The organism is Cytobacillus sp. S13-E01 (assembly GCF_029193815.1).
Classification (GTDB): Bacteria; Bacillota; Bacilli; order Bacillales; family Bacillaceae_L; genus Bacillus_BV.
In genome coordinates this window covers 1-57,671 of sequence record NZ_JARFVC010000021.1, presented here as the reverse complement: position 1 = coordinate 57,671, position 57,671 = coordinate 1, and the positions used below count along the sequence as shown (strand labels likewise).

63 protein-coding genes, 12 tRNA genes, 1 rRNA gene, 1 pseudogene and 1 riboswitch (1 of these 78 running past the window's edge) are annotated in these 57,671 nt (G+C 36.0%); of the genes and pseudogenes, 72 read left to right on the top strand and 5 right to left on the bottom strand.

What is annotated here, in order from left to right; translation table 11 throughout:
- The 5 genes from PY093_RS13705 to PY093_RS13685 form a co-directional block, all read left to right on the top strand.
- On the top strand, window positions 1-125 hold the 3' end of the coding sequence (locus PY093_RS13705) for a cytochrome c biogenesis CcdA family protein (protein WP_275646422.1). It extends 571 nt beyond the left edge of the window; 125 of the gene's 696 nt are visible here — the last part of the coding sequence; its start codon lies beyond the left edge, outside the window; its stop codon occupies window positions 123-125.
- 30 nt (window positions 126-155) lie between these two features.
- Window positions 156-965 carry a prolipoprotein diacylglyceryl transferase gene (lgt, locus tag PY093_RS13700; protein ID WP_275646421.1) on the top strand — a complete coding sequence of 270 codons (810 nt, stop codon included), beginning with the start codon at window positions 156-158 and terminating at the stop codon, window positions 963-965.
- A 133-nt stretch (window positions 966-1,098) separates the two neighbouring features.
- Window positions 1,099-2,748, top strand: coding sequence for a mercury(II) reductase (gene merA / locus PY093_RS13695; RefSeq protein WP_275646420.1), 1,650 nt, complete (start codon window positions 1,099-1,101; stop codon window positions 2,746-2,748).
- A gap of 495 nt (window positions 2,749-3,243) precedes the next feature.
- Entirely contained in the window at window positions 3,244-3,498 is a 255-nt protein-coding gene (locus tag PY093_RS13690) for a hypothetical protein (protein ID WP_275646419.1), read from the top strand.
- A 284-nt stretch (window positions 3,499-3,782) separates the two neighbouring features.
- Entirely contained in the window at window positions 3,783-4,922 is a 1,140-nt protein-coding gene (locus tag PY093_RS13685; protein ID WP_275646418.1) for an NAD(P)/FAD-dependent oxidoreductase, read from the top strand.
- Between the two features lie 208 nt (window positions 4,923-5,130).
- On the opposite strand, the gene PY093_RS13680 is transcribed toward PY093_RS13685, so the two are convergent.
- Window positions 5,131-5,514 (bottom strand): GerD family protein, encoded by a 384-nt coding sequence (locus tag PY093_RS13680; protein ID WP_275646417.1) that lies wholly within the window; start codon window positions 5,512-5,514, stop codon window positions 5,131-5,133.
- A 183-nt stretch (window positions 5,515-5,697) separates the two neighbouring features.
- Here PY093_RS13680 and PY093_RS13675 point away from each other — a divergent pair, with 183 nt between their 5' ends.
- The 16 genes from PY093_RS13675 (at window position 5,698) to PY093_RS13600 (ending at window position 16,096) form a co-directional block, all read left to right on the top strand.
- Complete coding sequence (locus PY093_RS13675) at window positions 5,698-6,216, top strand: hypothetical protein (RefSeq protein ID WP_275646416.1); 519 nt, start codon at window positions 5,698-5,700, stop codon at window positions 6,214-6,216.
- Between the two features lie 25 nt (window positions 6,217-6,241).
- Window positions 6,242-6,493, top strand: coding sequence for an SHOCT domain-containing protein (locus PY093_RS13670; protein ID WP_275646415.1), 252 nt, complete (start codon window positions 6,242-6,244; stop codon window positions 6,491-6,493).
- Window positions 6,494-6,597: 104 nt separating this feature from the next.
- Complete coding sequence (locus tag PY093_RS13665) at window positions 6,598-7,293, top strand: response regulator transcription factor (RefSeq protein ID WP_275646414.1); 696 nt, start codon at window positions 6,598-6,600, stop codon at window positions 7,291-7,293.
- The gene (locus tag PY093_RS13660) at window positions 7,283-8,653 is read left to right on the top strand and encodes a sensor histidine kinase (RefSeq protein WP_275646413.1); all 1,371 of its coding nucleotides are present in this window, start codon (window positions 7,283-7,285) and stop codon (window positions 8,651-8,653) included. The genes PY093_RS13665 and PY093_RS13660 overlap by 11 nt, the downstream gene beginning before the upstream one ends.
- 334 nt (window positions 8,654-8,987) lie before the next feature.
- Entirely contained in the window at window positions 8,988-9,581 is a 594-nt protein-coding gene (locus PY093_RS13655; protein ID WP_275646412.1) for a class I SAM-dependent methyltransferase, read from the top strand.
- Between the two features lie 161 nt (window positions 9,582-9,742).
- On the top strand, window positions 9,743-10,528 hold the full coding sequence (locus PY093_RS13650; protein WP_275646411.1) for an urease accessory protein UreH domain-containing protein: 786 nt from the start codon (window positions 9,743-9,745) through the stop codon (window positions 10,526-10,528).
- A gap of 296 nt (window positions 10,529-10,824) precedes the next feature.
- Window positions 10,825-11,562, top strand: coding sequence for a YwmB family TATA-box binding protein (locus PY093_RS13645; RefSeq protein ID WP_275646410.1), 738 nt, complete (start codon window positions 10,825-10,827; stop codon window positions 11,560-11,562).
- Window positions 11,563-11,617: 55 nt separating this feature from the next.
- Window positions 11,618-12,178, top strand: coding sequence for an adenylate kinase (locus PY093_RS13640; protein ID WP_275646409.1), 561 nt, complete (start codon window positions 11,618-11,620; stop codon window positions 12,176-12,178).
- A 246-nt stretch (window positions 12,179-12,424) separates the two neighbouring features.
- Window positions 12,425-12,652, top strand: coding sequence for a hypothetical protein (locus tag PY093_RS13635; RefSeq protein ID WP_275646408.1), 228 nt, complete (start codon window positions 12,425-12,427; stop codon window positions 12,650-12,652).
- A gap of 411 nt (window positions 12,653-13,063) precedes the next feature.
- The gene (locus PY093_RS13630; protein ID WP_275646407.1) at window positions 13,064-13,312 is read left to right on the top strand and encodes a DUF2933 domain-containing protein; all 249 of its coding nucleotides are present in this window, start codon (window positions 13,064-13,066) and stop codon (window positions 13,310-13,312) included.
- 110 nt (window positions 13,313-13,422) lie between these two features.
- On the top strand, window positions 13,423-13,608 hold the full coding sequence (locus PY093_RS13625) for a tyrosine-type recombinase/integrase (RefSeq protein WP_345774240.1): 186 nt from the start codon (window positions 13,423-13,425) through the stop codon (window positions 13,606-13,608).
- A complete protein-coding gene (locus PY093_RS13620; RefSeq protein WP_275646405.1) occupies window positions 13,605-13,820 on the top strand; it encodes a site-specific integrase in 216 nt (71 codons plus the stop codon). The genes PY093_RS13625 and PY093_RS13620 overlap by 4 nt, the downstream gene beginning before the upstream one ends.
- A 2-nt stretch (window positions 13,821-13,822) precedes the next feature.
- Window positions 13,823-13,987 (top strand): hypothetical protein, encoded by a 165-nt coding sequence (locus PY093_RS13615; protein ID WP_345774241.1) that lies wholly within the window; start codon window positions 13,823-13,825, stop codon window positions 13,985-13,987.
- Window positions 13,962-15,380, top strand: a complete 1,419-nt coding sequence (locus tag PY093_RS13610) for a tyrosine-type recombinase/integrase (protein WP_275646404.1) — start codon at window positions 13,962-13,964, stop codon at window positions 15,378-15,380. The genes PY093_RS13615 and PY093_RS13610 overlap by 26 nt, the downstream gene beginning before the upstream one ends.
- A gap of 72 nt (window positions 15,381-15,452) precedes the next feature.
- Entirely contained in the window at window positions 15,453-15,710 is a 258-nt protein-coding gene (locus tag PY093_RS13605) for a hypothetical protein (RefSeq protein ID WP_275646403.1), read from the top strand.
- Window positions 15,710-16,096, top strand: coding sequence for a retropepsin-like aspartic protease (locus PY093_RS13600; RefSeq protein ID WP_275646402.1), 387 nt, complete (start codon window positions 15,710-15,712; stop codon window positions 16,094-16,096). Before PY093_RS13605 ends, PY093_RS13600 begins: the two co-directional genes overlap by 1 nt.
- A gap of 340 nt (window positions 16,097-16,436) precedes the next feature.
- Here PY093_RS13600 and PY093_RS13595 read toward each other — a convergent pair.
- Both PY093_RS13595 and PY093_RS13590 read right to left on the bottom strand, forming a co-directional pair.
- A pseudogene (locus PY093_RS13595) lies at window positions 16,437-17,637 on the bottom strand (Tn3 family transposase); the annotation flags it as partial.
- A complete protein-coding gene (locus PY093_RS13590; RefSeq protein WP_481769301.1) occupies window positions 17,540-17,947 on the bottom strand; it encodes a recombinase family protein in 408 nt (135 codons plus the stop codon). The pseudogene PY093_RS13595 and the gene PY093_RS13590, both read right to left, overlap by 98 nt.
- Before the next feature lie 869 nt (window positions 17,948-18,816).
- Between PY093_RS13590 and PY093_RS13585 the strand changes: the two genes are divergently transcribed.
- From PY093_RS13585 to PY093_RS13455, 28 genes are all read left to right on the top strand, one after another.
- On the top strand, window positions 18,817-19,062 hold the full coding sequence (locus tag PY093_RS13585) for a DUF2933 domain-containing protein (protein WP_275646401.1): 246 nt from the start codon (window positions 18,817-18,819) through the stop codon (window positions 19,060-19,062).
- Between the two features lie 292 nt (window positions 19,063-19,354).
- Window positions 19,355-19,510 (top strand): hypothetical protein, encoded by a 156-nt coding sequence (locus PY093_RS13580; protein ID WP_275646400.1) that lies wholly within the window; start codon window positions 19,355-19,357, stop codon window positions 19,508-19,510.
- A 243-nt stretch (window positions 19,511-19,753) separates the two neighbouring features.
- Window positions 19,754-20,215 (top strand): cytochrome c maturation protein CcmE, encoded by a 462-nt coding sequence (locus PY093_RS13575; RefSeq protein ID WP_275646399.1) that lies wholly within the window; start codon window positions 19,754-19,756, stop codon window positions 20,213-20,215.
- A complete protein-coding gene (locus PY093_RS13570) occupies window positions 20,208-22,193 on the top strand; it encodes a heme lyase CcmF/NrfE family subunit (RefSeq protein WP_275646398.1) in 1,986 nt (661 codons plus the stop codon). Before PY093_RS13575 ends, PY093_RS13570 begins: the two co-directional genes overlap by 8 nt.
- Entirely contained in the window at window positions 22,186-22,695 is a 510-nt protein-coding gene (locus PY093_RS13565; protein ID WP_275646397.1) for a cytochrome c-type biogenesis protein, read from the top strand. The genes PY093_RS13570 and PY093_RS13565 overlap by 8 nt, the downstream gene beginning before the upstream one ends.
- 15 nt (window positions 22,696-22,710) lie before the next feature.
- Entirely contained in the window at window positions 22,711-23,058 is a 348-nt protein-coding gene (locus PY093_RS13560; RefSeq protein ID WP_275646396.1) for a hypothetical protein, read from the top strand.
- The gene (locus tag PY093_RS13555; RefSeq protein ID WP_275646395.1) at window positions 23,048-23,980 is read left to right on the top strand and encodes a hypothetical protein; all 933 of its coding nucleotides are present in this window, start codon (window positions 23,048-23,050) and stop codon (window positions 23,978-23,980) included. Before PY093_RS13560 ends, PY093_RS13555 begins: the two co-directional genes overlap by 11 nt.
- On the top strand, window positions 23,981-24,694 hold the full coding sequence (locus PY093_RS13550) for an ABC transporter ATP-binding protein (RefSeq protein ID WP_275646394.1): 714 nt from the start codon (window positions 23,981-23,983) through the stop codon (window positions 24,692-24,694).
- Window positions 24,681-25,358, top strand: a complete 678-nt coding sequence (locus tag PY093_RS13545) for a heme exporter protein CcmB (RefSeq protein WP_275646393.1) — start codon at window positions 24,681-24,683, stop codon at window positions 25,356-25,358. The genes PY093_RS13550 and PY093_RS13545 overlap by 14 nt, the downstream gene beginning before the upstream one ends.
- A 1-nt stretch (window position 25,359) precedes the next feature.
- The gene (gene ccsA, locus PY093_RS13540; RefSeq protein ID WP_275646392.1) at window positions 25,360-26,043 is read left to right on the top strand and encodes a cytochrome c biogenesis protein CcsA; all 684 of its coding nucleotides are present in this window, start codon (window positions 25,360-25,362) and stop codon (window positions 26,041-26,043) included.
- An 18-nt stretch (window positions 26,044-26,061) separates the two neighbouring features.
- Window positions 26,062-26,181 carry a CcmD family protein gene (locus tag PY093_RS21440; protein ID WP_481769300.1) on the top strand — a complete coding sequence of 40 codons (120 nt, stop codon included), beginning with the start codon at window positions 26,062-26,064 and terminating at the stop codon, window positions 26,179-26,181.
- Window positions 26,182-26,209: 28 nt separating this feature from the next.
- On the top strand, window positions 26,210-26,731 hold the full coding sequence (locus PY093_RS13535) for a TlpA family protein disulfide reductase (protein ID WP_275646391.1): 522 nt from the start codon (window positions 26,210-26,212) through the stop codon (window positions 26,729-26,731).
- 41 nt (window positions 26,732-26,772) lie between these two features.
- A complete protein-coding gene (locus PY093_RS13530) occupies window positions 26,773-27,684 on the top strand; it encodes a cytochrome c oxidase assembly protein (RefSeq protein ID WP_275646390.1) in 912 nt (303 codons plus the stop codon).
- A 15-nt stretch (window positions 27,685-27,699) separates the two neighbouring features.
- Entirely contained in the window at window positions 27,700-28,398 is a 699-nt protein-coding gene (locus tag PY093_RS13525) for a response regulator transcription factor (protein WP_275646389.1), read from the top strand.
- Window positions 28,395-29,786 carry a sensor histidine kinase gene (locus tag PY093_RS13520; protein WP_275646388.1) on the top strand — a complete coding sequence of 464 codons (1,392 nt, stop codon included), beginning with the start codon at window positions 28,395-28,397 and terminating at the stop codon, window positions 29,784-29,786. Before PY093_RS13525 ends, PY093_RS13520 begins: the two co-directional genes overlap by 4 nt.
- A gap of 18 nt (window positions 29,787-29,804) precedes the next feature.
- Window positions 29,805-30,026: a hypothetical protein gene (locus tag PY093_RS13515; RefSeq protein WP_275646387.1), complete on the top strand. Its 222-nt coding sequence runs from the start codon at window positions 29,805-29,807 to the stop codon at window positions 30,024-30,026.
- Window positions 30,010-30,981, top strand: a complete 972-nt coding sequence (locus PY093_RS13510) for a F510_1955 family glycosylhydrolase (RefSeq protein ID WP_275646386.1) — start codon at window positions 30,010-30,012, stop codon at window positions 30,979-30,981. The genes PY093_RS13515 and PY093_RS13510 overlap by 17 nt, the downstream gene beginning before the upstream one ends.
- 436 nt (window positions 30,982-31,417) lie before the next feature.
- Window positions 31,418-32,113 (top strand): hypothetical protein, encoded by a 696-nt coding sequence (locus PY093_RS13505; protein WP_275646385.1) that lies wholly within the window; start codon window positions 31,418-31,420, stop codon window positions 32,111-32,113.
- 25 nt (window positions 32,114-32,138) lie between these two features.
- Window positions 32,139-34,034: a copper resistance CopC/CopD family protein gene (locus PY093_RS13500; protein ID WP_275646384.1), complete on the top strand. Its 1,896-nt coding sequence runs from the start codon at window positions 32,139-32,141 to the stop codon at window positions 34,032-34,034.
- 199 nt (window positions 34,035-34,233) lie between these two features.
- Window positions 34,234-34,318, top strand: a riboswitch (cyclic di-GMP riboswitch).
- A gap of 274 nt (window positions 34,319-34,592) precedes the next feature.
- Entirely contained in the window at window positions 34,593-35,057 is a 465-nt protein-coding gene (locus tag PY093_RS13495; protein WP_275646383.1) for a rhodanese-like domain-containing protein, read from the top strand.
- A 251-nt stretch (window positions 35,058-35,308) separates the two neighbouring features.
- Complete coding sequence (locus PY093_RS13490) at window positions 35,309-36,394, top strand: D-alanine--D-alanine ligase (protein WP_275646382.1); 1,086 nt, start codon at window positions 35,309-35,311, stop codon at window positions 36,392-36,394.
- Window positions 36,395-36,533: 139 nt separating this feature from the next.
- Entirely contained in the window at window positions 36,534-37,904 is a 1,371-nt protein-coding gene (locus PY093_RS13485; protein WP_275646381.1) for a UDP-N-acetylmuramoyl-tripeptide--D-alanyl-D-alanine ligase, read from the top strand.
- Between the two features lie 130 nt (window positions 37,905-38,034).
- The gene (locus tag PY093_RS13480; protein ID WP_275646380.1) at window positions 38,035-38,733 is read left to right on the top strand and encodes an alpha/beta hydrolase; all 699 of its coding nucleotides are present in this window, start codon (window positions 38,035-38,037) and stop codon (window positions 38,731-38,733) included.
- A 479-nt stretch (window positions 38,734-39,212) separates the two neighbouring features.
- Window positions 39,213-40,721, top strand: coding sequence for a degradosome RNA helicase CshA (gene cshA / locus PY093_RS13475; protein WP_275646379.1), 1,509 nt, complete (start codon window positions 39,213-39,215; stop codon window positions 40,719-40,721).
- 760 nt (window positions 40,722-41,481) lie between these two features.
- A complete protein-coding gene (gene mscL / locus PY093_RS13470) occupies window positions 41,482-41,976 on the top strand; it encodes a large-conductance mechanosensitive channel protein MscL (RefSeq protein WP_275646378.1) in 495 nt (164 codons plus the stop codon).
- A gap of 65 nt (window positions 41,977-42,041) precedes the next feature.
- Window positions 42,042-43,007 carry a UV DNA damage repair endonuclease UvsE gene (uvsE, locus tag PY093_RS13465; RefSeq protein ID WP_275646377.1) on the top strand — a complete coding sequence of 322 codons (966 nt, stop codon included), beginning with the start codon at window positions 42,042-42,044 and terminating at the stop codon, window positions 43,005-43,007.
- Window positions 43,008-43,149: 142 nt separating this feature from the next.
- Entirely contained in the window at window positions 43,150-43,629 is a 480-nt protein-coding gene (locus PY093_RS13460; RefSeq protein WP_275646376.1) for a PH domain-containing protein, read from the top strand.
- Entirely contained in the window at window positions 43,622-45,061 is a 1,440-nt protein-coding gene (locus PY093_RS13455; RefSeq protein WP_275646375.1) for a PH domain-containing protein, read from the top strand. The genes PY093_RS13460 and PY093_RS13455 overlap by 8 nt, the downstream gene beginning before the upstream one ends.
- A gap of 59 nt (window positions 45,062-45,120) precedes the next feature.
- Here PY093_RS13455 and PY093_RS13450 read toward each other — a convergent pair whose 3' ends face one another.
- Window positions 45,121-45,846, bottom strand: coding sequence for a rhomboid family intramembrane serine protease (locus PY093_RS13450; RefSeq protein WP_275646374.1), 726 nt, complete (start codon window positions 45,844-45,846; stop codon window positions 45,121-45,123).
- Window positions 45,847-45,959: 113 nt separating this feature from the next.
- Between PY093_RS13450 and acpS the strand changes: the two genes are divergently transcribed.
- The 9 genes from acpS (at window position 45,960) to PY093_RS13405 (ending at window position 54,723) form a co-directional block, all read left to right on the top strand.
- Window positions 45,960-46,325, top strand: a complete 366-nt coding sequence (acpS, locus tag PY093_RS13445) for a holo-ACP synthase (protein ID WP_275646373.1) — start codon at window positions 45,960-45,962, stop codon at window positions 46,323-46,325.
- Window positions 46,326-46,663: 338 nt separating this feature from the next.
- Window positions 46,664-47,674, top strand: coding sequence for a LolA family protein (locus PY093_RS13440; protein WP_275646372.1), 1,011 nt, complete (start codon window positions 46,664-46,666; stop codon window positions 47,672-47,674).
- Between the two features lie 476 nt (window positions 47,675-48,150).
- Window positions 48,151-48,432, top strand: coding sequence for a CopG family ribbon-helix-helix protein (locus PY093_RS13435; protein WP_275646371.1), 282 nt, complete (start codon window positions 48,151-48,153; stop codon window positions 48,430-48,432).
- 4 nt (window positions 48,433-48,436) lie between these two features.
- Entirely contained in the window at window positions 48,437-48,787 is a 351-nt protein-coding gene (gene ndoA / locus PY093_RS13430; protein WP_275646370.1) for a type II toxin-antitoxin system endoribonuclease NdoA, read from the top strand.
- Window positions 48,788-49,182: 395 nt separating this feature from the next.
- Window positions 49,183-50,367 carry a class I SAM-dependent methyltransferase gene (locus PY093_RS13425; RefSeq protein ID WP_275646369.1) on the top strand — a complete coding sequence of 395 codons (1,185 nt, stop codon included), beginning with the start codon at window positions 49,183-49,185 and terminating at the stop codon, window positions 50,365-50,367.
- A gap of 265 nt (window positions 50,368-50,632) precedes the next feature.
- Window positions 50,633-50,941, top strand: coding sequence for an STAS domain-containing protein (locus PY093_RS13420; protein ID WP_275646368.1), 309 nt, complete (start codon window positions 50,633-50,635; stop codon window positions 50,939-50,941).
- An 18-nt stretch (window positions 50,942-50,959) separates the two neighbouring features.
- Entirely contained in the window at window positions 50,960-51,451 is a 492-nt protein-coding gene (gene rsbW, locus PY093_RS13415) for an anti-sigma B factor RsbW (protein ID WP_275646367.1), read from the top strand.
- The gene (gene sigB, locus PY093_RS13410; RefSeq protein WP_275646366.1) at window positions 51,414-52,190 is read left to right on the top strand and encodes an RNA polymerase sigma factor SigB; all 777 of its coding nucleotides are present in this window, start codon (window positions 51,414-51,416) and stop codon (window positions 52,188-52,190) included. Before rsbW ends, sigB begins: the two co-directional genes overlap by 38 nt.
- A 352-nt stretch (window positions 52,191-52,542) precedes the next feature.
- Entirely contained in the window at window positions 52,543-54,723 is a 2,181-nt protein-coding gene (locus PY093_RS13405; protein WP_275646365.1) for a Tex family protein, read from the top strand.
- 22 nt (window positions 54,724-54,745) lie between these two features.
- Here PY093_RS13405 and cmpA read toward each other — a convergent pair whose 3' ends face one another.
- Window positions 54,746-54,859: a cortex morphogenetic protein CmpA gene (gene cmpA, locus PY093_RS13400; protein WP_275646364.1), complete on the bottom strand. Its 114-nt coding sequence runs from the start codon at window positions 54,857-54,859 to the stop codon at window positions 54,746-54,748.
- Between the two features lie 131 nt (window positions 54,860-54,990).
- On the opposite strand from cmpA, the gene PY093_RS13395 reads away from it, so the two are divergent.
- The 14 genes from PY093_RS13395 to PY093_RS13330 form a co-directional block, all read left to right on the top strand.
- On the top strand, window positions 54,991-55,446 hold the full coding sequence (locus tag PY093_RS13395; RefSeq protein WP_275646363.1) for a SprT family protein: 456 nt from the start codon (window positions 54,991-54,993) through the stop codon (window positions 55,444-55,446).
- A 153-nt stretch (window positions 55,447-55,599) separates the two neighbouring features.
- Window positions 55,600-55,674: transfer RNA gene (locus PY093_RS13390), tRNA-Asn, on the top strand.
- A 4-nt stretch (window positions 55,675-55,678) separates the two neighbouring features.
- A tRNA-Ser gene (locus tag PY093_RS13385) sits at window positions 55,679-55,769 on the top strand.
- A gap of 19 nt (window positions 55,770-55,788) precedes the next feature.
- Window positions 55,789-55,860: transfer RNA gene (locus PY093_RS13380), tRNA-Glu, on the top strand.
- Window positions 55,861-55,935: 75 nt separating this feature from the next.
- Window positions 55,936-56,011, top strand: a tRNA-Val gene (locus PY093_RS13375).
- A 14-nt stretch (window positions 56,012-56,025) separates the two neighbouring features.
- A tRNA-Asp gene (locus PY093_RS13370) sits at window positions 56,026-56,101 on the top strand.
- A 171-nt stretch (window positions 56,102-56,272) separates the two neighbouring features.
- Window positions 56,273-56,347, top strand: a tRNA-Gln gene (locus PY093_RS13365).
- Window positions 56,348-56,550: 203 nt separating this feature from the next.
- Window positions 56,551-56,626: transfer RNA gene (locus PY093_RS13360), tRNA-Lys, on the top strand.
- Between the two features lie 17 nt (window positions 56,627-56,643).
- Window positions 56,644-56,724, top strand: a tRNA-Leu gene (locus tag PY093_RS13355).
- A gap of 13 nt (window positions 56,725-56,737) precedes the next feature.
- Window positions 56,738-56,823 (top strand) — tRNA-Leu (locus tag PY093_RS13350).
- 107 nt (window positions 56,824-56,930) lie between these two features.
- Window positions 56,931-57,007, top strand: a tRNA-Arg gene (locus PY093_RS13345).
- 10 nt (window positions 57,008-57,017) lie between these two features.
- Window positions 57,018-57,094: transfer RNA gene (locus PY093_RS13340), tRNA-Pro, on the top strand.
- A gap of 17 nt (window positions 57,095-57,111) precedes the next feature.
- Window positions 57,112-57,185: transfer RNA gene (locus PY093_RS13335), tRNA-Gly, on the top strand.
- Window positions 57,186-57,274: 89 nt separating this feature from the next.
- Window positions 57,275-57,671: ribosomal RNA gene (locus tag PY093_RS13330) — 16S ribosomal RNA — on the top strand; the annotation flags it as partial.

Sequence of the window (57,671 nt, the reverse complement as noted above, 5' to 3'; positions counted from 1 at the left end):
TAGGAGCGAGCACTATTCTTAAGGATGTTGCAAAAAGATGGAGCGGTAAGATGGAAAAGGTTGCAGGGATTATCATTCTTTTAGCAACAGTATATTTAGTATTTTATCAACTGTTTTTAGCTTAATAAATAAAATGGAGAAAAGGAGTTTTTAATATGAATATAGAACCGCTTAGCAGAGTAGCATTTGAACTTGGCCCTCTGACTGTTTATTGGTATGGAATCATTATCGGATTTGGTGCTTTACTTGGATTCATAATTGCTCAAAGAGAAAGTGAAAAAAGAGGTTTACCGAAGGATACATTTTCTGATCTGTTACTTTTCGCAATTCCGATTGCGTTAATTTCTGCACGAGTGTACTATGTAGCTTTCAAATGGGAGTATTACAAAGATAACCTCAGTGATGTCATTGCAATTTGGGAGGGTGGTATTGCAATTCATGGAGCGCTTATCGGTGCGACTTTAACAGGTTACTTTTTTGCAAAAATTAAAAAAATATCATTTTGGAAGTTGGTGGACATCGCTGCACCTAGTATTATTTTAGGACAGGCAATCGGTCGCTGGGGTAATTTTATGAATCAGGAAGCTCACGGTGGGCCTGTTACCCGTGAATTTCTTGAAGGATTGTATCTACCAGAATTTATTATTAACCAGATGTATATTGATGGAGTGTACTACCACCCCACCTTTTTATATGAATCAATATGGAATTTAATTGGCTTTGTCCTACTTTTAAGCTTGAGGAAGGTTAACTTAAGACGTGGAGAACTATTTTTCACATATATCATTTGGTATTCTATTGGACGCTTCTTTATTGAAGGTATGCGTACCGATAGCTTGATGCTCACTGAATCATTACGTATTGCACAGGTTATATCTATAGTATTAGTTCTCGTTAGTATTGTAGTAATAATTTATCGACGAAAGACTGGGTTAACGAAGAAACGATACACTGATTTAAATTAGTTTTTCAATTGTTGTAAAAGATATGAGTGAAAAAGAATGGGAAAGTTAAGACTTGATACAAGGATAGGAAATAGTATCAAAAGGTTAGTTGAAAATAAAATTGTTTAAAAAAACTTAAAAGGAGTTTTCCAATATGAGTAATAAAGTAAAAGTAACCGTTCCTGTTGAAGGAATGACATGTACTGGATGTGAGGATCACGTAACAGATGCTTTGAGAAATGCTGGAGCCAGTAATCCAACAGCCGATTTTCGTCGAGGGGAAGCGACATTTGAAATTGCTAAAGATAATATAGAAAAGGCAAAAAAGGCAGTGAACGAATTAGGTTATCAGGCTGGTGATGCAGAAATTGAAGTTGATGACAACGATGTTGCTTTTAATAACAAAGACAGTGAATATAATCTTTTCATTATTGGCTCAGGTGGTGCAGCCTTCTCCGCAGCAATTAAAGCAGTTGAAAAAGGGGCTAAAGTGGCCATGGTTGAGCGAGGTATCATTGGCGGGACGTGTGTCAATATAGGATGTGTACCTTCTAAAACAATGCTTCGTGCCGGCGAAATCAATCATTTGGCAGGAAATAACCCTTTTATTGGTTTGAATACAAAAGCGGAATCAGTGGATATGGCTACATTATCTGACCAAAAGGATAAACTCGTTGAGGGTATGAGACAACAAAAATATGTAGATCTTATCGATGAATATGGTATTGATTTGATTCGTGGTGAGGCTTCCTTTATTGATGAAAAAACAGTTGAAGTTAACGGACAAAGATATACAGCAAACAAATTCCTAATTTCAACAGGGGCCTCTCCGTCTATTCCAGATATTCCTGGTTTAAAAGAGGTGGACTTTCTCACAAGCACAACGGCTTTAGAGTTAAAGGAAGTTCCGAAAAAGTTGACTGTAATCGGTTCTGGATATATTGCAATGGAGTTAGGACAACTGTTTAACAACTTAGGAGCAGAAGTTTCTTTGATGCAACGAAGTGAACGACTTTTGAAAGAATACGATCCAGAAATCTCAGAAGCAGTCGATAAAGCCTTCACCGAGCAAGGGTTAAACTTTATAACAGGAGTCACTTACAAAAAGGTGGAACAAGTTGGTGATACGAAAAAAGTCATTATTGAAGTGAATGGTGAAGAAAGAGTCATTGAATCCGATCAGTTATTGGTTGCTACTGGAAGAAGACCGAACACTAGAACACTCAATTTAGGGGCTGCAAGTGTAGAAGTAGGTAAAAGAGGAGAAGTTGTTGTCAATGACTACCTACAAACGAACAATCCTAACATCTATGCAGCAGGTGATGTGACATTAGGCCCGCAATTTGTTTATGTCGCAGCATACGAAGGTGGAATTGTTGTAGAAAACGCACTAGGAGCTGCCAATAAGAAAGTGGATCTACGCTTTGTACCTGGAGTAACATTTACTAACCCATCCATTGCCACAGTTGGATTGACTGAACAACAAGCCAAGGATCAAGGATATGATGTAAAGACTTCCGTACTTCCACTAGATAGTGTACCTAGAGCACTAGTAAACCGTGAAACTAATGGAGTTTTTAAACTGGTTGTTGATAACCAAACTCAGAAAATCCTCGGTGCACATGTCGTTGCAGAAAATGCCGGAGATGTTATTTATGGGGCGACATTAGCTGTTCAGTTCGGTCTAACTGCTGATGATTTAAGAAATACGATGGCTCCTTATCTAACGATGTCTGAAGGTTTGAAACTAGCAGTCTTAACATTGGATAAAGATGTAAGTAAATTATCTTGTTGCGCAGGGTAGAAAATAAATTCTGGGAGAGATTTAATCTCTCCCTTTTTATATTTTTTGTTTTAAAACAGAATGGATAATACTCTTATAATTATAATAGGAATCTTAGATGATTTTACAATGGTACTTTAGCAAGGGAAATTAACATAATAGACGGGGGGTGCATCAAATCAATCATGGCCTCTTGTACTCTCGGGTCTTTTCATAACGCTATCATTTTAGCGTTTATGCTTCCTGAATTCATCATCTCATTGTAACCACCTCCATAAATGCCCCACAACCGGAAAGAAGTAGGAAGACTGAAATAACAGTCACTAGTTGTCTTTAGATTTTCTTTAAATTTGCTCCCTATAACAATCTATATCCCCAACATGATTTTCGTTTATCATAAAGCTTAACAAATTCTTGACATTCTCCTCATAAGTTCTGAAAATTGATTGTTTATATTGTTAAAAAGAGGGAGGATTAACGCTTTCCACTTAATATTTTATACAGGAGTGATAACAAATGAAGAAATTATTAGTAATAGCAGGGTTAGTCGGAGCATTTGCAGTTGGGGCAATGACTACGGGGTCAGTCTTTTCATATGCAAGTTCTAACAGCGATATTAATAATAAATTTCCAAATATGATGGGTCAAAATGGAATGATGAATTCTAATCAAGGCTCAGGAATGCTAAACATGATGGGCGATTCTAGTGGATTAGATATGATGGGAAATATGACCGAGATGATGGGGGCGATGTCTAATATGAACGACTAGATGACTAAGCTTTTTAGTGATAGTGCCAAAATTGCAAGTATTGCAGAAGTAATGGATTCTTTTATAAAAGGATTTTCCATTATTGATGTTCTAGTAATGGGTTGTTAAGGCTAATGCTGTTTATTTTTTAATGTAATGGGAAAAATAAGATATTGAGTGCTTCTTCATATAATGAGCTAATATAAACAATAGAAAAAGGTACTACGAAAATTTCATTTCTTAACACTTTCATCACATTTTTTAGATACCATAGGGAGTATAAAATAATAAGGAGATGATATTGCATGGCGAAAATTATTATAGCAGGTGGAGGATTCGGGGGAATAGTTGCTGCACAGTCCCTTCGAAATGAATTAGGGAATGAACATGATATTTTGTTAATTTCAAATCTGGACAAGTTCTATATGCGTGCTGCCTTCCCAGGTGTGGCACTTGGTCATATTAATCCCGAAGAAATTGTTCTGTCATTACCTGAGTTGCTACACAAGAGAAATATTGACTTTTTAGCTGGTGAAATTGAAAAGGTTGACCCTAAAGAACAGAAAGTCTATTCTTCAGACCAAACGATTGACTACGATTATCTTGTTATGGCGATGGGTGCACATTTTGCATATGAAAAGATTCCTGGATTTAAGGATTACGGTCATTCATTGCAAACAATCGATATGGCTTTAAAGCTACGCAAAGCGATTTCATCTTTTAAAGGTGGAACTTTCGTAGCTGGTGTAGCTCAAAATAGTCCTTGCGAAGGACCGGCTCTTGAAGTTTTATTCCAACTCGATCATTATCTTCGTGAAAAGGGTAAAAGGGATCAAACAGAATTTCATTATTTTACCGCTAAGCCTGTTGCTTTTGCCCCGGGCGGGCCAGTAGTTCAAGATTTTGTCAAAGAGCAGTTTGAAAAACATAACATTCATCTTCATGTCAACGTAGAGTTAAGTGAAATAGCAGAAAATGAAGTTCGGTTTAAAGATGGTCATGCTTTGGAAAGTCAATTGTCGTTTATCATGCCTGCATACGAAGGTCCAAAGGGACTACAAGGAAGTGGTCTGGTAGGTGAGGGTGGATTTGTTCCAGTTAACGAACAACTGCGTTCGGTTCACTATCCAAATGTCTTTGCAACTGGGGATATGATACAGATGGTAGGTCCGAAAATGGGGCATAATGCAATGGCTGGTGCAAAAGTAATTGCCCGAAATATTGCTCATGAATTGAGAGTCAGCAATGCAAATGCACTTTATACACCTGAAGTACTATGTGTGATGGAGATGGGTGGAGACAATGCGGCCTATATTGAGGCTGATACAATTTGGGGTGGAACTCGGAGTAAAGTTCCCGTCACAGGTCCAGTAGCTGCTTTTATGAAGAAATCATTTAAAGAATATTTTGTACGTGAACAAGGAAACATAGATTACATTTTATAGATAATCGTTTATACCTTAAACCAATAAGGGGGAGCAAAATGAGGCATATTTGGGGTAATCTTTGACCATCGCAAAGACTACTGTTCCTGGTAGGGATTGGATATGTTCTATACATGGTTATTATTAGATACATCTAGCTTGAATCATTATATAAAACATGAGGCTGACTTTAAAGTTTATTAGCTTTGAGGGTCAGCCTTGGTTTGCTTTAATCTTCATTAAGGACAGTTTTTAATAATTCTTTCATTTCAAGAGTTTGCATAATCTCGACCATTGCATCTTGCATCTCTGGTCTTTTCATAACACCTATCATGGTATTCTGCATTTCCGGATCATTCATGATCTCGATCATTGTTTCTTGCATTTCAGGTTGTTTCATCATTTCCACCATTTGGTCCTGCATCTCAGGAGAACTCATTACACTGACCATCGCATCTTGCATTTCTGGTGTTGCCATCATATTTGCTACCATGTTTGCGTTTATACCTCCTGAATTCATCATCTCATTGTTACCATTTCCATACATGCCACCACAGCCTGTAAGAAGTAGGATGACTGAAACAACAGTGACTAGTTTTCTTTTGATTTTCACTTAACTTTCCTCCCTTTGCCAATCAGTTTATATTAATATCCCCAACATAATTTCTGTTTATCATAAATCTTAACAAGTTCTTGACATTCTCCTGATAAGTTCTGAAAATTGATTGTTTATATTGTTAATAAGGGAAAGGAAATTCACTTTCCACTAATAATTTTAAAACAGGAGTGATTACTAATGAAAAAATGGTTACTAGTAGCAGGATTTGTCGGAGCATTTGCGGTAGGGTCAATGACTGGAGGATCCGTCTTTTCATATGCCAGTTCTAATGCAGGTATGAATGATACAACTTCATATATGATGGGTTCGAGCCAAGGCTCAGGAATGATGAATATGATGGGTGATTCGAATGGAATGGGTATGATGAATACAATGTCTATTATGGATGATTTAATGGCTGATATTTTTAATGAAGTTGCCAAGACTTTACGCATGACAACAGATCAACTTAAAAATGAACTCCAAAGCGGAAAATCTCTTGCGAAGATTGCAGAGGAGCAAGGCGTAAAGACAGAGAAATTGACGAAAGAGCTGGAGAAGGTCGTTCAAAAAGACATTAAACAATTTGAGAAAGATGGAAATGTGATAACCGAACAACAAAAAGAGATGCTTCTTTCCATGAGTAAAAATATGGAGATGATGCTGAATACTTCAGGGATGTTTGCTTGTAACAAGGTTTTAGATGAAAACAATTAATGATTAAAGAAGAGAGGTGGCCAGTATGATGTGGAATAGTGGCACGGAATGTTTAGGGGGTGGTTTGCCAATGATGATGTTTGGTGGAATTTTTATGATAGTGTTCTGGGGTCTAATCATTTGGTTAATTGTTTTAGCGATACAAAAATTATCACCAGGTGATAAATCAAGTAAAACTGACAAAGCAGTTGATATACTAAGACAGAGATACTCCCAGGGGGAAATTGATACAGAGGAGTACAGACAACGATTACATGAGTTGACAGATACGAATTAAATTTGATTATAGAGAATAAACCTTGATAAACTTCTATCAAGGTTTATGTTTGTTACTTCGTATAAGAATTGAAAATATAAGTGGATATGAGAGGAACTTTTCCGATGAAAAAAACAGTGATGATTGTAGATGATCAAGACGAATTGAGAGAATCAATTGCAACATTTTTAGAAAATGAAGGTTACCAAACGCTAACTGCTCGTAATGGGGATGTGGCGTTGCGTCTCCTTGTAGAGCACCAAAATGTCGATATCATTTTACTTGATGTCATGATGCCTGAAAAGGATGGATATGTGACGTTACGTGAACTGCGAATGGCTAAAGATAGAACCCCAGTCATTATGCTAACAGCTAAAACAGATGAGATAGATAAACTGCTAGGACTTGAACTTGGTGCAGATGACTATATCACAAAACCATTTAGTTTGCGTGAGGTTGTTGCAAGAATGAAAGCTGTCCTAAGGAGAACGTCTAGTGAACAAGCAGAGGATGAATGGATTCAGCAAATCGATTTAAAAATTAACCTTTCCACATATGAGGTCTTTTTCCATGGCGCTAGGGTCAATTTAACCCCTACAGAATTTAAAATTCTAGCTACACTTGCAGAGAAACCTGGTCGGGTTTATAGCAGATTACAGCTTATGAACATTGCGATGGGTGAGGCGTTTGTTAATTATGAACGTTCGATTGACACCCATGTCAGTAATTTAAGAAGAAAGTTAACAGAGCTTGGATCGTCTGCTGCTATCCAAACCGTTTACGGGATTGGTTACCGTTTTGGAGGAGAGCATGAAGCTTAGGGGGAAGGTGCTTATCTCATTAACTGCTGTGATTCTTTTCATGGGGCTATTTCAATCTCTGTTCTTTCAATCACGCGTAGAAAAAATATTTGAAAATTATCTGTCTGAAAGTGATCAAATGACGGTCGGAATGATTAAACAGGCTGTAATCTCGTACTATGTCTCAACAGGATCACTCGAAGGTGTTGAGCGAATTCTTGAGTTTTCAAACCGAATGAATATGAATATGGGTAATATGACTGGGCATATGGAAGGAACTGTTGGAATCATTATTTTAAATACTTCAGGTGAAATAGTAGCAAATACAACAGAAGACAAGGAAAAAAACAAACAGCTATCAATCAAAGAGCCTCTAAAAATAAATGGTAAAACGATTGGAACCTTTATTGCGTATCCAGTAAAAAGCCCATCTGTTACTCGCCTTGAACAGAAATTTGTCCAATCGGTCAATTTAACGATCCTGTTTGGTTTTCTATTTGCTGGCTTGATTACGTTGATAATTGGATTCTTTCTTTCTAAGAAAATAACTAGACCGCTTTCACAGCTCGTATCAGGCATTTTGCATGTTTCAAAAGGTGATACTACATTCAGGGTAACGATAGATTCAAAAGATGAATTCGAGCAGCTTGGTGAAGCCTTTAACCAGATGATAGAAACACTTGAACGCACGGAGCGGATACGGAAATCACTCGTTGCTGATGTTGCCCATGAGCTGAGAACGCCACTTTCTATCATCAGAGCAAAACTAGAATCTGTTCAAACTGGAGCATTAGAAGCAACAGAAGAGGTGATTTTGCACGTAAGTGATGAAGTATATCGCCTTTCAAGGCTTGTTAATGACTTGCAGCAGCTTAGTCTTGCAGAGTCTGGAACATTACCACTTCACAAAGTGCAAACAGAAATAAATGGATTTATTGAATCAATTCTATCTCAGTTTCAATGGTTTGCAGAGGAAAAAGTAATTAGACTTCATTTCAATAAAAGTTCTACCCACATATTTCTTGAAATAGATCGTGATCGTTTGACCCAAGTTGTTGTTAATCTTCTTGGAAATGCACTTCGATATTCACCTGAAAATGGAACGGTCACTGTTAGTGTAAAAATTGAAGGGAAATCAGTTGTTCTTAGTTTTCAAGATACAGGACCTGGTATTGATGAACAAAAACTCCCCTTTATTTTTGAGCGCTTTTATCGTGCAGATGAATCGCGTAAACGTGATGAAGGCGGGGCGGGACTTGGTCTTTCAATTGCAAAAGGTTTTGTTGAAGTACATGGTGGGAATATCAAAGTGACAAGTACAAAAGGTGAAGGAACAATGTTTGAAGTGATATTACCGCTACCGAATACAAGCGGCGGCTAGTGCATTATCTGGTTGATAGTGAGTGTATTTATACTATTTAGCTATATGGAAGGAGTATTAAATTTAAGTTTGAAGGCTAATCGAGTATTTTTTGTTTTAAGTTAATCGTATACTGCTGATGAACACTATAAAATTGTAGCAACATTAGTTGTTATTTTGATGAAAATTCTATCTTCACAGTTTTAACAAATTTATAATCTATAATAAAGCCATATATTAAGTGATATCCCTTTGTTAGTAATAGCAGTACCTAAGAGAAAGGTCCTCTTTTTATGGGCATTATTTGCGTTTTTTTACGTTTTAGAATAATAGGTTAATAAAAGAGGTGTGAATAGTGGGGAAATGGTTTCCGTCAATTTATGATGTGGCAATGAAGCCACTTGAACAAACTACGTTTAAAAAAATTAGAGAAGATCTAATTAGTAAGGCAGAGGGAAGGGTACTAGAAATTGGTTCTGGAACAGGAGTAAATTTCCCATATTATAAAAATGCTACTCAAGTGGATGCAGTTGAGCCGAATTCTTGGATGGTAAAAAAGTCGTTAAAAAGAAAAAGTCAAACCAACGTTCCGATACAAACCTACAAATTAAAAGCAGAGAAATTGCCTTTTCCAGATGATACCTTTGATACTGTTGTTGGAACGTTAGTATTTTGTACCATTTCTAAACCTTTGGAAGCCTTAAAAGAGATCAAACGTGTAAGTAAACCTAGCGCAAAATTCCTATTTTTTGAACATGTAAGAATGGAACAATCATTTTTAGGAAAAACACAAGATCTTTTAACTCCGGCTTGGAAACACATTTGTGATGGCTGTCATTTAAACCGCAATACTTTGGAATTAGTTGAACAGGCCCATTTATCCATTGAAAAAGTAGATTCCTACTATAAAGGGCTTTTTCTAGCTATTGAATGTTCAAATAATAAATAAAGTGAAACTTCAATTAGTGTGTTTTTTACTGCCCCTTAAGCGTGGGATAAAGTCAGATATTGTTACTTCAATCTATGATTCAATAGTAAATAGTGTGGTCATTTATTATTGAAGTAGTTAATAAATACTTGGAAAGTCCGTTATAAAGTGAGGGGATTGAAATGGAGGAACTTCTCCATAATTTAAGTTTGCAATGGTATACATTTTTAACACAATTAGGAACAAAGGTAGCTGGCCCAATCCTTAACCTTACAGATCAGTGGAATATCCCTATTTTGACAGCATTGTTACTGGGGTTAGCTGCAACCACATCACCTTGCCAAGTGACAACAAATGCCAGTGCGCTAGCATTTGTTTCACGGGATGCGACAAATAAAAGACAGACCTTAATTCAAACGTTTGCCTTTATCACGGGTAAAACATTGATTTATACGCTTGTTGGAGGGGTTGCGATTTATTTAGGAGTTCAGTTAACCACAGTGAATGGAAATGCCTCTTTAATAATCACTGTTAGGAAGGCGATTGGTCCGATAATGATTTTGGCAGGGCTATATTTTCTCGGGTTTTCTCGGTTTCGCCCCTCGTTTGGTATAAGGCTTAGTCAGTGGCTGAAAAGCAAGATTCCCCAGGGGTCCCCTATAGGTTCGTTTAGTTTTGGTGTCGCTTTTGCACTCGCCTTTTGTCCGACATTAGTATGGCTCTTTTTTGGACTTTTAGTTCCATTAGGTATACAGACGCCAGGAGGAATACTATTGCCTGCAATTTTTGCAATCGGAACAACGATTCCATTAATTTTCTTTGTACTTATTTTAGTAGATAGTTCTGATATCATAAAACAGAAATACTTTAAAAAAACGAAATCATTGAATCGATGGTTAACAAAGTTTGCTGCAATCATATTCTTATTAGCGGGTATTAACGATACATTCACTTATTGGTTTTTATAAAACAATTACCAGATTCTAGCCTTTTAGATTGTGTTTTTATTGTTTAATTAAAACGTAGGGCACCTATTATAAATGGGCTTACTTATACGTTTAGCTCATGTGCTTATTTGTACTAAACCACAGCACATGAGCATTTTTGTATTATCAAAAGTTATATCCCTCTTGATCTAAGGCTGTATCTCATAAGATGATCCCCAGCCGCTAAGTCGTAAACATCCTACAAGTTAAAAGATTAATAGAAATGTATGTATACTCACCTCGAAAAATGGCAAGAATAATTTTGAGGTGATTTTATTATGAAATCTATTAAAATTTTATTAGTAATCCTAGTAGTCTTTAGCGTTTATACAAATAAAGAGGCTAATAGCCAAGTAAAAACGAGGGAATTACTAGAGTTAATAAAAGGTATCCAAGAAGAAGAAATAACATTAAAAACATGGAAAGTCAATATTATGAAACCGGTTAAGGAAGCAACGAGTGAAAAAGATGTTCAAAGAGAAATGGAGAAAATAAAAAGAAATGAAGAAGGATATAAGTGGGATAATAGCAGTGATGAAAACGAAGAACATCACTATATTGCAGTTGGTTTCAAACAAATAGAATCAAAAGATATTGAAATGAGAGTTAAAGTTACCGCTTTTCTTGAAGGGAATAAGTACAAAATATATCAATCTTATGAGATTAAAGGTGATATTTGGAGTAATGAAGTATGGGAATATATTAACACTAATTTTACAAGTGAAATTAACGAAGCTGATGTCTTCTATACTCTTACAGGAACGATGGAAAACAAAAATGGACTCGAAATAAGGCAAGAGGGAAATGATCTATTAAGTAAATTCTCTGGGACATTTGTTGAAGGGCTGATTGAAGAAGATTTCGTTTCATTATCTGCCTATTCTAACCTTTTGGATTCACAAACTCTATTGGTAAATAATAAGAAAATTAATCTTCAGTTAGGCCTTAGAAAAAATCAAGAGGATAATGTAATAGATGTTACGATAGGAACCCCTATCATCACTTCGGGTTACTAGATAATAAGCATACTTAATACTACATATTTATATATATCAAACGGAGTGAATATAAATGATCATAATTTTAATGGGACCACCTGCTTCTGGGAAAGGAACACAGGCTGAATTAATTAGCGACAAGTATAACATTCCGAATCTGTCTGCTGGAAAGATATTTCGTGATGAAGTAGAGAAGGAATCTTTACTAGGTTTAAAAGTAAAGTCATATATAGAACTGGGTAACTTAGTTCCTGACGAATTAACTGTTCAAATGATCGGTGAAAAACTGGGTCAATTGAATTTGAGTCAGGGCATCATTTTAGATGGGTTTCCACGAACAATTGGCCAAACAAAGGAGCTTGAGCGGCTGTTGGACGGGAAAAATCTATCAGTTACGTTTGTATTCTATCTTGACGTGTTGCACGAGACATTGTTACAACGTTTATCGGAACGTGGACGAGAGGATGATCAGGAAAAAGTAATCCAAAATCGTTTACAGCTACATGAGAAACAAACTAAACCACTTCTTGATTTTTACCGATATAAAAAGGTTTTACGAACGATCAACGGCAATCAAGATGTTCATGAGGTGTTTGCTGAGATTAATCAGTTTTTACAAGGATATTTATCTTAATAGTAAAATGGCTGGCAAGATAATTTCCGTTTTAATTATTGTTAGCTTTTTAGAAGGAGCGTTTTGTAATGTAACTTCACGATTCTCTCCTGTGGCGGGTTGTGTCGAATAAATCGGCGAAGCAAGTGACATAACGTATTTTGTTTGCTGGTGTGATAGCTTATATCATTTCTCTTATCAAGTAACACATACTACATTCCATCAAGGGTAAGCTAGTTGTGAAGTGTCTTGAAGGAGGTGAGTAATGTGAGGGATAAAATCAACGCATGCTGTTCAAACATTGAGAATGCTGACTCAAAAGAAGCTATCCAAAAAGAAGTAGATGAAATCAGAGGTTGCTGCAGTTCAATCGAACCGGAAAGAGCGAGAGAAATTGAGTCTTGCTGTACAAATATTGAAAAATCGGAATCAAAAGAAGAAATTCACCAAGAAGTAGATAAAATTAGAGGGTGTTGCTCTGTTACTACCTTTTAAATTAAAAGAGGATTGTTGTAAAAGGAACAAGGCGTTGGCAAAAGTCCAATGCCTTGTTTGTATTTATTAGGATAAGAAAAAAATTAATCTAATTTTAGTGTCTAGTTCCGGACGCCCTGCGCATTTCTTCCTACCCTATAAATAGTTAATCTTTAAACCGTGAGAAAATAGAATCGTTACTATTATCTTAAAATAAAAGCTCTTATTACAATATGATAAGAGCTTTTCCTGTGGACTAAAAACATTAGCATAAACGATACTTAGTTGTTTATTTAGTAAACGTGGCTCAGCCAATGGTTAGGTTATTGAAAAATACAAAAAATCTAAATATTAAGTTTTTTTAGATTCTTCACACTTTCCACAAATTCCTTGGCTATATTAAAACGAATATGGACAAAGGAGGTGTAGAGTGTGAGTTGGGAACTTTTGTTATTGATAGCATGTCCTCTTATGATGGTATTCTGTATGAAAGGTATGTTTTCAGGAAAAAAGGAATCTAAGGAAAATCTAACGCAACAATCTGATTTGCAATCATTACAACTTAAAATGGCAGATTTAATGGAACAAAATAACAAATTGTCACAGGAAATGGAAAATCTTAAAAATCCAAAGAGTGAAGTTTCAAACGTGATTAATCTAAAAAAAGCCCAAAACAGTTAAAATCTAAGCGAGGGAGCAATTTGCCTTCGCTTTTATTGTTCTTAAGTTTAAAAAATGAATCATAACGGTAGTAAGTTTAATTTTAAGTAAAAATCAAATCCAAGTGATCCATGATGCGTGCGGCAATATACGTTGAATTATTATTCCGCTTATTATATGAAGGGGGATTACGGATTGGAGAGGCCATTTCTCTGTGGGTAGAGGATTTTGATATAGGTAAAAACGTTATTACGGTTAGGAAATCCAAAACATCAGATGGAGAAAACGAAAAGTTTATGTGTCTATTGAGACTATGAATCTTTTTCAAGATTATCTAATAGACTATCATTCTTACGAAATTGATAGCAATTATGTTTTTATCATATTAACTGGACCAAATCGTGGTAAACCAATGACTGATGGTTCTGTACGTTCATTAATTAAACGGATGAAGAAAAAAACAGGAATTGATTTTACCCCACATATCTTCGGCATACATATGCCACAGAATTACATGCAACGGGAGTAGATATTGCCATTATACAAAGGTTATTAGGGCATGCACACGTTCAAACCACCATACAGACTTATATCCATGCATCTGATGAAACCATACGTGGAAGCTGGGAACAGGCTCAATCAAAAAAAAAATGGGAAGAAGAGATAAATAATGATACAGAGCAAATTGGAAATTAAACCCCTTCCCCACCATTTGGAACAGATAAATGAACCATTACTTGGATATTGGGCAAATGATGTGTGGAATGTACAAGAATGTCCCTTCTTGGATAAACACTATGATTGGAATAGAAAATTGATTTTTGATAAGGTACACAATCTTAGATTGAAAAATGAACTAAAATACTATTTTTATAAGGGATTACAGGAGACAAGGATTTCGATTACCTATGCTTTCATGCATTATTCTCCATGTCTTAAAGTTTTTACAGAATTCAACACTCGATACTATGTTAATTTAGATTCTATTATTGATATACAGAAGGAAAAGTTTCTAACAGAATATCGAACATTTCTTGTAGAGAATGGAAAATCAGTTGAAATTGTACACCGGAAAAAGTCATCACCATGGTTGTCACCAACAGTTCAACCATCTTTGTATCTAATGGAAGCTACAGGTTTTCGAATTTGTGACGTTTTATCACTTAAAATTGACTGCTTAGTGAAACAAGAAGATGGTTGGTGGATTATTGGAAATCAAAGAAAAGTGAGTTATAAAAATCATAAAGTTCCTATTTCAGAAGAAATTGCAAATGTTGTCTTAGCCCAGCAAGAGCTTACAAAAAAGAGATCCACTTTGGACACGAACCCTAAGAAATATTTGTTTCCAATACTTAAAGGGACAAGGATGGGTAATCCCATATCGCAGGATTCCATTAAGCTAAACCTTAATAAACTAGCTAATAGATGTAATATTAAGGACAAGGATGGAGAAATTTATTGGTTTAAAAATCATGCATTTGGACACCGTTACGGTGTTAATTTGATTAATAACGGAATGAATATCCTTCATGTTCAAAAACTGATGGCACATGCCAGTCCTGAAATGACATTAGTCTATGCCCAAATTCATGACCAGACTCTCCGTGATGAATGGGAAAAAGCTCGCGATAATGGCGCAGTAAGACTAGATACTCATGGAGAAGTTGTTGTCGCTGATTTAGCTCAACAGGCTGAAGAAAATGGGGTTGAACTGGAGTGGATACGTCACAATATGGACTCCATCCGTTTAGATTATGGATCTTGTGTAAAAAGCCCAAAACTTCATTGTGATTTTCTTGAACAGACATTAGAACCACCATGTATTAAAAACAACTGCCGAAGTTTTCACGTTGACAAAACTTTTCTCGACTATTATCAAGAACAGATATTTAAAATGGAAGCTGATATTGAAGTATACAAAAAATCCGGAAGGTTACGTTCCATTGAGTTAATTGAACCCAAATTAAAAAGATATAAAGAATTAGCAAGTGGTTTACTACATACTGGTGGTATCTTTGGTTTAGATAAAACTAGACGTGAGTATGTTGGGGATGAACGTGAGAAGGTGGAAACTTTTAATAAACAATGACCTTTCATTTGTGTTATTACATCTTTACTTTATCATGATACAATGTAAGTAAATATTTTGGAGGTGACTCAGATGAAGTGGGAAGATGTGTGTCAAGCGTTTCCAGAACAGTGGGTTTTAATAGAAGCTATTCAAGCACATACAAATGAGAAAAGTGAGCGTATTTTAGATGAGATTGCTCCCTTGAAAAAGTTTTCTAATTCTCCAGAAGCTATGAAAGCATATCAAGAAATTCATCTAGAAGATCCTAGACGGGAATTATATGTTCTGCATACTAGCCGTAAGGAGCCTAATATCATTGAGAAAAAATGGGTAGGTGTTAGGCGATAGTGAAAAAACTAATTATTGAAGATGGATTATTACTTACGGATATGGAACTAACATTTAACGGACAATTGCTTCATTTGCAACGTGTCTTAGTTGATACTGGCTCAGGAAGTACAGTTGTATCAACAGATTTAGCAGAGTCAATCGGTATTGTAGCAGAAGAAAATGACATGATATATCGCATTAGTGGTGTTGGAGGATCAGAGTTTGTGTATTCAAAAATGGTTGATGCAGTAAGCATTGGGGATATGCAAACTGAAGATTTTGCTTTAGAAATTGGTGCAATGAATTATGGTTTTGATTTGGATGGTATCATTGGATTGGACTTGTTACAACAATTGAAAGCTGTTATAAATATAGACGAATTAACATTACAGTCAAATAGCTAATGGCAAGTATATTAGGTACACTTTTATACTTGCCGTTTTTTAATTCAGTTTACTACCATGACAGGATGATCCATCCCTTCCATTTTCTGTAGTGAAGCAAAGCTTCATGGATGGTTAACGGGATGCCTTTAGTGTAACAAGGGCTGTAATTTAAACAGGACCTTTTGCTTCGCAGTACAAATATACTATTCAATAGAAAATCATATTCCACAATCGGGGGCTTTAATGGAGGATGATGGCTACCGACTTAAAACCGTTAGTCATTTTTAAATCATTCCTTAAATACATGTCTACAATGAAAGAACACACTTTAATTCCAATTTTTTTATAAAAGGTATTGATAACCAGCTGTGTCTGTATAATGTTCCTCAATGTGCAAATCTGTCTCATGATGTAACAATCCGTCGATGACATGAACCGCATCTCTTGCGTTTGTGTTAATCACTTTTGTATAAAAGCTAGAGAATTGATCACTGACAAATCGATAAATTGTTGCGCCTTTTCCTGTTCCATAATGGGGGTTTGCATCAGCGTGCAAAGATGAAACTCCTACTTGAACACGCATACCATCTGAAGAAGAAGTTGTCACGTCTTCCCAGTATGATGATAAACTTAACTTATGGTGAAAATTCACCAGAATAGCTTGGGCTTTATTCATGGCATCTTCATATAAACGCCACTGTGAGGCTGTGGACATTTGTCTGTAAGAAACTTCTTGTGTCGCTTCTGTCATCTTAGTAAGACCAATGTTTGTTCCCATAGCCATAATGGTTGCCATGATCGCTGGCTTTTCTTCCTCTTTTGGAGGATGTAGCGTGGGAGCATGAAGAAACTGCTTATCGAATCCTGTCCAACTTGCTACTTCCATAAGCAAATCGGTCAACTTTACACGGGGTACTAGTAGATATAGAGATAAACTATATTCTCGTGCTATTTCTGGAACGTTTTTCTCCAAACGATGGACATGCAGCCGTCCGTCTTCAAAATTAACCCCATCTAATTCTGTGATATTTGCTTTAATCCATTCAAGACGATAAAGTAATCCCTCCATTTTTCCTGTTAAGTATTCATCAACAGAAAGAGGTGTGGTAAGTCATTAATGGCTTGTTTTGCTCCCATGTTTCTTTTGTAACTAAATAATTATAAAAATCTTGGTGATGCCGACTTCCTTTAATAGAAACGTTACCTGAGCGTACAAGATTTCTTAACTCGGTTAGAACAGCCATCTCATAATATTGGCGATTAATATTCCCGTCACCACCATAAACATGTTTTTGCCAACGATTCGAAACAAAGTCCAAAGGAACACCTTCTGGAACCTTTCGTTTATTGTGCCTGTTCATCCCTTTAACGGTGTCAATAGCACGAATCACTGGCTCACCTGATTTTGTAGAATTAAATTCTAATGCTTCTAACAATGTTGGGGTATATTTACGTAAGTAGTTAAAGCGAAATTTTAGTAAGTCTAAGTAATCGTAATCCATTGGACGCGACAATTGTTTTGCCTCTTCTATAGAGTTTACGAAGTACTCCCAAGGCATATCGCCCCATAGCTGTTGTTGTGTCAATTTTATCTTGAATAGATACGAAATGGATTCCTTTTGCTTCAAACTGTTCCATAATTTCAATTAAATGTATGGTACTCCAACTGATACGATCTAATTTATAGACAACCACTGTATCTCCCTTACGCAGAACTTTAAGAAGCTCGTCCAATTGAGGATGGGATTTTCTCTTTCCTGATTCTTTTTCATCAAAAATCTGATCCACTTCATAATGATTCAAAGCATCAAGCTGTAATGACAATGATTGATCTTGTGTGCTTACCCGTGCATATCCAAATTTCAACACAAATTCCCCCCTACTTAGTACATTTACTAGACCAAAAAGGGGGTTAAAATAGGTATATTGGCAATTTGATTTTGGTTATATTTTTGGTTATGTATTTTAGTAGTTTTTGATTATTTTTAGAGAATATCTTTTCTATAACCAAAAACGGTCGTTTATAGAAATGGATTTACTATGTTTCTCTTTTTATTTTTTAGTCTCTCTCCAGCTTCATTAATGATTACAGTAAGAAATATAATAGAAATCACAATTGATATTATTCCAAAAGTTGAAAACGATAAATTAATAAAATGTTTGTCTAAAAACAGTACATAAAGTGTAAATAAAAAAGTGCTTAATAGTTCTGAAATTATTTTAGTTAATCTTTTTAATAATTTATTTTTGATAGGAATACTTTGAAATATACTAATCAATACATAGGGGATAAGCCATACTATGATACATAGTGAAAAAGCAAAAAGAGAAAGCCAATTATCAATTGTTATATTCAATACTGGAATTAAGCTTAGAAGAAAGATTAAAAAACTGATGAACCCTATATATAATATGATAATTAATAATACAACAACTAAAATCCCTAAACTAAAAGCCATTTTTTCATCATTCCTATCAATACTTAGGTATTTATAAAATATATGCATCCTATGTGAAAAATTATTACATAGGATAATTTATAGAAAATCAGTATATGAGAGACAAAAACAACGGACAGAATCCGATTAAAAATATGAGATTTATTGTCGCCATGAATTAGTTTTGGAATGTAGCCTTTGAATAATGTAAAGGTATTATAAAATTTCAATTCTTCACACTTTCCTCAAATTCCTTGTCTATAATAAAATTAAATACCAAACGAGGAGGTTTTAAATAGTATGAGTTGGACACTTTTATTATTACTTGCATGTCCCCTTATGATGTTATTCTGTATGAAAGGAATGTTCACAGGAAATAAAGAGTCAAAGGGACATCAAACACAAACACAACAAACTGATTTACAAGCTTTACAAATCAAGATGGCAGATTTAATAGAGCAAAATCATAAATTAACACAAGATTTAGAAAGTTTGAAAAATAAACCGAGTCAAGATTCAAATGTTATTCAATTAAAAAAAGCTTAAAAATGACAATTTTGTAAGTGAGAGAGCGATTTCTTTCGCTTTTTTTGGTTTTTAAAAATAGTAAAAGTATACACAGATGGTTGACAAAGTTTGCAACGCATATTCTTTATGATTGGTGTATTGCCTTGCACTTTTCTTAAATAAAGAGTAGAGAAACCACTCTTTACCTTAATATATGATGCTAAATAGCTATTTCTAATTTAGGAAAATGACCAAGTTATTTTCATGAACTTCACAGATTTCACAAAATTATATGTCAAAATATAAGTATACTTCAAAAGGAGGGATTTTAATGAGTTGTTGTGGCTCGTCAGATAAAAATAAAAATCAGCACAAAAATACCAATAATCCTAGCCTAAACCCAATCGAACAGTTAAAGGTACGATTAGCAACAGGTGAAACCTCAATTGAAGAATACCTAAAAACAAAATCCGTTTTAGATCAGTAATACGTGTATATAATTGCCCAGTTTCATTAGGAGACTGGGTATTATAATGAGCATTTTTCAAAAAGAAAACAATGGAATGATAATTTGTAGTTTTCATCACAGAATCTTCACATTTACTGCCTATAATCGTAGAGGATGGGTATAAACGAAAAAGAAAGTTTAAATTTTTACCTTTATTTACTGTCTGGCCGGTGTACCCTGCGCTTTTCTTATATACTAATGAAGAAAATGAGGTGTGTTTGATTGGGAAAGAAAACAAAAATAATCATTGCTTTAGGAATTTTTGTAGGAGTTATAGGTACTCTTATCTATACTAGCATTGGAAGTGCGGCAACTTTATACCTGACTGTGGATGAATTACAAGATAAGAAAGAGGAAGCAGTTGGGGAACGAATAAAAGTAAGTGGAAATATAGTTGGTGAATCGATTGAATTTGATCCATCAACAATATTGCTATCCTTTGAACTCGAAGGTAAAAATGGAAACCGTGTATCGATCCAATATGATGGTGTCAAACCAGACACATTAAATGATGGGTGGGAAGCGATTGTCGAAGGTGAATTAAATTCTGAAGGTGTGTTTATTGCTTCTGAATTGTTAGTAAAATGCCCATCAAAATATGAAGCGTTGGAAGAAGATGGGGAGGAAATTCCTGAGGATCATCCAGCTACAGATGAGCAAGGGGGAGATGATACTAATGGGTGAAGTCGGTCGTTTGGCCCTTTTATTCTCAATTGTCATTGTTGTATATGGGATAGTCAGTCATCTAATGGCAATTCGCACCAAAGATATACGTTGGCTTAAGAGTGCAAAAACATCGGTATTGATTCTTCCTCTTGTGACAACCATGGCTTCAGGTTCGTTGATTTACTTACTAGTAACAGGAGACTTTAAATACGATTATGTTGCTCTTTATTCAAGTACAGATATGGCCTTGTTTTATAAAGTTACTGCCTTTTGGGGTGGGAATGCAGGGTCTCTATTATTATGGCTTTGGATATTAAGTATTTATACGGCATTAGTCACTTGGTCTAAACACAAGGATAGTAATCAATTCTTACCTTGGGTATCGACTATATTATTACTTATCAATGCTTTCTTTATACTCATACTTAATACAATAGAACAGCCATTTGCATTAAATCCTGAAAAGATGACAGAAGGAAATGGATTGAATTCACTATTACAAAATCCAGGAATGGCTGTACATCCTATAACATTATATTTGGGCTATATCGGTTTTGCTGTGCCGTTTGCATATGGAATGGCTGCATTACTTTTAAAGAAAGCTGATGCAGTTTGGGTCAAAGTAACAAGGAAGTGGACTCTAGTTTCTTGGTTATTCTTGAGTATGGGTATTTTATTTGGTTCTCAGTGGGCTTATGTAGAACTAGGATGGGGCGGCTATTGGACTTGGGATCCAGTAGAAAATGCTTCATTATTGCCATGGCTTACAGCAACAGCACTGCTACACTCTACTATGGTTCAAGAAAGAAAGGGCATGTTAAAAGGATGGACAATGACCCTTGTTACATTAACGTTTATTCTCACAATCTTTGGAACATTTTTAACAAGAAGCGGATTATTATGGTCTGTTCACGCATTTGCAAATGGTCCAATTGGCGCCTATTTTTTAGCATTTATAGGGGTAATTCTTGTCGGTTCAATTTGGAACATTACCGCTAATTGGTCTGTGCTAAAGTCGGATGCTCAATTTGAATCATATATTTCTAAAGAAAGTAGTTTCTTAGTTAACAATCTATTATTAATCACATCAGCATTTACAGTGTTTTGGGGAACCATCTATCCTGTTGTGTCCGAAGCTGTAACAGGTACAAAAGTGATGGTAGGCGCTCCTTATTTTAATAAAGTTAATGTGCCTATCTTCTTAGCTTTGATTATTTTAATGGGAGTAGGACCAGTTGTGGCATGGAAAAGGTCGTCAGCGAAGGCCATTTTTAGAAACCTCAGTTACCCTTTAATCATTACTGTTCTCTTAGCCCTAGCACTTTTTAGTGTGGGTATAACAAATTGGATGACTCTTTTATCTTTGTCAAGTACAAGCTTTGTAGCGATGATCATTTTCCTTGAATTTGCAAAGGCTGTACAAGCCAGGGTAAAGGTAACTGGTGAATCCCCTGTTCGCTCATTTATTATGCTTTTCGTTAAAAACAGGCGACGTTATGGTGGGTATATTGCTCACTTTGGAGTGGTTTTAATTGCGATTGGATTAACGGGTGCTAGTAACTATTCAGTAGACATTCAACGCGGCTTAAATGAGGGTGACACAGTCGAGTTAGGAAAATATTCGTTGCAATATAGAGGTCTTGGTGAAATTAATAACGGCGTGAAGCAAACAGTGTTTGCAGAATTATTGGTAGAGAAGAATGGTGAAAAAATCGGTGTTGTTCAGCCTGAAAAAGTGTTCTATACAAACGGTAATCAACCGACAACCGAAGTGTCAGTTGTAAGTTCATTGCAGGAAGACCTCTATGTAATATTAAATGGCTGGTCTGAGGATAATGGAAAGGTGTTTGTTCAAGTGAAAGTATTTCCTTTAATGTCGTGGACTTGGGCAGGAGGCTATGTCTTAATCTTTGGAACATTAATATCCTTATGGCCTGACCGTTCAGCTAACAGAAGAAGACGACAAATACAAACGGAGTCAATGCTTTATGGGTAAGTTTATAAAAAAGAAATGGTTCTCTCTATCTTTATTTATATTCTCGCTATTAGTATATATTCCTAAAAAGGGTCTAACTGAAGCTAGTAATATCACAATAACCAGCTCCAGAAACGAAATGCTAGATGTAGCGAAAGAACTGCATCCTCCAGGCTGTACAGATTCTATGACTGCAGATTATTGTACGTTGTCAACAGCGTATGATTTACGAGAAGAGATATCGACCCTTTTAGATGGGGGTATGAATAAAGAGCAAGTGATTGATTACTTGGTGCAAAAATATGGTGATCGTATCCTCGCAGCCCCTGCAGCCGAAGGTTTTAATCTAATTATATGGTTTTTACCTATACTTGGATTAGTGTTGGGTCTCATCCTTGTCGTTTTACTAGTAAAAAAATGGCTGAAGAGTAAGCGGGGCGATGAGGTTGTTGCAAATCAACAACAGCTTGTTACCGACGTAGATGCTAGTAAAATTCAAGAGGAATTGAAAAATTGGTTATAATGAAAGGAGAACATTATGACGGGTGCTGAAATTTTTATGGGTTTTATTGGAATAATTATAATAATTCTTCTGATTTCTCCTTTTTTTACGAAAAAAAATGGAACGGTTGAGATGACTGAAGAAGATTTCCAAGATGAGAAAGAGCAAGTGTTTATGCAGCTGTCTGAACTAGAATATGATTTTCAAATGGGGAAATTGTCTGAGAAGGACTATACAAATACGAAAAATGAATTGAATCTCAAGGCCTCTAGATTTGTTAGTCAATCTAAAGAAAATATCATGGATAGAGATCTAGATCGTTTGGTAGACAATGAAATTCGTCAAGTGCTAGAGAAAAACGGGGTGATAATTCATGAGAAATAAAATTATTCCACTTCTGATAGTGGCAATCATGATCCCTCTAATATTTAATCCAAGAATAATGTTGGCTGATGGGAAATATCCAGTGAGGATTACAGAACAAAATATAATAGCCACTCCAATAGATCTAAATACGATTCAGCTTGTACAAATTGTGAATTTTAAGAACAGCGGCGACCAGAAGGAAGAAGTGTTACCAATTTATTTACCAGAAGGTTATAAAGACCTCCAAGTCCGCAGTGGGTTGGAAGAAAAAGATATGCAAGTTACTGAAAAAGGGATTGTTGATGTCACAGGTCTTGAACCTGGGAAGGAAAAACAGATAATTGTGACGTATACAATGCCGCTCATCCAAAGCAACTCTCAATGGTATATCGAGGTGGCGTATGTAGCTGAAACCTTCCAGGTTATCATCCAGCCTGGGATCCTATCATTTGATGCAAGTTATTTAGTAACACAATCTGATTTATTTGAGATGAATAATCAAGAGTTTAGGCGCTTTAAACGTGTAGATTTTCATCCTGATACACCATGGCCGCTTTTGTTTAAATTCATTGGTCAAACAAGTGAAAATGATGACTCTAATAAGGTAGTTAACTCATCTTCTGCCAAATATACAGAGGATGGCTATAAAGTTATTGGTAGGGAAGGTATAGGGTACGATAAGGCTGTAATTACAATGCTCCTAATCGTTTTCGCATTAACTATCACCTTAATCGGACTTAAAAGGGATTATCAAAAGTCCTTGGGCAAAAATATTAAACCAAAGCGTTCATGGTTGCAAGCAGAAAAAGAAATAGTATTGCAAGATTTGGTTCAACTAGAGAAGGATTTTCAATCCAACTTAATAAGTGAGAAAACGTATCAGGAATCCTATGAAAATATAAGAGATAAGCTGAAAAGGATTATAGTTGAAATCAGGTAGGTGAGCTCCATTTTAGAACTTCAAAATCTTGAATTTAGCATAAATAATCGAAACATATTAAAATCGATTAATTTCGCTTGGAAAAAGGGTGAAACAATTGCGTTTATTGGAGGGAATGGAGCGGGTAAATCGACGCTATTAAAAATAATCTCATTCCTTGCACAACCTTCAGATGGAAAGGTATTGTTTACAGATGGAGTAAGCAAAAATACATGGAAAAACAATCTAGGTGTTGTTTTTCCTGAAAGCTTTTTGCATGATTCGTTAACGGCTTTTGAAAATTTACACTTTTATCAGCAACTTTACGGTAAAGCTGATCCACATTATATTGAGTCTATTCTTACTAAAGTGCAATTAGTTACTGTTAAGGATGAGCTTGTCGGTACCTATTCTAAGGGGATGAGACAACGTTTATCAATTGCAAGAGCATTAATCCATCAACCAGAACATTTGCTCTTAGATGAACCATTTGATGGGCTAGATTTGAAATCAAGAATGATAATTGAAGAAATACTGAAAGAACATGAGCAACGAGGGAATGGATATATTTTGGTAAGTCATGATGTAAAACAAGCTTTTGACCTTTGTGAACGAGCTATTTTACTTCATAATGGAAAAATGATTCTAGATGAAAAGTGTTCGAACCTATCCTTTTTACCTTTTTTAAACAAGTATCAGTCATTGTTGGAGAGGAACAAAAATGAATTTCTATAAACAAACACTATTAATTCTTAAGAGGGATCTCACGTTAGAATTCCGGCAAAAATCGCTTCTCTTTTCAATGATTATTTTTGCTTTAATGTTTCAAGTGTTTTTAAATATAGCATTTGATACAGAGATTGAAGCGATGCAACAATTGGCGGCAGGGATATTATGGCTTCCGATTCTTTTATCCGCCCTACTAGGATTTAATAGAATTGTTGCAGTCGAAAAGGAAAATGGAGTCTTAATTGGTTTATTGGTCTCTCCATTAGACAAGGGTGCATTGTATCTTGGCAAACTTTTAGGGAATTTATTATTGGTTTTTATCGTAATTAGTATCTCTGTTCCTGCCTTTTTTTTGTTCATTAAACAACCTTTTCCCCATTCAATTGGTTTGCTAGTAGCGGTATTAGCACTAGGCAGCTGGGGGTTTGTAGCAATGGGTGTGTTTTTAGCAACACTAGCACAATCGAGCAGAATTACGGAGTTATTACTACCAGTAATGCTTTTTCCTCTAAGTGTGCCGTTGTTTTTAGGTATCGTTCAACTAACAGATATGGCCTTATACCCATCTATCGGACTGTCGCAAAACGTTTGGCTATCCCTTTTAATTAGTTATGACATTCTTTTTACAATTATCCCACTTTTTTTATTCGACCAATTATTGGAGGTGTGACATGTTTAACAAACTACTAACAGGATCGAAAATCCCACTTACTTTCATAACAGCAATAGCAATAATTATTCAGCTATACATGGCTTTTTATTATGCACCAACTGAAAAGTATATGGGAGATATACAAAGGATTATGTATTTCCATGTTCCAAGTGCATTTGTTGCGTTTGTAGCATTTGCGATTGTATTTATTGGAGGAATTCTTTATTTAGTTACAAAAAACAAACAATGGGACTATTTGGCTGTATCAGCAGCTGAGATTGGAGTACTCTTCACTACCTTTGTTCTTGTGACAGGCTCTTTATGGGCGAGACCTGTTTGGAATGCATGGTGGGTGTGGGATGACCCACGACTAGTTACTTCACTTATTCTATGGTTTATGTATATAGCTTATTTATTTATTAGAACATCTGTTAACGGGGAAGAACGACATCGAAAATTTGCCGCTATATTTGGTATCATTGCCTTCATTGATGTTCCACTCGTTTACTTTTCGGTAAAGTGGTGGAGAACTATTCATCCAAAAGTAATCGATGAGCAAGGCGTTCATATGCCAGTAGAAATGGCACAGACATTATTTTACAGTATCTTTGCGTTTCAGTTACTATTTTTCACATTATTAATCTATCGCTTCTTTCTCGAAAGACATAAAGAAGCAATTAAAGAAATTAAACATATTGAATAAAAGAATAGGAGAATACAGATGAATTTTTTATTTGTAGGTGTATTGTTTATATGGATTGGTATTCTAGCTTATATTATTCGTATTTTTAATGAACAAAAGAAAATCACAAAACAATTAGCAAGGATTAATAAAGATTGATACATGATCCTAAATGGAGGTGACAAGTTTGCTACGTAAGTTAGTTCGTATAACTATTTTAGTGGTTATAGGAGTTGCATTTATCTATATGGCTGTTAATCTAGGTAAAAACTCAACTGCTGCGGTGGTTGGTGACATTGCTCCTGATTTTTCGTTAGAAGATGTGGACGGTAATATGGTTAGTCTAAAAGACTATCGAGGCGAATTTGTCATCTTGAATTTTTTTGCATCCTGGTGTCCTCCATGTCGAGAGGAGGCCCCAGAACTTCAAGCGTTTGAAGATGAGTTTGGAAAACAGGCAAAACTTCTTATCCTAAGTCGAGCCGAGCCAAAGATAAATGTACAAGAGTTTATTATAGAATTCAAATCTACGTCAACATATGTTTTAGATTATAATGATTCAATGGCAAAGCCTTACGGTGTATTGGGTCAACCGGAAACTTTTTTTATAGATGAAAGCGGTGTTATCAGGTATCACCATATAGGTCCAATGACTAAAGAATTTATTGTTGAAACCGTTAATAAATATAAAAAAGACCCACTTAAGTAAATATAAATTAAATCTATAAATAGGTTTCGGAGGGGAAATATATGTATTTCCAAAGGATCTCTCTTGCGTTATTTGGTTTGTTTTTTCTTCTAGGACCAACTAATGCGCTTGCACATAATGGACAAGAGAAAAGTAGCTTACGTGATTATTCTTTTTTTGAGCTTTGGAACCCCTTATTATTTGTTGGGGTTATTGCTGTCTTTCTCTTATATCTTTTTTTCATAAATAAGAACCAGAGAGATAATCCTGAATTTATTTCTGTATCTATAATAAAAAAAATCTCGTTCTTTACTGGGTTGATCGTATTTTATATTGCACTAGGGACTCCATTACATGTTTTAGGTGATGATTTCTTATTCAGTGTACATATGTTAAATCAGTCTTTAGTTTATATTGTAATGCCACCTTTACTCTTAATTGGACTAGAAAAATGGATGGTTCAATCTGTTATTAAAATCGGAAACAAATATAACATTCTTTCGATTTTGAAAGTTCCACTAATTCCTTTAATCCTATTTAATATTCTATTTTCCTTTTACCATATTCCGATTATTTTTGACTTCTTGGTATCAAATACGATTTTTCACAATCTTACTCATATCGTATTAACAATTTCAGCATTTCTAATGTGGATTCCAGTCATTCCAGTTGCTGAAGAATTAGATAAGCTCTCACCTTTGCAAAAATTAGGATATATATTTGCTGGAGGAGTATTATTAACCCCTGCTTGCGCCTTAATCATTTTTGCCGATGAACCGATGTATGCTGTGTACTCTAGTGCACCACAATTATCTGCATATTTAGGACCTGTAGATGACCAACAAACTGGAGGAATAATTATGAAGCTTGTCCAAGAGTTGGTTTATGGTGTTATTATCGGATATATATTTTTTAAATGGGTAAAACAAGAACAAACAATAGATGAGAATGTTTCAACTATAAATGTAGAATAAGTAGGGGATGAAGAAATGAAGGACAAGATTCTTATTGTTGATGATGAATGGAATATGAGAAATTTATTAAAGGTTCACTTAGTACATCACTTCAGTATAGATGAAGCTTCAAATGGTAAAGAGGCGTTAGAAAAGGTGAATAGTCAAAAATACCAGCTTATTATTTTAGATGTAATGATGCCTGATATGACCGGTTGGACAGTTTGTGAAAAAATTCGCGAACGAGAAAATACCCCAATCTTGATGCTAACTGCTCTACATGATGTGAAGGACAAGGTACTTGGTCTTAGCATAGGTGCGGATGATTATTTAGTAAAACCATTTGAACCTGAAGAGTTGTTGGCGCGAGTTCACGCGTTATTAAGAAGGTATTCTGACTATAATAACGAACATAGTGATGGAACAATTGCGATCTCTGACCTTACTATTATAAAAGATAGTAGATTGATTCAGATTAACGGGAACGTAGTCGAGCTTACACCTAAGGAATTTGATTTAATTCATTTGCTAGCAACAAATCAAAAAAGGGTGTTTACACGTGAAGTTTTGCTTAATGCTATATGGAATACAAACAATATACTTGACGTTAGGACTGTAGATACACATGTTAAAAATGTCCGTGAAAAATTTAGAAAGAACGGATTATCCTTTAACCCAATAAAAACGGTATGGGGCGTTGGGTATATTTTTCAAACCCCAGATGGCAAAGGATGAAATGGAATAGTATCGTTATTAAGTTAGGAGTAGTCTTTATCCTACTGTTTATTATTGTAATTTTTCCTCTAGGCTTTAGTATTAATAAAATATTTTCTGGTTTTTTTTATAATGAGGTAGAAAATCAAATTGATAACCTCTCCACTAGGTACTCACAAACAATCACTGGACTTGAAGATGAGCAAATTCTTACCATGTTTGAAATGCTGGCAAATTTAACTGAACAGGAAATATTTATAGTAGATCAAAATGGCATAGTTGTAGCCAATTCAGGGTTACCTAGTATTCCTAAGGGTTCAGAGGTAAGCATGGATCTATGGGTAACACTCAAAGAAAAAGGATCCATAAAAATGGAATTTCAAGATAAAACCACAAAAAATAGGTATTTATTAAGTGGTAAACCTATTTATTTTAACGGAGAATTCATTGGTAGTATATATGTACTAGCACCAATTGACGGTATCTATGAATCACTTAATCGTGTAAGAGATATGCTCATTCTTGCAGGAATGGGTGCGATATTTTTAGCGATTGGTTTTACCTTCTTTTTTACAAGAAAACTAACAAATCCATTGCTTGAAATGGAGAAGGCAACTAGGAATATTGCTCATGGTGATTTAAAAACTAGAGTTTTTGTTGAGAGTAAAGATGAAATTGGATCTTTGGCAGAAGCAATTAATTATCTTGCCGTTGAACTAGATAATTATCAAACAAGTAGAAGAGAATTTTTTGCTAATATTTCACATGAATTGCGAACCCCTTTAACATATCTAGGTGGATATATAAAGGCAATTCAAAAAGGACTTTATCAATCTGAAGAAGAAAAAGAGCAGTTCTTAATCATTGTCGAGAAGGAAACGCAAATAATGACACAATTAGTGAATGACCTGTTCGAGTTATCAAAAATGGAAGAGGGTAAACTAGAATTTCACTTCGAAAATATCGATCTTTATGAAGTCGTACAAAGCGCATTTTTTAAAACTGAATTGAAAGCAAAGGAAAAAGGAATCAATATTTATCTTAAAGGTGATACAAATCTTCCAATGGTCAACCTTGATGGCTTTCGAACTGAACAAATAGTGATAAACCTCTTAGAGAATGCAATTCGTTATACTGAAAATGGTTCTATTACCATAAGTCTTTGGGCTTGGCAAAAGAAGATCAAACTATCAATCGAAGATACTGGATTAGGTATACCACAAGAAGATTTACCTTTTCTATTTGAGCGTTTTTATCGTGTAGAAAAGTCAAGATCTAGAAAAACTGGTGGAACAGGTTTAGGATTATCGATTGTTAAATATTTAACCGAACTACAACAAGGTGAAATTCATGTCAATAGTGAAGTTGGTAAAGGAACGTGCTTCATATTGACTTTCCCTGCAGACTAAACTTAGGAGGGTTAAGTTATGAAACGCTATGAATATGCGATAGCTGGTCTACTTGTACTTGTTGGCTTAGCTTGTCTAGCTACCTCTGGATCTTATCTTATGGGATTAAGTTTAGATGTGTATGTCAAGAATTTTTTACTGTTGTGTGTCTGGTTAGGAATTCCAATTGTTATTTTTGGAATACTATATTGTATTATTATTAAGGTGAAAAAGGAGAAAGCAAATGAATTCAAAAAATAGACAATCTCAGCAAAGTAAAAAAACGTTTAAATGGATTATTATAATTGCTTTAGTTAGTATAATGATCCTTGCATTTATAGTTATTGCTAATAATAAAAAAGATGATGAGGTTAGTGCTATTACTTTCCCTGATATTCATGGGCTTGGATATGCTAGTGAAGAAAATTCGATTTATATACCGGTCCATGATGGATTAAGAGTTTATTCTAATGGTGCATGGGAAATTCCTGAAGGAGAAACAAATGATTACATGGGATTTTCTATGGTGGATAATGGTTTTTATAGCAGTGGTCATCCCGGCCCAGGTTCAACATTAGAAAACCCTTTTGGAGTCATAAAAAGTAATGACTACGGAAAATCAATAGAAACACTTGACTTATATAAAGAGATAGATTTTCATGGAATGGCAGTAGGCTATTATTCACATGCTATCTATGTTCTGAATCCACAACCAAATAGTAAAATGAAAGACACTGGTCTTCATTATACAGTGGACGATACAAAGACATGGACTAAAAGTGAAATGAAGGGGTTAGAAGGCGGACCAGCATCGATCGCAGTCCATCAAACAGATGAAAAAGTAATTGCAATCGGTACAAATCAAGGTGCTTTTCTTTCAACTGATTATGGTAATACATTTGAAAGCATATTGCCAAATGTTCCAACATCTGCAATTCACTTTACAAAAGATAATAAATTAATAGTCGGTGGGATAGAGGATAAGTCGGTAATGTATGAAATAAATTTAGATACACAAGAAAAAAGTGTGATTTCTATTCCAAAAATAAGTAATGAGGATGCAATAACATATATTGCTGTAAATCCACAAAACAGTTCAGAAATTGTTTTCACAACATTTGAAAAGCAAGTCTTTTTAACAAACGATAATGGTACTAGTTGGACACAGATTGTAAAAGATGGCGCAGCTGTTGGTGTTCAAGGAGAAGAGGAATAATAGATAGAATCTGTTAGAAGTAGGCCATGATGAAATAGACATTGATTAAAAGGTGTTGCTGTTTATGGAATTGTCATATTATGAAACCCTTGATGATGAACACATGTAGAGAGTTCATGGAATGATCAAGAGTAACATTTTCTAGCTTGTTTATTTTTTTACGCCACTATAAAAAAGGCCTTTCCTCAGGCCTTTTTGTATTGTATATAAATTTAGATTTATCTATCTATGCGCCAAAAGGCGGGCGCCCTGCGCTTTTGTTCAAAGATAAGAAAATATAAAAGTTTGTACCTAGTTTTAGTGTCTAGCTCTGGGCGCCATCGACTCTATGGTATAAGCCAATCCGTCCGGAAGGTAAAGAACAACCTTCCAGCCGGCTTGTCTTATGCTTGTCGCCGCTAGGCGGGCGCCTAGCGCTTTTCTTAGGGAGGTTATTATGGGTTCGGATTGGTTTGATTTATTAGCTGCAATTATTACCTTTGGACATGAATATTTCTGGTCTCTTTATGTAGACATACAATCTCGTTTTGGTCAGGTTGTGTTGTTAGGAATAATGGGGACCTTTACGCCAAGTCAGGTTACGAGCAATATTATACTTTTATGTTTTTTACTTCTCAGAAGAAATAATGGGATCTCCTTTAGGGATTTGAGTTTATTTATTTTAGGGAAATATATTGGTTTATTAATATCAATTGAATTTGTTTCATTTTATGGATATAGCTCATTTTTATTTTTAACCAACTACATAACAATGGCAATAGGACCATTCATCATCATCACTTTAATAATTTTAGTTTATATAAGGCATAAACATATCCAAGTGAATAATAAGTCAGCTATGATACCACTAACCATAGGTTTTATTTTGTCATTTTACATTGATCCTGTACTTCGTGGTATTTCAATACGTCTACCGTTTCTCATATATTCAAATATAACAAATGTCATTTTTCCTTTCATCTACACATTGATGTTGGTGTTACCTATACTAATATTATCTTTGACTGCATACGGTTTTGAGCTAGACCAGAAACTACAAAATCAATCTAGAAACAAAGAATATATTCGTTATATAGCATTTGTGTTACTCATTTTTATAGCAGTCAGTGAAATCGTTATTTACTGGTCATAGCACGAGGTTTTTTGGAGGGACTTTAGTGAACCGCTTCTATCGTTTTATAAATATAACACTTGTCATTTTCTTTATAACCTTACTAATTCCAAATAGTACATTCGCACATTCTTCTCTTGATAAAACAAACCCTGTAGGCGGGGAGAGATTAGAACTGAGTCCATCTACTATTGAAGTGTGGTTTGAAGATCCAGTCGTCATTCATTCTAATTCTATTAAACTAATTGGGAACGAAACCAACGTTAGTATCGGTGAAACAATCTACGGTTCGGGTAACAAATCACATATTACAGCAGCCATTCCTAATGAATTGCCAAAAGGTAAATATACTGTAGAGATAAATGTGTTAGCATTGGATGGAGCTGTAGTTAATCAAAAATTTGTTTTTGAAGTAATAAATACTATAAATAGCGATAATAAAAATGAACTAAAACTAGTTAAACAAATCCCAACTGATGGTGAAATAATAAAGGGACAACCCAAACAAATTGAGCTATGGTTTAATAAACCAGTAAAATTGACAGCTATAGGGTTATTTGACGATAAACAAGGAAATGTAATACTACAAGAGCCGAAAGTCGATCCACTAAATCCAAACCATCTCACAGTGTCAATTGATGAGCCAATTAAAGATGGTACATATCAGGTCACATGGTATGCAAGACCAGCTGTAAATGTTGAACCAAACACACCTGATAGTATAGATGTATTCTATTTTGCAGTAAATAAGTTTACGCCTATTGAAGAGGTAAAGAACGGTCCTCTGATCCAAAGAAGTTGGTTTCCTAATATTGGTTTAAAGCAAATAGGGTATTGGTTTTGGTTTATTGGGGTAATGATTCTTTTTGGAGGGAGTGTAATTGCGTTTAACTCTCGAAAAGATAAGTTGTTATTTCGCAGATGGCAAAAGTATAGCACTCTCTTTTTGCTTTTTTGTTTGGTCGGGATATCATTTGTTCTTTATGAACAAAAACAAGAATTAAATAACATAAGTTTAAATAAATTTATTTTAATGAAATTCGTATGGATTCCGATCATACAACTTTTAGCGTTTACTATCGGTTTTCTTTATAGAAAAGGACAACCTTGGTTCTATGGTATAGGGCTTTCATTATTACCTTTTATTATTGGACATTCATCATACCCTAGATATGGAGGATGGCTAACATTTCTTGCCAATGAAATTCATTTGTTTGCAGCATCATTGTGGCTAGGGGGAGTATTAGGTCTTATTATCATTCCTCCAAAGGTTCAATTGTTCGAATATATCAAACAAAATGGAGCCGGTTTTGCAAGGCTTGCTTTCTGGAGCATTGTTGCGCTTGCTATAACAGGTATTTATATGGCAATTCAATATATTCCTTCTTTTTCATTTACAAGCATTATTGAAAGTCAATGGGGCAAGGCGCTATTGATAAAAACCTTACTAACTTATTTTGTTCTTATTTTAGGGTTTATGCAACGAAAATATATAAAAAATATTGTCAGTAGTCTAGTAGGTAAGTTCCGAAAACGTTTAAAAGTCGAATTTATTTACAGTCTATTCATTTTGCTATTTGCTTCTATTTTAGTTGTGTCTACTCCAAGTACGGCAGAACAAGGAGTCTATTTGGAAAGATCCTCGGATACACTTATAGCACCGGACGTGGACATTTCACCTTTGAAGAGCGGAGTAAACGAATTTACAATAAAATATGAGCAAGAGATAGAAAATGTTAATGTTACACTATCAATGCCACCGTCATATATAGTAAATTACGATGCGTTTAAGGTAAATAAGAACACATTTAAATTAACAGGGAATTTACTACATGCAGCTGGAACTGTAAATATGCAAATTAGATCCAAGACGCCTACTGGGGATTTATTGGATTATGACTATAGAATCGTTGTTCCTGGTGAGTATCGAGTAAGTGAATAAGCTTTTCTGTATAAGTTTCTATCAATTTCTAATTATTTGAAAAATAAGCTTTGTATTTTTTAAACCAAACCACTATAATTAAAGTGGAACAAATGTTCTATCTCCGCTTAATTTGCTTGTTAAAAAAACACGTTGGAGATTATAATGAAAATAATGACAACTCTAGTTTGTTTAAAATGAAAAGTTGTTAGAAAGTTTAATTCGTTGATCGCAAATTTATTGAAAAATAATGCCGCAGAGATACAGGGACTAAAGTCTATAAAACTAGATAGCCAGCTGCCGCAGAATGAGGATGTAGGACTAAATTGGTTTAGAATATGGTTGGAGCTGAAAATCCATGATTAAGACGTTTGAATCAGTCAATGACTTAAAAAGAAGAATTTATTTGTGGATTATACCTTGTATTGTTTCTGCGCTTTTGTTAAATACGTTTTTGCCCAGCCTATCGGCGACAAGTATAAGATGAGCCTGTGGAAGGTTGTTCTTTTACCTTCCGGGATATACACCTTAGAGCTGCTGGCGCCTGGACCTAGACACTAAAACTAGGTAGAAATTTTTATGAATTTCTTATCTTTTAAAAAAAGAAAAGTGGGTGGAGAAATGGATTGGACTCTCATTATCAATATTGTACTTATCGGCACATTGATTGTAATGGTCGTTTTACGATTTAAGCCAGTTAAAGGGTTGAAAAATATAACCGGGCAAGAAATGAAAAATAAAATGAAAAGTTCACCAACCATATCAATCATTGATGTACGTGAACCCTATGAATACAATAGTAAACATATAACAGGAGCCATTAATGTACCTTTATCAAAACTAAAAAGACGTAAAATGGATGTTCCTACCGATAAGGAAATTATTCTTTACTGCCAAACCGGGATAAGAAGTAAGCAAGCTGCTAGTTTAATTGTGAAACGGCATAAAATCAGTGAGCTATCCCATTTAACCGGCGGCTTTTTCTCTTGGAAGGGCGAAACAGCAATAAACAATAAAAAAACAGTAAAAAAACCTAATAATTAGCAAGTACATGAGTGGAGTTGGCATAAACAACAAATTATGCATTTATAGCAACTGAAGTATAGTTTAGCAAAGAACCTTGAACTACTATCAAGGTTCTTTGTGTACATTATAGCTAAAGAAGAACTGGAATTTTCAGTACAACTAATATTTCGTTTTAAAAACACCATACTTTCAGAAAAGAGCCTATATAAAACAAACTAATAGATGTTACAATAAGAAAATAAACTGAAGATTTTTAGAGGGGGAAGCTTATGAAAGTAAAGTTAGGCTTGCTATATGGCGGAAAATCCGCAGAACATAAAGTATCATTACAAACTGCATTGGCGGTTAATAAAGCATTAGACCATGAAAAATACGATGTTCATCCTATATATATATCAGAACAAGGTGAGTGGATCCGCGGGAACCAGCTAACTGGTCCAGTTGAAGAGGTCAATAAGCTTGAGCTTAAAGAAGTTGGTAATACAATTTCGCCTGTTTCTTTAAATAATGAGATATTCCCCGTACATGCCGAAAAATCAAGTGAGGCAATCGATGTGATTTTCCCGCTTTTACATGGACCAAATGGTGAAGATGGAACAGTCCAAGGCTTATTAGAGTTAATGAATATCCCGTATGTAGGAAATGGGGTTCTTGCTTCTGCAGCAGGAATGGATAAAGTAATTATGAAAAATATTTTTGCTCAAGTTGGTCTTGATCAAGTTAAATATGTTTCATTTATCAGAAGTGTTTGGGAAATGAATACAGAAGCAGTTTATGAGCAAGTTGAGTTGACGCTTGGTTATCCTTGTTTTGTTAAGCCTGCAAACTTAGGATCAAGCGTAGGAATCAGCAAATGTACAGATCGAATTAGTTTAGAGCAAGCATTTAATGAAGCATTCATGTTTGACAGAAAGATAATTGTTGAAGAAGGAATTAGCGCACGTGAAATTGAAATCGGAATGCTAGGTAATGATTATCCAGAGTGTTCAGTTGCTGGAGAAATAGTACCTAAAAAAGATTTTTACGACTATAAGGCAAAATACGAGGATGGAAGTACAGCATTGATTATTCCAGCTGAAATGGAAGAGGGCCAATATGAAGAAATGAAGGAAATGGCAATGAAGGCTTTTAAAGCGCTTGATTGTTCAGGATTGGTAAGGGCAGACTTCTTTTTAACTAAGGAAGGTAGAATTGTCATTAATGAGGTAAATACGATGCCGGGCTTTACACCAATTAGTATGTTTCCACTACTATGGAAAGAAACAGGAGTGTCATATCCGCAGCTAATTGAAAAGCTAGTAAGCTTAGCAATAGAACGTCATGCAGAAAAGCAAAAAATTAAGCACACGATTTAGTACACCTCCGAATCGATAGTTGAATTAGGAAAGAGTAAACACTATTCCCATTTAGAATAGTGTTTCTCAGCGTATATAGAAAAAATTAGTATCGTTAAGATTGTTTAATACATAACAAAGTAGTAGGGAGGCAAAATCGGTGATTAATAAAAACATAATGGAAATTGTGCAAATGGTGTCAGGAGACTATTCCGGAGTCAGTGAAGCATTCAATATTACAGGTGTAACGATTAACTCTAAAGCTGTTGTAAAGGGAAATTTGTTCATACCCATCATTGGTGAAAAATTTAATGGACATGAATTTGTTAAAGACGCGATAAATAACGGAGCAAAAGCGTCACTATGGCAGCGCAGTCAGCCGTCACCACCTGTAAATATTCCACTAATTTATGTCGATGATACATTACTAGCATTGCAGGATCTAGCGAAAAATTACTTAGATCAGCTATCGGTTAAAGTAATCGGAATCACAGGAAGTAATGGAAAGACAACAACGAAGGATATTGTGGCTTCAGTAGTAGGAACAACCTATAAAGTTCAAAAAACTGAAGGGAATTTAAATAATCATTATGGGCTACCATTAACTATCCTTCAACTTGAAGAAGATACGGATATAGCTGTGTTGGAAATGGGAATGAGTAGTAAGGGTGAAATTGAACTTTTATCAAAGTTAGCCAGACCGGAAGCTGCAATTATTACAAATATCGGAGAAGCGCATTTATTAGATTTAGGTTCACGTGAAGGAATTGCTGAAGCGAAACTGGAAATAGTTGAAGGTCTAAAAGATGATGGAATTCTTATCTATAATGGAGATGAACCCTTGTTAAATGAGAGGCTAGCGGGTAAAAAAATACACAAAGTATCGTTTGGTAGTCGCGGTGAAAATGATTATATTCCTACCGCTATAAAACAAGAAAATGACGGTACGTATTTTACAATTAATAAGACGCAAAACAACGAATTTTTTATTCCTATTCTAGGAAGACATAATGTGTTTAATACGCTTGCAGCAGTAGCAGTTGCACGCTATTTTAACGTAACATGGGAGAATATTGACATTGGTTTAAAAAAATTAAAAGTAACAACGATGAGATTAGAAGTGACTGAAGGAAAAAATGGATTGAAGATTATTAATGATGCATATAATGCAAGCCCAACTTCAATGATAGCTGCAATAGATCTAATTAGAGATGTAAAGGGTTATTCAAAAAAGCTTGTTGTGTTTGGGGATATGCTTGAGTTAGGCCCAAATGAGGTCAAGTTTCATGAACAAATTGGTAAATCATTAAACCCTGAAATCGTTGATTATGTTTATACATTTGGTGAATTAGCTACACATATTGCAGAGGCGGCAAGGGGTTCGTTTGATGAAGGTAGAGTAAAGGCTTTTACTGACAAAAGCCTACTTATCGAAGCTGTTTTGATGGTAGCGGCCTCAAACGATATCATCTTAATCAAGGGCTCACGGGGTATGAAATTAGAAGAAGTCGTTACTGCTTTGAAAAAATAACGATTATCTCAAAGTTATCAACGAATACTAAATAAAATCAGATGATAACATAAGCGATCATCTGTTTTTTATTGAATACATAGGTAATGATTTAAGGTTATTATTTTGAACTTTTTTAGTGGGTGATAAAGTGATAGGTTGTTTACTAATACATGGATTTACTGGTGCACCATTTGAAATTCAACCTCTAGCAGATTATCTCCAGGAAACAAAGGATTGGGTAATTAGGACTCCAACACTACCAGGTCACGGAGATAACCTTCATTTAAAGGGTATTACAAATCAACAATGGGTAAGTCATGCAGAAAAAGAGCTCTTGTTCCTTCTTGAAAAATGCGATCAAGTTTATATTATTGGCTTTTCAATGGGTGGATTAATTGCCGGCTACTTGGCAACTAAATACCCAATTGATAAACTCGTTTTACTAAGTGCTGCAGCATATTATATAAACCTGAAACAATTGTTGGTAGATATTAAAGAAATGATTAAAGATAGCTATCAAGGGAATATAAAAGAAAACGAACTATTTTTACGATATAAGAAAAAAATAACTGAAACACCAATAAGTGCAACAATACAATTTCGTGGGCTTGTAAAAGAGATTCGTCCAAAGTTAAAAGATATCAAAGCACCGACATTAATTATTCAAGGGGAGCGCGATGGAATTGTTCCGGTTAAAAGTGCCTATTATATATATCAGACAATTGGGTCGCCGATTAAAAGGTTATGCTTTTTACCCGAATCAAAACATCATGTTTGTCACGGCGACGATACCGAACAATTGATAACTGAAATTAACGCATTTTTAAAGGAAACTAACATGTATTGAAGCTATAAAGTTGTGGAATAATAGTTTTACCAACGAAAGTGGTGCTAGAAATATCTCGTAATAGTGTAGTGAGCAACCCACTTGTGGGAGACAGACACCTAACTTAATGTAAGGAATACATTGCAAATAAATAACTGTAGTGGTAAGATTACACATAAAGTGTCAAGAAGGGCTTTCTTTTTTAGGAAAGCGCCCGGTGAAATTTATTTATCCCGCATTAACGGGTGATAAGACCTCCAAAACTTGAGCAAGCGAAAAAGTTTTTAAATTTGAGGCGAAATGTAAGTGCCCGATAAAGCCCGATAAGTTTCAACTAACCAATAAGGGGAGGAAAATCCCGTTACTGGAAGTTTCCTTTATGGTCGTGAACCGAAAGACATTTTTCCGTCTAAATGGAGAGAAGTCTTTTTTTAAGAGAAAATCCTTCAACTTGTCATCTTATATGTGAAATATATATCAACAAAAGGAGTATGAAAATATTGGCAACGTTTAGTGAATTAGGTATTAACGAAGAGTTATTGAAATCGATTAGCAAAATGGGATTTGAGGAAGCTACACCGATTCAAGCTCAAACAATTCCATTAGCATTACAGCAAAAAGATGTTATTGGACAAGCACAAACTGGTACGGGAAAAACAGCTGCATTTGGAATTCCGTTAATCGAAAAAATTGATGTGAAAAACCAAGCGATCCAAGGTATCGTTATTGCACCTACACGTGAACTTGCGATTCAGGTTTCTGAAGAGCTTAATAAAATTGGACACTTCAATCGAGCAAGTATTTTACCGATTTATGGTGGACAAGATATCAATCGTCAAATTAGAGCACTAAAGAAGTTCCCTCAAATCATTGTAGGAACTCCAGGAAGACTAATTGACCATATTAATCGTAAAACAATTCGTCTGCAAAATGTACATACTGTTGTACTTGATGAAGCAGATGAAATGTTAAATATGGGCTTTATTGAGGACATTGAATCCATTTTATCAACTGTGCCTGAAGATCGTCAGACCCTTCTTTTCTCAGCAACAATGCCAGGACCGATCCAACGCATTGCTGAGCGATTTATGAAAGATCCACAAATTGTTAAGGTAAAATCAAAAGAAGTTACAGTACCAAATATCGAGCAGTACTATGTTGAAACTCAAGAAAAAAAGAAATTTGATGTTTTAACAAGACTTCTTGATATCCATTCACCAGAACTTGCTATCATCTTTGGTAGAACGAAACGACGTGTGGATGAATTGTCAGAAGCATTAACATTACGTGGTTATGCTGCAGAGGGAATTCATGGAGATTTAAGTCAAGCAAAGCGTATATCTGTACTTCGAAAATTTAAAGAAGGCTCAATTGAAATTCTAGTAGCAACAGATGTAGCTGCTCGTGGTCTAGATATATCGGGCGTAACACATGTTTATAATTTTGATATCCCACAAGATCCAGAAAGTTATGTACACCGCGTTGGACGTACAGGTCGAGCAGGGAAGCATGGAATTGCGATTACATTTGTTAGCCCACGTGAAATGGGACAATTGAGAAACGTAGAGCGTACTACAAAACGTAATATGGAGCGCTTAGTTCCTCCTACACTTGATGAAGCGTTAGAGGGTCAACAAAAAGTAACGATCGAAAAGCTAATTGCAACAATCGAAAATGAAAATATTTCATATTATAAACGTGCTGCAGAAGAATTGCTTGAAGAGCATGAGTCAGTATCAGTTGTAGCTGCGGCTATTAAGATGATGACAAAAGAGCCGGATAAAACACCTATTCAGCTTACAGAAGAGAAACCAATGGTATCTAAACGTGACCGAAACCGTGGAGGTGGAGATCGTAACCGCAGTGGCGGTGGAGGCTACAAAGGTGGCCGCGACCAAAACCGTGGTGGAGCTAGAAGCCATGGTGGTGGTGGAGGAGCAGGTAGCAGAAACCGTCCACCAGCTAGTAAACGTCGTGCTCCACAACGTAAGCAAGAAAGCAGCAGATAATAATTATGTTACAGACAGATACAGTGCAGGTAAATATACTTGCACTGTTTTTTTATTGTTATAAATTTGTAAGGTTGTGTATAACTTCGAGTCTTTGTCTATGTCCAGCTCCAGGCGCCTTGCGCTTTTCTTAAAAGATAAGAAAGTATAAAAGTTTGTACCTAGTTTTAGTGTCTAGCTCCAGGCGCCATCGGACCTGAGGTCATAAGCCTGTCTAGCTTCAGCGCCTAGAAACTCGATAAACTTCAACTCCTCCTACAGAAGCATAGAACGCTTCTTTCGGCGGAGTCTCCAGTTTTCTCGTTTCTGACCAAGGCGCTTACGCATTTCGGGCAATCCGTCCGGAAGGTAAAGAACAACCTTCCAGCCGGCTCGTCTTATGCTTGTCGCCGAAAGGCGGGCGCCCTGCGCTTTTCTAATTTTGGGACGAGTTAGCAGATTTATAATGCATGCTTTCAATTATAAGGGGTAGCGTTTTGGGATTATGTTGTCTAAATTGGCAAAGTTATTTCCATGGGACTGGAAATATGTGCGTGAATTGGTGATTTATGTGCAAGATTTTACAAAATATGATCAGGAAATTGAATTTTATGTGCGGAATACCCCGATATATGTGCACCATATTCCAAATTATGTGCAAAACGTCAGTCCATCTGTACTCTTGTGCAAGTTCAAACGTCGCTAAGTGAGCGCCTTATTTTTTTCATAGGTATATCTTCTTTTCATTATCATAGTTTTGGTAATAAGGAGGAGATATCACTTGAAAGTTATACAGGAATTTAGAGAGTTCGCGATGCGAGGAAGTGTGATTGATATGGGGATTGGGGTGATTATTGGAACTGCGTTTGGAAAAATTGTCGATTCGTTAGTGTCTGATATTATCATGCCGCCAATCGGACTTCTTATGGGTAAAGTGGATTTTTCGAATTTATATATTAACTTAACAGAAACAGATTATCGTTCATTAGCAGAAGCGAAGGAAGTCGGAGCAGCAACGATTAATTATGGGATGTTTTTGAATTCAATTCTTCACTTTGGGATAGTGGCTTTTGCAACCTTTATAACCATTCGCCAAATCAATAAGATTAGGAGAACACCCGGTGCATCAATTACCTCACAGCAATGTTCCTACTGCTTTACAAATATACCTAAAGAGGCAAAACGTTGTCCAAATTGTACAACCATTTTAGATGAAACAGTATTGACCAATACGAAAACGCTAAAACAGCCGAAAATCACATTTAAAGCAAGCTAATCCTCATGACCGTTATGAAGCTGGGTATAATAAACAATACTAGCTTGCAAAAAGAGGTGTACCAGTTGACTTTAATTAAACTTGGATATGTAGCGATGAGTGTTAACTTGCAAAATAGCTCGCCTTCCCAAACGATGACGTTCGCTCAATATCAAAAGCTTCAAGACAAAGAGGCTGCAATAGCGAAACTAAAACGAATATCTCGCTCAAATCTAGCAAATTGTTTACGATTATTAAAGCACAATGCCGCACATGATATTTATTTTTTTCGGTTTAGTTCAAGATTGATTCCACTAGCCAATCATGAGGAAGTAGAGGATTGGCAATACTTAAGAGCACTTAAAGAACCGCTTCATGAATTAGGGGAATATAGTAAATTGAAGGAGATGCGCATCGGTTTCCATCCGGACCACTTTGTTGTGTTAACCTCTACCAAACCAGATGTATTGAATCAATCTATTAGAACACTTAGCATGCACGAAGCATTGCTACGAGGTATGAATATAGATCATACCCACAGATGTGTCATTCATATCGGAGGAGCCTACAATGATAAAGAAAAAGCGCTAGAGCAGTTTATACATAACTGGGGCTTAATACCTAGAAAGATCCAAGAAATGATTATGTTAGAAAATGATGATACTACATTCTCACTTCAAGATACATTATATCTCTGTGAAAAATTATCAATTCCATTGGTGTTTGACTTTCACCACCATCTTGCAAATCATGAAAATGAGCAATGGGAGGAAGGGTGGCAGAGGGTTATTGAAACTTGGCGGCATTCCCGCCTACCACTTAAGATGCATATATCAAGTCCAAGAGATGAAAAAGATTTCAGGGCACACGCTGATTTTATCGATAGTACTATGTTTATGAAGTTTCTTTCAAAAGTGAAAGGAAGTGTACCGCAAATCGATTGTATGATTGAAGCAAAGCAAAAAGATGACGCGCTATTCAAATTGATGGACGACATAAAACAATATCCCGAAATAGAAGTTCTTGATGGAGCGAGTTTTAGAATTAAGTAAAAATGACTTCCCGAAGAAATCTATTAAAGGTAAGAAAGCATAAAACTCTTCGTGCTTAGTTTTGATGTCTAGCTCTGGTCGCGCCTTGAGCTTTTATAGGTTACACTTAAAGAAATGCTTATAAACGAAATGGGGTTTTATGATGAGAGCCGCTCCTCAAAAAAGAATAAATAACAGGGCGCTAACCGTATGGAGAATCTCGGCTATTATCTCTTCCTTCCTTTGGTGGGTGCTATTTGCTGTGATTTTGACGCTTACATTATTATTTGATTGGCCTTTATGGATCGTGTGGGCCTCATTAGGATTGGTTATTATTGAGTCCGTTGTTTCTATTTTGATTACTCCTAAGCTTCGGTGGCTAAGGTGGCGGTATGAAGTTCATGAACATGAAATTGATCTACAGTATGGTGTGCTTATTGTTAGAAGACGATTAGTTCCAATGGTTCGCGTACAGCATGTTGATACACAACAAGGGCCAATTTTACGAAAGTTCAATTTATCAACTGTGACTATATCTACAGCTGCAGGAGTTCATGATATTCCTGCACTTGATGAGGAAGAGGCGGATGAGTTAAGAGATTATATTTCAAAACTAGCAACAGTGGTTGATGATGATGTCTGAACCGCGTCGACTTCATCCAGTTGCTGCATTGGTTAATTTTGTAAAACAATTGAAGGAAATGTTTATTCCGGTTGTTTTATTTATCTTTTTTGGTGGTCAGGGACAAGATACTTTTTGGCAGATTATTTATTTTATAGGTGTCGGTGTACTAATCATTATTTTATTGATTGTAGGAGTATTACATTGGTATCGATATACATATCGAGTTGAAGATGAAGAGCTTCGGATCGAATATGGTGTTATTGTTAGAAAAAAAAGGTATATCCCACTTGAGCGTATTCAAACAATTGATGTGTCAGCGGGACTTATTCAACGTTTATTTGGGTTGGTGAAAATCCAAGTTGAAACAGCTGGTGGAGGGGCAAAAGCAGAAGCAGTTCTAACGGCAGTCACAGAAACGGAGGCGGAATTACTAAAGCAGCAATTATCAAAACAGGCAATTAAGAGTGAAACTGATGCTGAACCGGTTAATGAAAGGATAGAGATTGTTCCTGGATATGAAATTTCACTGCCTGAACTATTCATTGCAGCGTCTACCTCCGGGAGTATAGGTGTTGTTCTCTCAGCTTTAGGTGCTTTCCTTACACAGTTTGATGAATTAATACCCTATGAAGCACTCTTTGATAGGTTTGAGGATGTTGTAAAAGTTGGTGTTCTGTTTTATTCGGTTATCGTTTTTGTGATTTTCTTACTTGCATGGATCATAGGAACCGTGATAACAATCTTGAAATATGGGAACTTCTCAGTTGTAAGAATCGGCGATGAGGTTATTATCAAAAGGGGGATTATTGAAAAAAGGCAATTAACCCTGCCCATCAAAAGAATTCAAGCTATCCGCATTTCTGAAAGTATAGTAAGGCAACCATTTGGATATGCGACGGTATATGTTGAAAATGCAGGAGGAGCCACAGATAAAAGCGAAGGCCTCTCAACGGTTTTATTTCCATTGGTTAAAAAAAAGAAAATAGGTGAATTACTTTCAAAATTAGTACCCGATTATACGATGCCTGTTCAGCTCGGAAAAATACCAGATAGGGCTTTATATAGGTATGTATTTAGGTTAATGATCCCTCTTTTAGTGGTAGTCATTCCTGTTTCAATATTTGTTCCTAAGTGGGGAATCCTAGCACTATTGCTTATTCCACTATTTATACTTTGGGGATATTCACGGTATAGAGGTGCTGGATGGGGAATAAACGATAAGCAGGTATACATTCGATATCGAATAGTTAGTAAGACAACCGTCTTATTGCAAAAGAATCGGATACAGTCAATTGAGAAAAAACAATCATTGTTCCAAAAAAGAGGAAATTTGGGTTCGTTTGAAACATCGATTAAGTCAATGATGGGCGGTAAGGCTTTTAGAGTTGTTGATCTAGAAGAATCGGACTGTGATACAATGTTCAAATGGTATTCAAGCAAAAAGGAGTGAATAGCGCAATTGCTATCCACTCCTTTTAAAATCTAAACGTAGTACTTAGTGTCCTGAATCTATCTAAAAAGAAGTCCGATAAGCACTAAAAGGCCGAGAATAATCCAGAAGATATGTTGTCCCGAGATTTTTCTAGGGAAACGGAATCGTGTGGACCTTGGTGACGCTCTGTAACCTCCGAATGAGGAATAAGTACCTTTTTTTCCAGCCAAAACGAATGGGGCGATGATTGTCCCAGCAATTAGTCCAAATAAGTGGGCAACAACATTTATGTTTGGATTGATAAAGGTCATGATTAAACCAATCACTAAAATGGTTACAATTACTTGGGAATTCGCTTGGTCAATTAAGTCTTTTCTAAACAATACCATGTAAACAAAGATACCGAATAGGCCGAATATCGCACCAGACGATCCGACATGACTAAATTGAAGGGGCTCAAGCATGTATGTCGCTATATTTGCAATGATTCCTGTTCCAAAGTAAGCTATTAGAAACTTTGTCTTTCCTAAGATACGTTCTAATGCTGGACCAAATAAAACAAGAGAAAAAGAATTAAATAACATGTGACTAAAGCTACCGTGAACAAATATCGGTGTAACTAAACGCCAATATTGCCCTTCAGCTATCCAAAAGTTAAAGCCGACCATTTGCTCAAGTACAAGCCTGCCGCCAGGGATGGGTAAAAAGATGATAAGCCATAGCAGGATGTGAATACCTACAAGAATTGATATAATAGGATAAAATCGCAAAAATGTTTGGAAGTTTTCAGTTCTAGTAAACATAGTACGCTCCTTTTTTTGTTATAAATATCGTAACACAAATTATAAAAATGAAGAATAAATTTGTACTCATTCTATGAGTGAACTTTTGAATCTAGAAGGGAAGAAATAGATTTGTGATAATAGGAATAGGAATAGATATCATTGAGCTAAAAAGAATTGAAGATATTTTACATAAGCAACCAAAATTTATCGATAGAATTTTGACGGAGAGTGAAAAAGTCAGTTTTATAGTTCTTTCTGAAAATAGAAAGATCGAATTTCTAGCGGGTCGTTTTGCGGCTAAGGAAGCATTTTCAAAAGCAGTTGGAACAGGAATTGGGAAAGAGTTAAGCTTTTTAGATATTGAAATTAAACCAAATGAATCAGGCAAACCCTCTATTATAAAGCCTTTAAAAGAAAAAGAAAGTATCCATCTTTCTATAAGCCATAGTAAAGCATATGCGGTTGCACAAGTAATTATTGAAAGCCTGTCAAGCTAGTCTGCATATTACTACACTTTGTCTCATATATTTCTAATGTGCAGGAGAGACAAGGTGTTTAAGGGTGTGAATCACTTTGGAGAAAGTGATTTTGAGTAAAAAATAGACTGGTAAATGAAAAAAATTTAGCGCAATTATCAATTATTCCTCAAATATCGGCGAGGCAATAAAAGATAAGAGACTAGAAATTTTTCTATAGTGAAGCTATTGGAAAAAGTTTCATGACTTAAAATGTTTTCGGGTCGTTAAATGTTTTAAGAAACAGCTCTGTTTTTAACTTAATCACCCACTACCTTACCTCTTCATTTTCGTCGAAATGAGGCAAAGGGGTTGAAGAAATGAAGAAAAATTGGTTAGTGTTATTATTAGGGCTTGTTGTTGTCCTTGCTCTTGCTGGTTGCGGGGAAAAATCGCAAGAGGATGTAGTAAGTGCACTTGATGAAAAGGTTAGTAACTTATCTGGGTATAAAGCAGAAGCAAAAATGACACTTCAAACTGGTAATGAGCCACAAGTATACGATGTGCAAATTTGGCATAAACAGCCAAGCTATTACCGTGTCAATCTGAAAAATGCTCAAAAAGAACAAAGTCAAATGATTTTACGCAATGATGAAGGAGTATTTGTTCTAACACCTGCTTTAGGAAAGAGCTTCCGGTTCCAAAGTGACTGGCCACAAAATAGCTCTCAAGCTTACCTTTATGAGTCGCTTGTAAAAGACATTTTAGATGACCCAGAAGCAAAATTCACAGCAACAAAAGAACATTATGTTTTTGAAACAAAAACCAACTACAAAAACAATAAGATGTTACCAGTACAAGAAATTATTTTAAACAAGAAGGATCTAGCACCTATTACGGTAAAGGTAATGGATCCGGACCGAAATGCACTACTAACTGTTGAATTTTCTAATGTAGAGTTCAATGCAAACTTTGATAAGGATGCTTTTGATATGGAGAAGAACATGACAGGAGCACAGTTAGAAGTTCCGGTAATGGCTGGGGTAAGTGATCAACCACTAGCGGTTATGTACCCAACAGAAGAAATTCCGGGTGCAGAATTAGTGGAAGAAAAAGAAATGAAAACGGAAAATGGTAATCGTGTCGTTATGACTTTTGGTGGGGATAAGTCATATACTCTTATTCAAGAGATTTCGCAAGTATCACCTGCTGGATCTGTTACAGCTGTTAGTGGAGAACCAGTAGATCTTGGCTTTACCGTTGGGGCTCTAACTGAAAATTCCCTTTCGTGGTCATATCAAGGTGTAGACTTTATGTTAGCATCTGAAGACCTAACGCAAGAAGAGTTAATTTCTGTAGCTCGTTCAGTACAAGGTCAATCGGTAAAATAGGTAGCATAGGATACAGGCTCATTTGATGGGCCTGTTTTTTTTGAAAGATAAAAAAGTATAAAAGTTTATACCTAGTCTTAGTGTCTAGCTCTGGGCGCCATCGACTCTATGGTATAAGCCATTTCCTTTAAGAAGGAAAAACCACCTTCTTAAAGGTACCGTCTTATGCTTTTCGCTGATAGGCGGGCGCCCTGCGCTTTTCTTATTTCACTGTAATCTTAATTCGAAATAAATATTCCCTTTTGTAATTAAGAAAAATACTATTATCTCGTATTTTTTTCGGAAAAGAGAGTATAATTGAACTGAGTTATCTTGAATCACTAGAATGAATGGTGTAAAGTATTTCCATGGTCTTAGGTGTTGATAATAGATAAGAATTCTTGGATAGCACTTTGCATCTGGATATAATAGTGGTATTATTAAAATTGGAATAGAATAGAATAATTGGTGTGTAGTTATGGTGGAGGTGTATGTTTGTGTCTGAATCCAGCGCAACAACAGAAATTTTAATTCGTTTACCGCAAGCATTAGTAAGTGAGTTAGACGGACTTGTGAACCAAGAGAACGGTAACCGTAATGAATTGATTTATCAAGCTACAAAAATGTACCTTCGAGAAAGAAAAAAGCGTCAAATTCGTGAATCAATGAGACGCGGTTATATGGAAATGGCAAAGATTAATTTAAACATCGCATCGGAGGCTTTTTTAGCTGAATCTGAGGCAGACCACACCGTAGAACGCTTAGTTAGCGGGGGGTAATCACTTGATTGTTAAACGTGGCGACGTTTATTTTGCTGACCTATCTCCTGTTGTTGGTTCAGAGCAAGGCGGCGTTCGTCCTGTGCTTGTCATCCAAAACGATATCGGGAATCGGTTTAGTCCCACAGTCATTGTAGCAGCGATAACTGCACAAATCCAAAAGGCAAAGCTACCAACTCATGTAGAGATTGATGCGGCGCGTTATGGGTTTGAGCGTGATTCTGTTATTCTGCTAGAACAAATTCGTACAATTGATAAGCAACGCTTAACCGATAAGATCACTCACCTCGATGATGAGATGATGGACAGAGTGGATGAAGCCTTACAAATTAGTTTAGGACTCATCGATTTTTAATCTAAATCTTTCTTAATTCTATTTTGTTATGTTGAAGTTGCCTTAACCGGCAACTTCTTTTCTTTAAATAAAAGAAAGTTTGTACCTAGTCTTAGTGTCTAGCTCTGGGCGCGCCTTGCGCTTTTGTTCAAAGATAAGAAAGTGTAAAAGTTTGTACCTAGTTATAGTGTCTAGCTCCTGGCGCCATTGGCTTATGCTTGACTTGCACAGGATGTGCTGATGTCGATGTTCGCCACAGGATATGGCGGGTTTTAATCGACACGCCGAAAGGCGGGCGCCCTGCGCTTTTCTTATTGAACAAATTACTATTTTGCGACGATTAGATAATACTTATAAGGACAATCATTGTGAAACAACCTAAAGCAGAAAATAAAAGTAATAAGGAGGTGCTTGACATGAAAAATTTTAATGAAGTGGTAGTTGCACTAGCGGCGCAACTATCAAATGCGAAAATACCATATCAATTTACAAACTCTACCTCTCTTAAGTTACAAGGAGTTTCTCTACCTGAAAGTAAGAAGATTGATATTGTATTTCAATGGGACTTTTTAGATGCAACATACACGTTATTTTTAAATAATAATCCATCAGAAGTACATAAAAATGAATCAGAAGCTACCTTTCATTTTTTTGAACAAGAACTAAAAGTTTCATTTACATGTTTGTTCAATCAAACAGTTAAAACCGATCCCTATCGTATTATGGTGAATTTAGAAGGAAACGAGTTGTGGTGCCAATCTTTATACTCCTACTTATATTCAAGAAAAAGTGAATTCGAAGAGGAGATACATACATTTTTACGTGAGAAACAATTAGAGATGAGTGTTGAAAATGAGTCTGCTTGGAATCAAAACAATTATCTAGCATTAGTAAATCGCCATGGGAATGCAGTAGAAGTTGCTAAAAAGATAAAAGATAATCCGAAATGGCGTTTGCACCCTTTTTACAAATACTTACATGACGTTTCAGACAAGAAAATCATCCATTTAATGGGATCCAACGGAATAAAGGCCGTCGCATTAGCAATACTCGGTGGTCAAGTGTCTGTTGTTGATTTTTCAAAAGAAAATGAGAGGTTTGCTAAGGAAATAGCGAGGGAAGCGGGTGTGTCATTACAGTACATCGTTTCAGATGTTCTATCCTTGCCTCAAGAAATGCAGAATGGTTCACATGATATAGTCTTGATGGAGTTGGGTGTTCTCCATTATTTTATTGATTTATCACCTTTAGCAAAGATCGTCAATCAATTGTTAAAGGAAAACGGAGTATATATACTTCATGAATTTCATCCACTATCCACAAAATTAATTACCTCAACAGGGAAAAAACATAAGATAACTGGTGATTATTTTGATCCATCTATAAAAGAAAGCAATGTCGCATTTACAAAACATATGCCAACGGAAGAACAAAATAGTTTAGCTGGAGTTTACCAGCGTCATTGGACGTTAGGAGAAATCATTACCACTTTCGCGAAACAAGGTTTATATGTCGAAGTACTAGAAGAAGAACCAAACCATAAGCTTCATGATATTGGCCTACCAAAAACATTTACACTCTTAGCTAGAAAACATAAATAAAATATCGATTTTAAGGCTCTTTTCATAAATCTTGTTTTACTTTACGAAAAGAGCCGTTATAAAAGGGCTACTGTTTTAGTAGTCCTTTTATCAATTTCTCTGCTTTAGGAGGGATTGGTTTAGGGTTTAGCTATAAGCCGCATCGTTTGAAATATACAAACTTGAGTGAAATAATAGAAATATCATTAAGCCCTTCTAAACTATTTTTGAAAAAAATGTTTTCCTTATATGCAGGATGGGTAAAGGTTATTAAGAGGAGGTACACATGAATATAAATGTTGAAGTTAAAGAAACTGAACGTTATTTTCACGTATATGTGGAGGGTGAGGTAGATGTCTATACGGCTCCCAAACTTCATGATAGGTTACTCCCTTTAACGAAAGATCCAAATAGTAATATTGTAATAGATTTATCGGGGGTCACTTATCTAGATAGCGTAGGATTAGGTGTTTTTGTTAACATTTTAAATAAAGTTAATTCGCAGGATGGTACATTGAAAATTGTTGGTCTTTCTAAGAGGCTACATAAATTGTTTTCAATAACTGGTATTGTAGACATCATGAATGTCAAGTAAAGATGAGGGTGGGTAAAAATGAATCAGCTATTTGACTATATTGAAATGAAAGTCCCAGCAAAACCTGAGTATGTGGGAGTGGTTCGCTTAACACTATCAGGAGTTGCCAGTCGAATGGGCTATGTTTATGAAGACATTGAGGATTTAAAAATTGCAACAAGTGAAGCTTGTACAAATGCAGTACAACATGCCTATGAAATGAATGAGGGCGGAGAAATCACAATCGGATATGGTTTATATCATGATCGACTTGAGGTAATGGTTGCTGATAATGGACAAAGTTTTAATGTTGAGAAAACGAAAGAAGAGATTGGACCATATTCAACAGATAATTCTGAAGAAGATGATCTACAAGAAGGTGGATTAGGATTGTATTTAATCGACACTCTTATGGATGATGTAAAGGTTTTTAATCATTACGGTGTAACGATCTTTATGACAAAGTATTTACAGAAAGAGAAGGTGGAGAATGATGACACAACAACAATCTCAACCTCACAGAGCAAGTAAAGAGGCTGTTTATGAACTTATAGAAGACTTTCAAACAAGTGGTTCTACTAAAGCACAACAAGCACTAGTCGAACATTACACAAATTTGGTACAAGCATTGGCTGGAAAATATTCAAAGGGAAGAGAATTTCATGAAGATATTATACAGGTTGGTATGCTTGGATTACTAGGTGCAATGAGGCGATATGATGCTTCGTATAATAAAAGCTTTGAAGCATTTGCAATACCAACAATTATCGGTGAAATAAAGCGATTTTTACGTGATAAAACTTGGAGTGTACATGTCCCAAGAAGGATAAAAGAATTGGGTCCAAAGATTAAGAATGCGATAGAAGAACTAACTCCTAAACTATATCGCTCGCCGAAAGTCGATGAGATAGCAGCCTATTTGGAAGTGTCGGTTGAAGAGGTTCTAGAGGCGATGGAAATGGGGAAAAGCTACAACGCATTATCGGTGGATCATTCAATTGAACCTGATTCAGAAGGTAGTGCGATGACATTACTTGATATTGTAGGAAGTCGTGAAAAAGGCTACGACAAAGTGAATCAACGACTAGACCTTGAAAATGTGCTTCATGTTTTAAATGAACGAGAAAAGAAGGTAATTGAGCATATTTTCGTGAATAATATGAGTCAAAAAGATACAGGCGAGTTCCTTGGAATATCGCAAATGCATGTATCACGACTACAACGAAAAGCATTAGGAAAACTTCGTGAAGCAGTAAAAGTCCCATCGTAGTTAAAGTAAAACGATAAAAATTTAAGAGATGCGGTGATTTTAGAACATGAAAAAGACAGAAAAAAATGTGTGTGCATTAGCATGTAAACTGTAGTGGACAAGTGATTACGTAAAGTCTTGTCCACTGTATGATGGGATTTCTACAATCTTTAAACCTCTACCCACATTGGGCTTCGATTATAAACACCTCTAGGACTTCAACTACCATTCTTCATCACGAAAAAATTCTTTGTAATTATTCATAGATGTAACCTTGTGGTTATCCATCGACTAAAAACGATATCGAGTTAACGTTTTGTAAACTTCGATTAAATGGTAAAATAGGTAAGAATTGTTTTGAACATAGGAGGATATGCCGTTGGAACAAACATTACATAAAGATGACATAATGATAAAGTCAATCGCTAAAGAACTTACGATTAAAGAAAATCAAATAAGAAACGTTATTGCTTTATTGGACGAAGGTAATACAGTACCCTTCATTGCTCGTTATCGTAAGGAACAGACAGGAGCTTTGGATGAAGTTCAAATAAGAGATATTCAAGATAAGTGGCAATACATGCAAAACCTCGAATCTCGGAAAGAAGAAGTCATTCGACTGATAGAGGAACAAGGAAAGTTAAATGATGAACTAAAAGGGCAAATAGTAAAAGCCGCAAAACTGCAACAAGTTGAGGATTTGTATCGTCCCTACAAACAAAAAAGACGAACAAAGGCAACAGTTGCAAAGGAGAAAGGGTTAGAACCATTAGCGGAATGGATCTTTACGTTTCCATTAAATGAAAATATTGAAGAAAAGGCACAGGAGTTTATTTCTGAAGTTAAAGAAGTAGCTACAATAGAAGAAGCTATAACTGGTGCGAAAGACATTATTGCAGAATGGATTTCTGATGATGCAAATTTCCGTCAATGGATTCGAACAGAAACATTCAAAAGAGGTAGAATTGTCTCCACCGCTAAAGATAAAGAAAAAGATGAAAAGAAAGTATTCGAAATGTACTATGAGTATGAAGAACCAATCAGCAAAGTTGTTCCTCATAGAGTGCTTGCTATGAATCGTGGAGAAAAGGAAGATGTTCTTCGTGTATCAGTTGAACCTCCAGTAGACAGCATTCTTACATATTTGCAAAGACAAGTAATTAAAAAAACCACCTCAACTGTTGTATCTCATGTAACAGAAGCCATTGATGTTAGCTATAAACGGTTAATACAACCTTCCATTGAACGTGAAATTCGTAAGGAACTAACTGAAAAAGGAGAAGACCGTGCGATACATATCTTTTCAGAAAACTTACGGAACTTATTACTTCAGCCACCTTTAAAAGGCAAAATGGTTTTAGGAGTAGATCCTGCTTATCGGACTGGATGTAAGTTGGCTGCGGTTGACGAAACGGGTAAGTTACTTAAAGTTGATGTTATCTACCCACATCCACCAGTGAAGAAAAAAGATGCTGCTAGAGATAAAATGAAAGCAATTATTAACGAACACAAGATTGAAATGGTTGCAATAGGAAACGGCACAGCTTCACGTGAGACTGAACAGTTTGTTGCTGAGATACTAAAAGAGCTTAATAAGGATATTTTTTATCTAATTGTTAATGAAGCAGGTGCTAGTGTTTATTCGGCTTCTGACCTTGCACGAGAAGAGTTCCCAAATCTACAGGTTGAAGAGCGGAGTGCAGCTTCAATTGCTCGCAGGCTTCAAGATCCACTAGCGGAGCTTGTAAAAATAGATCCGAAATCAGTTGGGGTAGGTCAATATCAGCATGACGTATCGCAAAAAAAATTAAATGATTCTTTAACATTCGTCGTAGAAACGGTTGTAAATAAAGTTGGGGTTAACGTAAATACAGCATCATCATCACTACTACAATATGTAGCGGGCTTATCGAAGTCAGTAGCAAATAATATAGTCAAAAAGAGGGAAGAAAACGGTAGATTTATTAATCGCAAGGAATTAAAAAATATACCTAGACTTGGATCTAAGACCTATGAACAATGTATTGGGTTTTTGCGTATAGTTGATGGTGATCAACCATTAGATAGAACAAGTATTCACCCTGAAAGTTATAAAGAAGTAGAAAAATTACTAAAAAGAATCGGTGTTACAACTGGTGATATTGGTAGTGACAAGGTGAAAGAAGGAATCTCTCAATTATCAATTGAAGAAACTGCTAATGAATTAAATATTGGCGAATTAACACTAAAAGATATAGCGGACTCTTTAATCCGACCTTCAAGAGATCCCCGTGATGAATTGTCTAAACCATTACTGAAAAAAGATATCTTAAAACTCGAGGACCTAAGTGAAGGTATGGAACTTGAAGGGACAGTTAGAAACGTAGTAGATTTCGGTGCATTCGTTGATATAGGTGTAAAACAAGATGGACTTGTTCATATATCTAAACTAAGCAACAATTTTGTAAAGCATCCGTTAGATGTTGTATCTGTTGGTGATGTTGTTACCGTGTGGATTGATGACGTTGATTCTACAAAAGGAAGAGTGGCATTAACGATGCTACAACCAAACTAACTAAAAGAAGAAACACTGCAATTTAAGAGCAGTGTTTCTTTCTATAAAAAAACCAGCATTGATTTAGCATTTTTATTTGATATCTATTTTTTTCTAGGTACGCTCGTTTCATTTGACTCATAAGCCATGAGGGCATTGGCTACAATCCTCCTTTAACGATATAATGGAGTATGCTGTGTTATTTAGTGTATGCAATAACGGTTCGTCTGTTTCTTTTTATTTTAAAATAATAATTGCCAATGTGATTTTATACAGGGAGTAAAGAAAATGAATCAAACAGAATTGCAAGTACTAGTAGAAAAAGTATCACGAGAATGGTTTGGTAAACCGTTTCTGCATAAAGCCGAATTCAATAATAGACTGCGTACTACAGGTGGAAGATATCTTTTGTCCTCTCATAATATAGAATTAAATCAAAAACATTATGAGGAATTTGGTGAACAAGAACTAATAGATATCATTAAACACGAATTATGTCATTATCATTTACATATTGAAGGAAAAGGCTACAAACATAGAGACAGTGACTTCCGTATGTTATTACAAAAAGTAGACGCTCCGAGGTTTTGTAAACCATTAAAGTCGATAAAAAGACGAAAAATCGTGGCGCAATATTTATACGAATGTTCAAAATGTAATCAGCGATATACAAGAAAAAGAAAAGTAGATACGGCTAAATATGTTTGTGGGAAATGCTCTGGGAAATTATTGAATATAAACTAAATGGTTGACTAGTTATTTTACATATGTTAAATTATAAAAGCCGTCGCAAGCAGGCACCTGTAAAAAAACAATAAAATTTTAATTGAATTATGATTCTTGACAAGCATAATTTCGCTTCTTATAATAAAGGAAGTTGCAGACAAGTTTAATTATTCCACAGTAGCTCAGTGGTAGAGCTATCGGCTGTTAACCGATCGGTCGCAGGTTCGAGTCCTGCCTGTGGAGCCAATACGGGGAAGTACTCAAGTGGCTGAAGAGGCGCCCCTGCTAAGGGTGTAGGTCGTGTAAGCGGCGCGAGGGTTCAAATCCCTCCTTCTCCGCCATTTTTTATATCGTATATATGGCCCATTGGTCAAGCGGTTAAGACACCGCCCTTTCACGGCGGTAACACGGGTTCGAATCCCGTATGGGTCATAAAATTAATAGAATGAGTGGGAAGTGAGATGCGTTTCAATGCAATCTTACCTCCCACTTCCATTCTATTCATATGGAGGATTAGCTCAGCTGGGAGAGCACCTGCCTTACAAGCAGGGGGTCGGCGGTTCGATCCCGTCATCCTCCACCATTTTCTTTTCAGTTGGTCCCGTGGTGTAGCGGTTAACATGCCTGCCTGTCACGCAGGAGATCGCCGGTTCGATCCCGGTCGGGACCGCCACTTTTGAAATACCAAAGCACATTGGATTTAAGTGTTTACTCCTTCTTCAATAGTATCTGGCTGTCGACGATAATCCGTAATATTTCCTTCAGAGATACTCCAGAATATCCTCTTGTGATGCGGAGTCATGAAGGTGATTCGAAAAAGAGAGTATTCATGATTGCTTCTCAATGGGCTATAGCCAAGCGGTAAGGCAACGGACTTTGACTCCGTCATGCGTTGGTTCGAATCCAGCTAGCCCAGCCATTATTATAAATTAATTAATTATATATTACTTCGAGCCATTAGCTCAGTTGGTAGAGCACGTTCGAATAGGCTGCGAAGCAAAAGCTTCAGAGTCAAAATCGAGCCGCAACTTGCATGAACTTCCTGAGATTTTGACGTTGATTAGATGCTCTGTCTAAAGAAATAAGAAGTCCAAAACACGAAGAAGATTTATATATTATAGAGAGCCATTAGCTCAGTTGGTAGAGCATCTGACTTTTAATCAGAGGGTCGAAGGTTCGAATCCTTCATGGCTCACCATTTTTTCAACAGAATATGCGGGTGTGGCGGAATTGGCAGACGCGCTAGACTTAGGATCTAGTGTCATTGACGTGGGGGTTCGAGTCCCTTCACCCGCACTTTTTGAAAAACGCGGTCGTGGCGGAACGGCAGACGCGCTAGGTTGAGGGCCTAGTGGGGGTAACCCCGTGGAGGTTCAAGTCCTCTCGGCCGCACCAGGAAAAAATAAAAACACTTGCATTACATTATTAAACATGTTAATATAGAAAAGTCGCTAATTTGAAAAAAATTAATGATAACTACTATCAAGTGTTAGTTAATAAATGCGCCCGTAGCTCAATTGGATAGAGCGTCTGACTACGGATCAGAAGGTTATGGGTTCGACTCCTTTCGGGCGCGCCATATATGTTGACGGGGAGTAGCTCAGCTTGGTAGAGCACTTGGTTTGGGACCAAGGGGTCGCAGGTTCGAATCCTGTCTTCCCGACCACGGAAAACATATAATACGCGGGTGTAGTTTAATGGTAAAACCTCAGCCTTCCAAGCTGATGTCGTGAGTTCGATTCTCATCACCCGCTCCATTATTACCTTTAAAGTTCTTTGAAAACTGAACACAACACAAGCGTCAATGTTTGTTTAAATTTTTATTTTAGCTATGAGCTAATCAACTCTATTGGAGAGTTTGATCCTGGCTCAGGACGAACGCTGGCGGCGTGCCTAATACATGCAAGTCGAGCGGTTCTTAGAAAGCTTGCTTTCTAAGAATAGCGGCGGACGGGTGAGTAACACGTGGGCAACCTACCTATAAGACTGGGATAACTTCGGGAAACCGGAGCTAATACCGGATAATATAAGAGATTACATGATTTCTTATTGAAAGATGGCTTAGGCTATCACTTATAGATGGGCCCGCGGCGCATTAGCTAGTTGGTGAGGTAACGGCTCACCAAGGCGACGATGCGTAGCCGACCTGAGAGGGTGATCGGCCACACTGGGACTGAGACACGGCCCAGACTCCTACGGGAGGCAGCAGTAGGGAATCTTCCGCAATGGACGAAAGTCTGACG

Coding starts and splice junctions, on each gene's coding strand:
- lgt (WP_275646421.1), top strand. CDS start 156: ATGAATATAGAACCGCTTAGCAGAGTAGCATTTGAACTTGGCCCTCTG.
- merA (WP_275646420.1), top strand. CDS start 1,099: ATGAGTAATAAAGTAAAAGTAACCGTTCCTGTTGAAGGAATGACATGT.
- PY093_RS13690 (WP_275646419.1), top strand. CDS start 3,244: ATGAAGAAATTATTAGTAATAGCAGGGTTAGTCGGAGCATTTGCAGTT.
- PY093_RS13685 (WP_275646418.1), top strand. CDS start 3,783: ATGGCGAAAATTATTATAGCAGGTGGAGGATTCGGGGGAATAGTTGCT.
- PY093_RS13675 (WP_275646416.1), top strand. CDS start 5,698: ATGAAAAAATGGTTACTAGTAGCAGGATTTGTCGGAGCATTTGCGGTA.
- PY093_RS13670 (WP_275646415.1), top strand. CDS start 6,242: ATGATGTGGAATAGTGGCACGGAATGTTTAGGGGGTGGTTTGCCAATG.
- PY093_RS13665 (WP_275646414.1), top strand. CDS start 6,598: ATGAAAAAAACAGTGATGATTGTAGATGATCAAGACGAATTGAGAGAA.
- PY093_RS13660 (WP_275646413.1), top strand. CDS start 7,283: ATGAAGCTTAGGGGGAAGGTGCTTATCTCATTAACTGCTGTGATTCTT.
- PY093_RS13650 (WP_275646411.1), top strand. CDS start 9,743: ATGGAGGAACTTCTCCATAATTTAAGTTTGCAATGGTATACATTTTTA.
- PY093_RS13645 (WP_275646410.1), top strand. CDS start 10,825: ATGAAATCTATTAAAATTTTATTAGTAATCCTAGTAGTCTTTAGCGTT.
- PY093_RS13640 (WP_275646409.1), top strand. CDS start 11,618: ATGATCATAATTTTAATGGGACCACCTGCTTCTGGGAAAGGAACACAG.
- PY093_RS13625 (WP_345774240.1), top strand. CDS start 13,423: ATGATGCGTGCGGCAATATACGTTGAATTATTATTCCGCTTATTATAT.
- PY093_RS13620 (WP_275646405.1), top strand. CDS start 13,605: ATGAATCTTTTTCAAGATTATCTAATAGACTATCATTCTTACGAAATT.
- PY093_RS13610 (WP_275646404.1), top strand. CDS start 13,962: ATGATACAGAGCAAATTGGAAATTAAACCCCTTCCCCACCATTTGGAA.
- PY093_RS13605 (WP_275646403.1), top strand. CDS start 15,453: ATGAAGTGGGAAGATGTGTGTCAAGCGTTTCCAGAACAGTGGGTTTTA.
- PY093_RS13585 (WP_275646401.1), top strand. CDS start 18,817: ATGAGTTGGACACTTTTATTATTACTTGCATGTCCCCTTATGATGTTA.
- PY093_RS13580 (WP_275646400.1), top strand. CDS start 19,355: ATGAGTTGTTGTGGCTCGTCAGATAAAAATAAAAATCAGCACAAAAAT.
- PY093_RS13570 (WP_275646398.1), top strand. CDS start 20,208: ATGGGTGAAGTCGGTCGTTTGGCCCTTTTATTCTCAATTGTCATTGTT.
- PY093_RS13565 (WP_275646397.1), top strand. CDS start 22,186: ATGGGTAAGTTTATAAAAAAGAAATGGTTCTCTCTATCTTTATTTATA.
- PY093_RS13560 (WP_275646396.1), top strand. CDS start 22,711: ATGACGGGTGCTGAAATTTTTATGGGTTTTATTGGAATAATTATAATA.
- PY093_RS13555 (WP_275646395.1), top strand. CDS start 23,048: ATGAGAAATAAAATTATTCCACTTCTGATAGTGGCAATCATGATCCCT.
- PY093_RS13545 (WP_275646393.1), top strand. CDS start 24,681: ATGAATTTCTATAAACAAACACTATTAATTCTTAAGAGGGATCTCACG.
- ccsA (WP_275646392.1), top strand. CDS start 25,360: ATGTTTAACAAACTACTAACAGGATCGAAAATCCCACTTACTTTCATA.
- PY093_RS21440 (WP_481769300.1), top strand. CDS start 26,062: ATGAATTTTTTATTTGTAGGTGTATTGTTTATATGGATTGGTATTCTA.
- PY093_RS13530 (WP_275646390.1), top strand. CDS start 26,773: ATGTATTTCCAAAGGATCTCTCTTGCGTTATTTGGTTTGTTTTTTCTT.
- PY093_RS13525 (WP_275646389.1), top strand. CDS start 27,700: ATGAAGGACAAGATTCTTATTGTTGATGATGAATGGAATATGAGAAAT.
- PY093_RS13520 (WP_275646388.1), top strand. CDS start 28,395: ATGAAATGGAATAGTATCGTTATTAAGTTAGGAGTAGTCTTTATCCTA.
- PY093_RS13515 (WP_275646387.1), top strand. CDS start 29,805: ATGAAACGCTATGAATATGCGATAGCTGGTCTACTTGTACTTGTTGGC.
- PY093_RS13510 (WP_275646386.1), top strand. CDS start 30,010: ATGAATTCAAAAAATAGACAATCTCAGCAAAGTAAAAAAACGTTTAAA.
- PY093_RS13505 (WP_275646385.1), top strand. CDS start 31,418: ATGGGTTCGGATTGGTTTGATTTATTAGCTGCAATTATTACCTTTGGA.
- PY093_RS13495 (WP_275646383.1), top strand. CDS start 34,593: ATGAATTTCTTATCTTTTAAAAAAAGAAAAGTGGGTGGAGAAATGGAT.
- PY093_RS13490 (WP_275646382.1), top strand. CDS start 35,309: ATGAAAGTAAAGTTAGGCTTGCTATATGGCGGAAAATCCGCAGAACAT.
- PY093_RS13460 (WP_275646376.1), top strand. CDS start 43,150: ATGAGAGCCGCTCCTCAAAAAAGAATAAATAACAGGGCGCTAACCGTA.
- PY093_RS13455 (WP_275646375.1), top strand. CDS start 43,622: ATGTCTGAACCGCGTCGACTTCATCCAGTTGCTGCATTGGTTAATTTT.
- PY093_RS13450 (WP_275646374.1), bottom strand. CDS start 45,846: ATGTTTACTAGAACTGAAAACTTCCAAACATTTTTGCGATTTTATCCT.
- PY093_RS13440 (WP_275646372.1), top strand. CDS start 46,664: ATGAAGAAAAATTGGTTAGTGTTATTATTAGGGCTTGTTGTTGTCCTT.
- PY093_RS13425 (WP_275646369.1), top strand. CDS start 49,183: ATGAAAAATTTTAATGAAGTGGTAGTTGCACTAGCGGCGCAACTATCA.
- PY093_RS13420 (WP_275646368.1), top strand. CDS start 50,633: ATGAATATAAATGTTGAAGTTAAAGAAACTGAACGTTATTTTCACGTA.
- rsbW (WP_275646367.1), top strand. CDS start 50,960: ATGAATCAGCTATTTGACTATATTGAAATGAAAGTCCCAGCAAAACCT.
- sigB (WP_275646366.1), top strand. CDS start 51,414: ATGACACAACAACAATCTCAACCTCACAGAGCAAGTAAAGAGGCTGTT.
- PY093_RS13405 (WP_275646365.1), top strand. CDS start 52,543: ATGCCGTTGGAACAAACATTACATAAAGATGACATAATGATAAAGTCA.
- cmpA (WP_275646364.1), bottom strand. CDS start 54,859: ATGCCCTCATGGCTTATGAGTCAAATGAAACGAGCGTACCTAGAAAAA.
- PY093_RS13395 (WP_275646363.1), top strand. CDS start 54,991: ATGAATCAAACAGAATTGCAAGTACTAGTAGAAAAAGTATCACGAGAA.